Annotated in this window: 46 protein-coding genes, 1 tRNA gene and 1 pseudogene (1 of these 48 running past the window's edge); 18 read left to right on the top strand and 30 right to left on the bottom strand. The window is 66.6% G+C overall.

Going from position 1 to position 57671, the window contains the following annotated elements; translation table 11 throughout:
- The 4 genes from IOC69_RS03740 to IOC69_RS03725 all read right to left on the bottom strand — a co-directional run.
- Positions 1-1027, bottom strand: the 5' portion of a protein-coding gene (locus tag IOC69_RS03740; protein WP_290542190.1) for a microcin C ABC transporter permease YejB. The gene continues 86 nt to the left of window position 1, outside the view; only the first 1027 of its 1113 coding nucleotides appear in the window; its start codon is at positions 1025-1027; its stop codon lies beyond the left edge, outside the window.
- Positions 1028-1036: 9 nt separating this feature from the next.
- The gene (locus IOC69_RS03735; RefSeq protein ID WP_290542189.1) at positions 1037-2851 is read right to left on the bottom strand and encodes an extracellular solute-binding protein; all 1815 of its coding nucleotides are present in this window, start codon (positions 2849-2851) and stop codon (positions 1037-1039) included.
- Positions 2848-4707 carry an extracellular solute-binding protein gene (locus IOC69_RS03730; RefSeq protein WP_290542188.1) on the bottom strand — a complete coding sequence of 620 codons (1860 nt, stop codon included), beginning with the start codon at positions 4705-4707 and terminating at the stop codon, positions 2848-2850. Before IOC69_RS03730 ends, IOC69_RS03735 begins: the two co-directional genes overlap by 4 nt.
- 112 nt (positions 4708-4819) lie before the next feature.
- Complete coding sequence (locus IOC69_RS03725) at positions 4820-5374, bottom strand: cytochrome c family protein (RefSeq protein WP_290542187.1); 555 nt, start codon at positions 5372-5374, stop codon at positions 4820-4822.
- A gap of 113 nt (positions 5375-5487) precedes the next feature.
- On the opposite strand from IOC69_RS03725, the gene IOC69_RS03720 reads away from it, so the two are divergent.
- Positions 5488-6234: a 3-deoxy-manno-octulosonate cytidylyltransferase gene (locus IOC69_RS03720; RefSeq protein ID WP_290542186.1), complete on the top strand. Its 747-nt coding sequence runs from the start codon at positions 5488-5490 to the stop codon at positions 6232-6234.
- A complete protein-coding gene (locus IOC69_RS03715; protein ID WP_290542185.1) occupies positions 6234-7094 on the top strand; it encodes a prephenate dehydratase in 861 nt (286 codons plus the stop codon). Before IOC69_RS03720 ends, IOC69_RS03715 begins: the two co-directional genes overlap by 1 nt.
- A 42-nt stretch (positions 7095-7136) precedes the next feature.
- Here IOC69_RS03715 and nudC read toward each other — a convergent pair whose 3' ends face one another.
- Positions 7137-7988: an NAD(+) diphosphatase gene (nudC, locus tag IOC69_RS03710; RefSeq protein WP_290542184.1), complete on the bottom strand. Its 852-nt coding sequence runs from the start codon at positions 7986-7988 to the stop codon at positions 7137-7139.
- A gap of 74 nt (positions 7989-8062) precedes the next feature.
- Positions 8063-8500 (bottom strand): MerR family DNA-binding transcriptional regulator, encoded by a 438-nt coding sequence (locus IOC69_RS03705; RefSeq protein WP_290542183.1) that lies wholly within the window; start codon positions 8498-8500, stop codon positions 8063-8065.
- A gap of 476 nt (positions 8501-8976) precedes the next feature.
- Between IOC69_RS03705 and IOC69_RS03700 the strand changes: the two genes are divergently transcribed.
- Both IOC69_RS03700 and IOC69_RS03695 read left to right on the top strand, forming a co-directional pair.
- A complete protein-coding gene (locus tag IOC69_RS03700) occupies positions 8977-11736 on the top strand; it encodes a hypothetical protein (RefSeq protein WP_290542182.1) in 2760 nt (919 codons plus the stop codon).
- 38 nt (positions 11737-11774) lie between these two features.
- Positions 11775-12239, top strand: coding sequence for a DUF3429 domain-containing protein (locus IOC69_RS03695; protein WP_290542181.1), 465 nt, complete (start codon positions 11775-11777; stop codon positions 12237-12239).
- Here the strand turns inward: IOC69_RS03695 and pdeM are convergent.
- The 4 genes from pdeM to IOC69_RS03675 form a co-directional block, all read right to left on the bottom strand.
- Positions 12232-12909 carry a ligase-associated DNA damage response endonuclease PdeM gene (gene pdeM / locus IOC69_RS03690; protein WP_290542180.1) on the bottom strand — a complete coding sequence of 226 codons (678 nt, stop codon included), beginning with the start codon at positions 12907-12909 and terminating at the stop codon, positions 12232-12234. The two genes, IOC69_RS03695 and pdeM, sit on opposite strands and share 8 nt — an antisense overlap.
- Positions 12902-15370, bottom strand: coding sequence for a ligase-associated DNA damage response DEXH box helicase (locus tag IOC69_RS03685; protein WP_290542179.1), 2469 nt, complete (start codon positions 15368-15370; stop codon positions 12902-12904). The genes pdeM and IOC69_RS03685 overlap by 8 nt, the downstream gene beginning before the upstream one ends.
- A 495-nt stretch (positions 15371-15865) precedes the next feature.
- Entirely contained in the window at positions 15866-16279 is a 414-nt protein-coding gene (locus IOC69_RS03680) for a tellurite resistance TerB family protein (RefSeq protein WP_290542178.1), read from the bottom strand.
- Between the two features lie 25 nt (positions 16280-16304).
- On the bottom strand, positions 16305-19115 hold the full coding sequence (locus tag IOC69_RS03675; RefSeq protein ID WP_290542177.1) for an ATP-dependent DNA helicase: 2811 nt from the start codon (positions 19113-19115) through the stop codon (positions 16305-16307).
- Between the two features lie 67 nt (positions 19116-19182).
- Between IOC69_RS03675 and IOC69_RS03670 the strand changes: the two genes are divergently transcribed.
- A complete protein-coding gene (locus IOC69_RS03670) occupies positions 19183-20034 on the top strand; it encodes a dienelactone hydrolase family protein (protein WP_290542176.1) in 852 nt (283 codons plus the stop codon).
- Here IOC69_RS03670 and IOC69_RS03665 read toward each other — a convergent pair.
- Together IOC69_RS03665 and IOC69_RS03660 are read right to left on the bottom strand one after the other, a co-directional pair.
- Positions 20031-20672, bottom strand: a complete 642-nt coding sequence (locus IOC69_RS03665; RefSeq protein WP_290542175.1) for a hypothetical protein — start codon at positions 20670-20672, stop codon at positions 20031-20033. The genes IOC69_RS03670 and IOC69_RS03665 overlap by 4 nt on opposite strands.
- Entirely contained in the window at positions 20653-20859 is a 207-nt protein-coding gene (locus IOC69_RS03660) for a hypothetical protein (protein ID WP_290542174.1), read from the bottom strand. The genes IOC69_RS03665 and IOC69_RS03660 overlap by 20 nt, the downstream gene beginning before the upstream one ends.
- A 103-nt stretch (positions 20860-20962) precedes the next feature.
- Here IOC69_RS03660 and IOC69_RS03655 point away from each other — a divergent pair, with 103 nt between their 5' ends.
- Entirely contained in the window at positions 20963-22585 is a 1623-nt protein-coding gene (locus IOC69_RS03655) for a lysine--tRNA ligase (RefSeq protein WP_290542173.1), read from the top strand.
- A gap of 38 nt (positions 22586-22623) precedes the next feature.
- On the opposite strand, the pseudogene IOC69_RS13680 reads toward IOC69_RS03655, so the two are convergent.
- Positions 22624-22863: pseudogene (locus IOC69_RS13680) on the bottom strand (magnesium-protoporphyrin IX monomethyl ester cyclase); the annotation flags it as partial.
- Between the two features lie 248 nt (positions 22864-23111).
- Between IOC69_RS13680 and IOC69_RS03645 the strand changes: the two are divergent.
- Positions 23112-25001, top strand: coding sequence for a PhoX family phosphatase (locus IOC69_RS03645; RefSeq protein ID WP_290542171.1), 1890 nt, complete (start codon positions 23112-23114; stop codon positions 24999-25001).
- 54 nt (positions 25002-25055) lie between these two features.
- Here the strand turns inward: IOC69_RS03645 and IOC69_RS03640 are convergent, their stop codons facing one another.
- Positions 25056-25691 carry a helix-turn-helix transcriptional regulator gene (locus tag IOC69_RS03640; protein WP_290542170.1) on the bottom strand — a complete coding sequence of 212 codons (636 nt, stop codon included), beginning with the start codon at positions 25689-25691 and terminating at the stop codon, positions 25056-25058.
- Positions 25692-25791: 100 nt separating this feature from the next.
- On the opposite strand from IOC69_RS03640, the gene IOC69_RS03635 reads away from it, so the two are divergent.
- Both IOC69_RS03635 and IOC69_RS03630 read left to right on the top strand, forming a co-directional pair.
- Positions 25792-26130, top strand: coding sequence for a DUF952 domain-containing protein (locus IOC69_RS03635; protein WP_290542169.1), 339 nt, complete (start codon positions 25792-25794; stop codon positions 26128-26130).
- Entirely contained in the window at positions 26127-27209 is a 1083-nt protein-coding gene (locus IOC69_RS03630) for a quinone-dependent dihydroorotate dehydrogenase (RefSeq protein WP_290542168.1), read from the top strand. The genes IOC69_RS03635 and IOC69_RS03630 overlap by 4 nt, the downstream gene beginning before the upstream one ends.
- Here IOC69_RS03630 and IOC69_RS03625 read toward each other — a convergent pair.
- Complete coding sequence (locus IOC69_RS03625) at positions 27185-28042, bottom strand: transporter substrate-binding domain-containing protein (RefSeq protein WP_290542167.1); 858 nt, start codon at positions 28040-28042, stop codon at positions 27185-27187. The two genes, IOC69_RS03630 and IOC69_RS03625, sit on opposite strands and share 25 nt — an antisense overlap.
- A 107-nt stretch (positions 28043-28149) precedes the next feature.
- On the opposite strand from IOC69_RS03625, the gene IOC69_RS03620 reads away from it, so the two are divergent.
- Positions 28150-29859, top strand: a complete 1710-nt coding sequence (locus IOC69_RS03620; protein WP_290542166.1) for a glycosyltransferase family 2 protein — start codon at positions 28150-28152, stop codon at positions 29857-29859.
- Here IOC69_RS03620 and IOC69_RS03615 read toward each other — a convergent pair.
- From IOC69_RS03615 to IOC69_RS03600, 4 genes are all read right to left on the bottom strand, one after another.
- Positions 29771-31468, bottom strand: a complete 1698-nt coding sequence (locus IOC69_RS03615) for a SulP family inorganic anion transporter (protein WP_290542165.1) — start codon at positions 31466-31468, stop codon at positions 29771-29773. The genes IOC69_RS03620 and IOC69_RS03615 overlap by 89 nt on opposite strands.
- Positions 31469-31497: 29 nt before the next feature.
- Entirely contained in the window at positions 31498-32331 is an 834-nt protein-coding gene (locus IOC69_RS03610) for a bifunctional allantoicase/(S)-ureidoglycine aminohydrolase (protein ID WP_290542164.1), read from the bottom strand.
- A 141-nt stretch (positions 32332-32472) separates the two neighbouring features.
- A complete protein-coding gene (locus tag IOC69_RS03605; RefSeq protein WP_290542163.1) occupies positions 32473-33771 on the bottom strand; it encodes a L,D-transpeptidase family protein in 1299 nt (432 codons plus the stop codon).
- A gap of 132 nt (positions 33772-33903) precedes the next feature.
- Positions 33904-35952 carry an NAD(P)-binding protein gene (locus IOC69_RS03600; RefSeq protein ID WP_290542162.1) on the bottom strand — a complete coding sequence of 683 codons (2049 nt, stop codon included), beginning with the start codon at positions 35950-35952 and terminating at the stop codon, positions 33904-33906.
- Positions 35953-36147: 195 nt separating this feature from the next.
- Here IOC69_RS03600 and IOC69_RS03595 point away from each other — a divergent pair, with 195 nt between their 5' ends.
- On the top strand, positions 36148-37125 hold the full coding sequence (locus IOC69_RS03595; protein WP_290542161.1) for a threonine/serine dehydratase: 978 nt from the start codon (positions 36148-36150) through the stop codon (positions 37123-37125).
- Between the two features lie 3 nt (positions 37126-37128).
- Here the strand turns inward: IOC69_RS03595 and IOC69_RS03590 are convergent, their stop codons facing one another.
- From IOC69_RS03590 to IOC69_RS03580, 3 genes are all read right to left on the bottom strand, one after another.
- Positions 37129-37629, bottom strand: coding sequence for a hypothetical protein (locus tag IOC69_RS03590; RefSeq protein WP_290542160.1), 501 nt, complete (start codon positions 37627-37629; stop codon positions 37129-37131).
- A 123-nt stretch (positions 37630-37752) separates the two neighbouring features.
- The gene (gene dgcA / locus IOC69_RS03585) at positions 37753-38730 is read right to left on the bottom strand and encodes an N-acetyl-D-Glu racemase DgcA (RefSeq protein ID WP_290542159.1); all 978 of its coding nucleotides are present in this window, start codon (positions 38728-38730) and stop codon (positions 37753-37755) included.
- Between the two features lie 19 nt (positions 38731-38749).
- The gene (locus tag IOC69_RS03580) at positions 38750-43801 is read right to left on the bottom strand and encodes a hypothetical protein (RefSeq protein WP_290542158.1); all 5052 of its coding nucleotides are present in this window, start codon (positions 43799-43801) and stop codon (positions 38750-38752) included.
- Between the two features lie 422 nt (positions 43802-44223).
- Between IOC69_RS03580 and IOC69_RS03575 the strand changes: the two genes are divergently transcribed.
- From IOC69_RS03575 to IOC69_RS03565, 3 genes are all read left to right on the top strand, one after another.
- Positions 44224-44589 carry an Hpt domain-containing protein gene (locus tag IOC69_RS03575; protein WP_290542157.1) on the top strand — a complete coding sequence of 122 codons (366 nt, stop codon included), beginning with the start codon at positions 44224-44226 and terminating at the stop codon, positions 44587-44589.
- An 84-nt stretch (positions 44590-44673) separates the two neighbouring features.
- Positions 44674-44994, top strand: coding sequence for a 2Fe-2S iron-sulfur cluster-binding protein (locus IOC69_RS03570; RefSeq protein WP_290542156.1), 321 nt, complete (start codon positions 44674-44676; stop codon positions 44992-44994).
- A gap of 16 nt (positions 44995-45010) precedes the next feature.
- Entirely contained in the window at positions 45011-46039 is a 1029-nt protein-coding gene (locus tag IOC69_RS03565; RefSeq protein WP_290542155.1) for an NAD(P)/FAD-dependent oxidoreductase, read from the top strand.
- A 78-nt stretch (positions 46040-46117) separates the two neighbouring features.
- On the opposite strand, the gene IOC69_RS03560 is transcribed toward IOC69_RS03565, so the two are convergent.
- The 6 genes from IOC69_RS03560 to IOC69_RS03535 all read right to left on the bottom strand — a co-directional run bounded on the left by IOC69_RS03560 (position 46118) and on the right by IOC69_RS03535 (position 52382).
- The gene (locus IOC69_RS03560; RefSeq protein ID WP_290542154.1) at positions 46118-47215 is read right to left on the bottom strand and encodes an ionic transporter y4hA; all 1098 of its coding nucleotides are present in this window, start codon (positions 47213-47215) and stop codon (positions 46118-46120) included.
- Positions 47216-47483: 268 nt separating this feature from the next.
- The gene (locus tag IOC69_RS03555) at positions 47484-48500 is read right to left on the bottom strand and encodes a YcjF family protein (RefSeq protein WP_290542153.1); all 1017 of its coding nucleotides are present in this window, start codon (positions 48498-48500) and stop codon (positions 47484-47486) included.
- The gene (locus IOC69_RS03550; protein ID WP_290542195.1) at positions 48497-49933 is read right to left on the bottom strand and encodes a YcjX family protein; all 1437 of its coding nucleotides are present in this window, start codon (positions 49931-49933) and stop codon (positions 48497-48499) included. Before IOC69_RS03550 ends, IOC69_RS03555 begins: the two co-directional genes overlap by 4 nt.
- A 63-nt stretch (positions 49934-49996) precedes the next feature.
- A complete protein-coding gene (locus IOC69_RS03545) occupies positions 49997-50512 on the bottom strand; it encodes a histidine phosphatase family protein (protein WP_290542152.1) in 516 nt (171 codons plus the stop codon).
- A gap of 83 nt (positions 50513-50595) precedes the next feature.
- On the bottom strand, positions 50596-51513 hold the full coding sequence (gene metA, locus IOC69_RS03540) for a homoserine O-succinyltransferase (RefSeq protein WP_290542151.1): 918 nt from the start codon (positions 51511-51513) through the stop codon (positions 50596-50598).
- 5 nt (positions 51514-51518) lie between these two features.
- Entirely contained in the window at positions 51519-52382 is an 864-nt protein-coding gene (locus IOC69_RS03535; protein WP_290542150.1) for an ATPase, read from the bottom strand.
- 163 nt (positions 52383-52545) lie between these two features.
- On the opposite strand from IOC69_RS03535, the gene IOC69_RS03530 reads away from it, so the two are divergent.
- On the top strand, positions 52546-53835 hold the full coding sequence (locus IOC69_RS03530; protein ID WP_290542149.1) for an FAD-binding oxidoreductase: 1290 nt from the start codon (positions 52546-52548) through the stop codon (positions 53833-53835).
- 454 nt (positions 53836-54289) lie between these two features.
- Positions 54290-54706, top strand: coding sequence for an RNA polymerase-binding protein DksA (dksA, locus tag IOC69_RS03520; RefSeq protein WP_290542148.1), 417 nt, complete (start codon positions 54290-54292; stop codon positions 54704-54706).
- Between the two features lie 36 nt (positions 54707-54742).
- On the opposite strand, the gene hisN is transcribed toward dksA, so the two are convergent.
- Complete coding sequence (gene hisN, locus IOC69_RS03515) at positions 54743-55537, bottom strand: histidinol-phosphatase (protein WP_290542147.1); 795 nt, start codon at positions 55535-55537, stop codon at positions 54743-54745.
- Between the two features lie 508 nt (positions 55538-56045).
- Positions 56046-56930 carry an N-formylglutamate amidohydrolase gene (locus IOC69_RS03510; protein WP_290542146.1) on the bottom strand — a complete coding sequence of 295 codons (885 nt, stop codon included), beginning with the start codon at positions 56928-56930 and terminating at the stop codon, positions 56046-56048.
- A gap of 159 nt (positions 56931-57089) precedes the next feature.
- Between IOC69_RS03510 and cpdR the strand changes: the two genes are divergently transcribed.
- Together cpdR and IOC69_RS03500 are read left to right on the top strand one after the other, a co-directional pair.
- Positions 57090-57449 carry a cell cycle two-component system response regulator CpdR gene (cpdR, locus tag IOC69_RS03505; RefSeq protein WP_290542145.1) on the top strand — a complete coding sequence of 120 codons (360 nt, stop codon included), beginning with the start codon at positions 57090-57092 and terminating at the stop codon, positions 57447-57449.
- 57 nt (positions 57450-57506) lie between these two features.
- Positions 57507-57581 (top strand) — tRNA-Val (locus IOC69_RS03500).
- Positions 57582-57671 lie beyond the last annotated feature (90 nt).

Raw genomic sequence — 57671 nt, 5'->3', positions numbered from 1 at the left:
GCGTGAAGATGTAGAGGCTGGCGAAGACGATCGGATAGTCGCGGTTCACCGTTGCCGTGAAGAACAGATAGCCCAGCCCGTCCAGCGAGAAGATCGTCTCGATAAGCAGCGAACTCGCGAAAAAGGCGCCGATGAAGGCGCCGGGGAAACCCGCGATCACCAGCAGCATGGCGTTGCGGAACACGTGGCCATAGAGAATCCGGCTCTCGGTCAGCCCCTTGGCGCGCGCCGTCGTCACATATTGCTTCCTGATCTCGTCAAGGAATGAATTCTTGGTCAGCATCGTCATGGTGGCGAAGCTGCCGATGGCCATGGCGAAGAGCGGCAGCGCGAGGTGCCAGGCATAGTCGCCCATCTTGCCGAGGAAGCTCAGCTGGTCGAAATTGTCGGACGTCAGCCCGCGCAGGGGGAACCAGCTGAAGTAGCTGCCGCCGGCGAAGACCACGATCAGCATGATGGCGAAGATGAAGCTGGGGATGGCGTAGCCGATGATGATCACGCCGGAAGTCCACACGTCGAAGGTGGAGCCGTCCTTCACCGCCTTGCGGATGCCGAGCGGAATCGACACGAGATACTGAACCAGCGTCAGCCACAGACCGAGCGAGACCGAGACCGGCATCTTCTCCACGATCAGGCCGATCACCGAACGGTCGCGGAAATAGCTCTGGCCGAAATTGAAGGTCAGATAGTCCCTCATCATCAGCAGGAAGCGCTCGGGTGCTGGCTTGTCGAAGCCGAACTGCTTTTCGAGGCTCTTGATGAATTCGGGGTCCAGCCCCTGGGCGCCGCGGTATTTGATGCTCACCGCGTCGGTGCCCGGCGTCATCTGCGCCTGGTTGCCGCCCGCCTCGTTCCCGGTGTTGCCGCTGATGCGCCCGGTCGCATCCGTATCGTTGCCCTGCATTCTGGCGATCACCTGCTCCACGGGCCCGCCCGGCACGAACTGGATGATCGCGAAGGTCAGCAGCATGATGCCCAGGAGCGTGGGGATCATCAGCAGAATGCGTTTGAGGATGTAGGCGCCCATGGAGCGGGATCAGTTTCGGTTGGCGATTCGCTTGGCCTTGGTCTCGTCATACCACCAGGTGTCGAGGAAGCCACGGTCGTATTTGGGCTTGGTTCCGGGCCTGCCGAACCTGTCCCAGTAGGCCACCCGATAGGTGCCCTTGTACCAGTTGGGCACCCAGAACCGCTCCGCCCGCAGCACCCGGTCCAGCGCCTGGCCCGCGGTGTTGAGCTCGTCCCGGGACGGGGCCTCCACCACCTTGTCGAGCAGATCATCGATCGCCGGCGAGGCGACGCCGGAAAGATTGTAGGAGCCTGGCGCCTTGGCCGAGTCCGAACCGAAGAACACGCGCAGCTCGTCGCCCGGTGTCGGGCTGGTCGTGAAGCGGCTGCCCACCACGTCATAGTCGAAGTCTTTCAGGCGCTTCTGGTATTGCGCGTCATCCACCGTGCGGATCGTGGCGTTGACGCCAATAAGCCTCAGGTTCCTCACATAGGGGCCGAGCACGCGCTCGAACACCGGGCTCTCGATGAGGAATTCGACGTCGAGCGTCTGCCCGGATGCGTTGCGCCGCAGGGTGCCGGCGGTCTTCCAGCCGGCCTCGTCGAGCAACGCGGAGGCCTTGCGCAACATGGCCCGGTCCTGGCCGGAGCCGTTGGAGACGGGGGCCAGCACAGCGGGGCCGAACACCTCCGGCCGCAGCGAGGCCTTCAGCGGGTCGAGCAGCGCCAGTTCTCCGGGCTTTGGCTCACCCTCGGCCTGCAGCGGCGAACGCTGGAAGAAACTCTGCGTGCGGTCATAGAGGCCGAAGAACAGGTTCTTGTTGGTCCACCCGAAATCGAAGGCGAGGTTGATCGCCTCGCGCACGCGGATGTCCTGGAACTGCGGCCGGCGCAAGTTGAAGAACCATCCTTGAGCGCCCGACGGAGTCTCGTCGGGCATCTCCATCTTGAGGACGCGCGCGTCCTTCACCGCCGCGAAGTCATAGCCCGTCGCCCAGTCCTTGGAGGTGAATTCCTCCCGCAGGTCGATGGCGCCGGCCTTCAGCGCCTCAAAGCCCGCAATCCTCTCGCGGAAATAATCGTAGCGGATCTCGTCAAAGTTATAGCGGCCCTTGTTCACGGCCAAGTCCTTGGCCCAGTAATCGTCCCGCCGGCCGTAGGTGACATATTCGCCGGGCTTGAAGGACTTGATCGCATAGGGGCCGGAGCCGAGCGGCGGTTCAAGCGTGGACTTCGCGAAATCCACCCTGGCGTAATAGGCCTTGGACAGAATCGGAAGCCCGGCGACGGTGAGCGGCAAGTCGCGCGTGCGCCCGCCCTTGAAGCGGTAACGCACGGTGTGCGGGTCGATGACGTCGCAAGCCTCGACATCGCGGATGGTGATGCGGATGCGCTCGTGTCCTTCAGTCGAAATCAGGCGGAACGTGTCGCACACATCCTCGGCGGTGAGCGCCGAGCCATCGGAGAATTTCGCCTCCGCGCGCAAGGTGAAGGTGACGCTCTTGCGGTCAGCCGCAATGTCCGCATCCCTGGCGACCAGACCATACATCGCGTCGGGCTCGTCCATCGCCCGCGCCATGAGGCTGTCGGTCAGCAATTCGAGCCCCTGCGCCGCATCGCCCTTCAGGATATAGGCGTTGAAGCTGTCGAAAGTGTCCATCGCCGCGGTGCCGATGGTGGCGATGCTGCCGCCCTTCGGCGCGTCCGGGTTCACGTAATCGAAATGCGTGAAGTCTTCCGGATATTTGAGATCGCCGAAAGTGGACAGGCCATGGCGCGGCTCTGCCGCAGCCGAAGCAGCGCCGAGGCACAGCGCGATGGCCGCCGCAGCGAAGAGCTTCACGTGGCGGCCGCCTTCCTGGCCCTCTCCTCGTCCCACCACCAGGTGGTGGGGAACCCGGTCGAGAGCAGGGGCAATTGCTCCGGCCTGCCGAAGCGGTCCCAGCGGGCGGTCCGGGTATAGGGAATGAACCACATGGGCACGACGTAGTGGTTCCACATCAGCACGCGGTCAAGCGCCCGGCAGGCCGCGACCAGGCTGTCGCGGTCCTGCGCCAGCACCAGCTGCTCGATAATCGCATCCACCGCCGGGTTGGCGATGCCGATGTAATTCCGGCTGCCGTCGCGCCTGGCGGCTTCGCTGCCCCAGAATTCGCGCTGTTCATTGCCGGGCGAAAGCGACTGCGGCCAACTGCCGACCATGATGTCGTAGTCGAAGGTCTGGGTGCGCCGTTCATGTTGCGCGCTGTCGACGGTCTTGATGGCGACGCCGATGCCGAGCAGTTCGAGCTGCTGCTGATAGGGAAGCGCCACGCGCTCGAAGGCGGGCGAGTTGAGCAGAAACTCGATGGTCAGCCGCTCGCCCGTGTCATTCTTCAGCACGTTCTTGCCGCCATCCTGAACCGTCCGCCAGCCGGCATCGGAAAGAAGCTTCGCCGCCTGGCGCAGGTTCTTGCGCCTGTTCTGCGGCGTGTCATTCAGCGGATTCATGTATTGCGCGGTGAAGACCTCCGCCGGCAGCTTGTCCTTCAGCGGGTTGAGCAGGGCGAGTTCCGCCCCGGAGGGAGTGTCCCTGGCCTCCATCTCGGAATTGTTGAAATAGCTGCGCGAGCGCGTGTACTGGCCATAGAACAGGTTCTGGTTCGCCCATTCGAAGTCGAAGGCAAGGTTCAGCGCCTGGCGCACGCGCACGTCCTGGAATTTGGGACGGCGAATGTTCATCGCCCAGCCCTGCATGCCGTTCACCTGCCTGAGCGCGATCTCCTCCTTCACGATGCGGCCGGACGTGACGGCCGGAACGTTATAGCCGGTCGCCCAGTCCTTGGCGGAGGTTTCGACCCGCCAGTCATACTGGTCGCCCTTGAAGGCCTCGAAAGCCACGTTGGCATCACGGAAATAGATGTATTCGATGGCGTCAAAGTTATTCTGACCGGCATTCACGGCAAGGTCCTTGCCCCAGTAATCCGGCACGCGCTTCATGCGGATCGAGATGCCGAGCTTCACCTCGTCGGCCACATAGGCGCCGGATCCGAGGGGAGCCTCGAAGCTCGTCTCCTGGATGTTGCGTTGCTTGCCCTGTGCGTCCTTGCCCGTCCACCACGCCCGTGACAGCACGGGAAGCTGCCCGGTGATCAGCGGCAACTCGCGATTTCCCTTCTCGGTGAAGGTGAAGGTCACCTCATGCTCGCCCGTCTGCTCGGCCCCGGCGACGTTCCTGTAGTAGGAATTATACTGTGGATGGGCTTCGCGCAGCGCCTGCATTGACCAGATCACGTCCTCGGGCGTCATCGGCGCGCCATCGTGGAAGCGCGCCTCGGGGCGCAGCCGGTAGACCACCATCGAGCGGTCTTCCGGGTGCCACACGCCGCTGGCGGCCAGGCCATATTCGGTCGAGGGCTCGTCAAGGGAAGACGTGAACAGCGTGTCGTTCAGCACGGCGGGACCCGTCGCGCCCTTGTAGGTATAGGGGTTGAGGTTGTCGAAGGAGCCGACAAGGCCGTAGCGCACCCGCCCGCCCTTCGGCGCTGCCGGGTTCGCGTAACCGAAATGCTTGAAGTCCGGCGGATATTTGATGTCGCTGAACAGGGTGATCGCATGGCGGAAGTCGCGGTCCTCCGCATGGGCCAGCTGGATGCCCACCAGTTTCGCGGCGGGCGCCAGCGCGGCGAGCTTCAACAGGGTGCGGCGGCTGATCGTCATGAGGCGAAAACTCCAGGCGGCGTCATGGCGGTCGAGATAAGCAAGCCCAGCCCCAAAAGAAAACACCGGCCTGGCGCTTGCCGGTGTTAAATTTCAGTGAGATTTGCGGCGTTTACGGGGCCGGGAAGGGCACCGGGCTGTCCGAGAGCGTCTGCAGGTAAGCCAGCAGGTTGGCGCGGTCGGCGTCCTTTTTGAGGCCGCCATAAGCCATCTTGGTGCCCTGAATGGCGCCCTTCGGATTGGCGATGAAGGCGTTCAACGCCTCAAAGGTCCAGGGCTTGTCCTTCAGTGCCGCCATGGCGTCCGAATAGGCGAAGCCCTCGTGAATGCCGTGATTGCGGCCGACGATGCCCCACAGATTGGGCCCGACCTTGTTGGGGCCGCCCTTCGAGCCGTCATGGCAGGCCGCACAGGTCTTGAACACGGCCTGGCCCTTGGTGGCATCGGCCGAGGCCAGCATTGTGCCCAGCGATAAGGCGGGGGCCGCGGCTGCGGTGTCGGCCGCGGTTTCGCCGGCCGGGGCCGCTTCCGCGACTTCCACCGCATAGCCCTGCTTTTCCGGCTTGGGCGCGTGATAGATGAACTTGCTCAACTCGTTCAGGCCGAAAACCAGCAGGGCCGTGCCCAGCACCGCGCCCGCGATCTTGTTGAATTCAAAGCTGTCCATGAAGGCGGAAACCCCTTGAGCCGTCGTCGCGCGCGGAAACTAGTTGTTTCTCCGCCCCGCCGCAATAGTGTAAGGGGGGTTTGCACCAATTTGCCGCGCCTGCCTCTAAGCACATGATAGACAACCGAAATACCATCGTCCTGATCCCCGCCCGGATGGCCTCCACAAGGCTCCCCGGAAAGCCCCTGGCCGACATCAACGGGCTTCCCATGATCGTCCAGTGCTGGAAGCGCGCGGTGGAGGCGAACATCGGCCAGGTGCTGGTCGCGGCCGCCGAGGTGGAGATCGCCGACGTCGTCCGCGCCCAGGGCGGCGATGCGATCGTCACCGATCCGGCGCTGCCGTCAGGCTCGGACCGCATCGCCCAGGCCCTGGCGCTGCGTGACCCGCAGCGCCGCTTCGCATATGTGGTGAACCTTCAGGGCGACCTGCCGGCGATCGATTCCCTGTCGGTCCGGCGCTGCCTTGCCGGCCTCACCAACGAGCCCGCCGACATTTCCACCATCGCCGCGAAGATCGAGCGCGGCGAGGATGTGGCCAACCCCAACATCGTCAAGGCCATCGCACCCTTGAGCGACGGGCGCGAAGTGGCGTTCGCGCGCGATTTTCTGCGCCAGGTGGGGCCGGAGCATCAGGCCCCCTTCTGGCACCACATTGGCGTCTATGCCTATAAGCGCGCCGTGCTGGAGCGTTTCGTGTCGCTCCCCGTCAGCGCGCGCGAGGCGGAGCGCAAGCTCGAACAGATGCGCGCCATGGACAATGGCATGCGCATCGTGGTGGTGCGGGTTGACACGGTGCCGGTCGGCGTCGATACGCCAGCCGAACTCGAAACCGCCCGCCGCATGCTGAGGAAAGCCTGATGCCCCTGAAAATCGCCTACCAGGGCGAAGCCGGAGCCAATTCGCACATCGCCTGCATCGAAGCCTATCCGGCCTGCGAGCCGATGCCCTGCGGCACCTTCGAGGACGCCTTCCAGGCGGTGGCCGACGGCGAGGCCGCGCTCGCCATGATCCCCATCGACAATTCGGTGGCGGGCCGCGTTGCCGACATCCACCACCTGCTGCCGCGGTCGAACCTCTACATCATCGGCGAGCACTTCCTGCCCGTGCACCACCAGCTCATGGTGGCGCCGGGCGCCGATCGTTCGAAGATCAGGGTGGTGCGCAGCCACGTCCATGCGCTGGGTCAGTGCCGCGAGGCGATCCGCGAACTTGGCCTCAAGCCCGTCGCCGCCGCCGACACCGCGGGCGCGGCGCGCGAGCTTTCGGAATCGCGCGATCCCACCCAGGCGGCAATCGCCTCGAGGCTCGCCGCCGAGATCTACGGCCTCGAGGTGATCCGCGAAAACATCGAGGACGAGAGCCACAACACCACGCGCTTCGTCGTGCTGTCGGCCACGCCGCAGGACGCCGAGCCCGAGGACGCGCCGGTGATCACCACCTTCGTATTCCGTGTACGGAACGTTCCGGCCGCGCTCTACAAGGCCATGGGCGGCTTCGCGACGAACGGCGTCAACATGACCAAGCTCGAATCCTACCAGATCGAGGGCCAGTTCTCGGCCACCCAGTTCTATGCCGACATCGAAGGCCATCCCTCCGGGCGCAACGTGCGCCTCGCGATGGAGGAGCTCGAGTTCTTCACCAGCTATCTGCGCGTTCTCGGCATCTACAGGGCCTCGCCGCACCGGGAAGAAATCGCCAGGCGCTTCGAGAAAGCGTGAGCCGCGCGTCCTTCCGCCGCTGCCGCCCGGCGCGGAACGGACTCAGGCCTCCAGCGCCACCCGCACCAGCTCATGCGCGATCGCATAGGGGTTCGCGGCATAGAGCCCGTCCGGATGCGTGCGGTCCATCATCATGCGCGCCTCGCCGGCCGGGAACCAGCGCGCATCCTCGAGCTCGTTCCTGTCCAGCGTGATCTCGGCCGAGACGGCATCGCCGATCAGCCCGATCATCAGGTTAGACAGGAAGGGCCAGGGCTGGCTCGTCACGTAGCGCACGTCGCCCACGCGCACGCCGGACTCCTCGAAGACTTCGCGCCGCGCCGCATCCTCGACGGTCTCGCCCGGCTCCACGAAACCTGCGAGGGCGGAATACATGCCGCGCTTCCAGGACGACTGCCGTCCAAGCAGGATGCTCCCGCGATGCCGCACCGCCATGATCGCCACCGGATCGGTGCGCGGGAAGTGGTCCATCCCGCAGGAGGGGCAATGGCGGCGGTAACCCGCATCGGCGATTTCCAGCCTTGCCGCGCAGTTGGAGCAATAAGTCCGCCGCGCGTGCCACTGCAGCAGCGAGCGCGCCTGGGCCAGCATGCCGAGCTGCTCCGGCGGCAGCGCCTCCTCCATCGCAAGGCTCCTGAGGTCGCGCATGCCCTCGGAGCTCGCCACCTGGGCGGCAAACCACGGCGCGCCCTCCGCATCGAGGCCGAGGAACGCCGCGGCGTCGATTGCCGCGTCATTGCCGGTCACCAGATAACCGTTGCGCAGCAACGCGCCATCGCCAGCAATGCGGATCAGCTTTGCATCGGCCCGCTTGCGCTGCGCCGCCACCCACGTGGCATTGGGGCGGTCATTGGCGCGGCGGTCGAGCGTGTTCAGCACATAGGCAAGCGGCATGGGCGAGGTCCAGCGGAAAAGGGCACCCGGTTTTGGCCCGGATGCCCGAACTCCGCAAGCGCTTGGGGGGGGGCTTAGCTGTTCGCGGCCTTGGGCTGCGCGGCCTCGCGCTCCTTCAGCATGCCATCGACCACGACGACGGTGCGTTCGAGGTCGCCGATCGCATCTTCAAGCTCCACGCGCTGCTTGCGCAGCGCCTCAAGGCGTTCGCGCATCTTGGTGGAGGCGATGCGCAGCTGCGTCAGCTGCCCGTCGCGCAGATTATAGAGATCGAGCATCTCCTTGATCTCTTCCAGCGCGAAGCCGACCTTCTTGCCGCGCAGGATGAGCTGCAGGCGGGCGCGGTCGCGATAGCTGAAGAGGCGCGTCCAGCCGCGGCGGGCCGGATGCAGCAGGCCCTTCTGCTCGTAGAAGCGCAGGGTGCGGGGCGTCACGTCGAATTCACGGCACAGTTCAGTAATCGAATAGGTGCGGTCACGTTTTGACCGCTCGGTGGCTTCAGTCACGCTCATGATTTGTCTCACTCCGGTGTGTCGAGTCGCGGGAACCGCTCACCATCATATAAGCCTGGACGAGTGGAATGTGTATCCCCCAGCGTCAATTTTCATGTCCAAGCTGTGGATTGGGTTAAGTCTGGCTCTCTGGCCCTGTGCCGACCTTGTGCCGACCATGAAAAATCGTAAAAAAGAACAACTGCTTAACCGAATATTTACCAAACTCGTCAAGTCTCGGGAGGAGAATTTCCGCGCCGTTTTCGGGGTCATCTTGTGGTTGTCCCTTTCCAGCGCATACAACTGAAAGACGAGGTCCAATGAAACCAGGCAACCCCTGGAGTGTCAAGGGCATCGAACCCGGGGCCCGGGAGGCAGCGAAAACCGCTGCCCGCAAGGCTGGATTAAGCCTCGGGGAATGGTTAAACTGCGTGATCTTTGACCAGAGCGCGCATAGTGTTGATAAAAAGGCTGATTCTCATTCATGGGAAAACTCCGTGTCATCTCCGCCGCCTCCTGAGCCGCCCCGGCCCGACTTCATCCCGCGCCAGCCTGCCCCCCGGGCCGACCGCCGGGACGACAATGCTCTGCGCCTGCAGGACATCGCCCAGCAGCTCGCCGATCTCGCTAACCGCGAGCGTCAGACGGCGCCTCCGCCTCCGCCCGAGCGCAACCGTGCTGCCGAGCGTGAGGAATTCGAACGGATCGTCGAACGCCTTGACGAGAACGAGCGGCAGACGGTCGAGGCGCTCACCGCCGTCAACGATCGCCTGACGCTGCTTGCCCGGCAGATCACCCAGATCGGCCGGCCCGCCGGTCTCGAACGTCCGGAGGACGTGCCGGGCTATCCCGCCCTCGAAAGCGCCATCCGCTCGGTTGTCGAGCACATCGAGGTCAGCGAGAAGCGCACGCGCGATTCGCTGCGCTCCATGCAGGACCGGCTCGCCGCCGTTGCGGAACAGCGCGGCGTGCCGAGCACAGAGGACGTGCTGCGCGCCGCTCCCGTGCTCTCCGGTCTCGAAAGCCGCCTCGCTGAGATGGTCAACCGCATACAGCGCTCCGATGGCCTGATGACGGAGCGCATCGAGAGCATGCGCTCCACCGCCCAGCAGATGGCTAATCAGGCGCAGGCCTCGGCCGTCACGGCGCTGCGCGGCGAGCTGCGCGAGGTCGAAACGCGCGTGCTGGCCTCGTTCAAGGAAGCCCAGGCCGCCGCCGCCAATGCGCCAACCGTGGTGGCGACCGAGATTGCGAGGGTCCATGGCGACATCGCGGCCCTGTCCCGTCGGCTCGAAGATGTGAAGGCGGCGTCCGCCAGCGACCGGGACATGCAGGCGCTGCGCCAGGCGCTGGAGCAGGTCTCGGCGCGCGTCGCGCAGGAGCCGGATCTGCGCCCGCTCGCCGACATGGACAAACGCCTGGGCGACATCAACCGCCGGCTTGAGCAGGCCGCCGCGGCCAGCCGCGACGAGCCGCAGGTGAGCGCCCTCGAACAGCGCATCGCCGAGCTTGACCACCGCCTGGCCGAAGCCATTCGCCTGCAGGACGACCAGCAGGCGCTGCACCGCCTCGAGGATTCGATTGCCGCCGTCAATGACCGCGTGGTCCAGACGGAGCAGCAGCTGGGCCATCTCGAAACCATGGAGCAGGCGATCCGCCAGCTTTACGATTCGCTTGAGCAGACGCGTGGCTCGGTGGGCGAGGCGGCGGAGGCCGCGGCCAGCCGCGCGCTGGAGCGCTACCAGCCGCCGCAGCCCTTGTTCTCCGGCCCCTCGCCCGAACTGCAAGCGCTGGAGGATGGCCTGCGCGCCATCCGCGAAAGTGCGGCCGCCGCCGACCGCCGCCACCAGGACACATTCGAAGCCGTGCATGGGACGCTGGCCGAGATCGTGGAGAAAATCGCCGAGATCGAGGCATCTCCCCGCGCCGCGCCCGCGCCGGTCGCGGAAGCCCCCCTGGCGGAGGCCGCCGAACCGCCAAGGCCCGAGGCCGCCGACCCGCATGACGCACCGGACCTGCCTGCTCAGGCCGAAGACGTCGGCATGCAGGGGGCGCTCTCCGGCGCCGACGACTTCATCGCCGCCGCCCGGCGCGCGGCCCAGGCCGCCTCCACCAGTCCCTCGGCGCTGCGCGCCGAATATGCCGTGTTCAACAAGCCCGTGGCGGAGCAGCCAGCTTCGAAACGGTCTCTTCTTCAGCGCCTGCGCGCCCGCCTTGCCGACGTCAGGCCCAAGGCCAAGCCCAGGCCATCGGAAGATCCCGGTGCACAGCCGGCGGCCAAGCCCAAGAGCCTCCGCCGCACGCTGATCCTTGCAGGCGCTCTGGTGCTGGCCATCACCGTCCTGTTCACCATGAGCTCGTTCAGCTCCCCGCCGCCGCCCGCCGCGAAGCAATCGGGTGCGATTGAAATGCCGTCGCGCCCGGCTGCGCTGGCTTTGGCGGCCGTAAGCCCCAGGGTTTCAGCTGCTCCGGCGCCTGCCGTTGCCGCCGCCAAGGTTGGTCTCCAGATCACCCCATCTGATCCGATCATCACGGGTTCGCTGTCTTCCGGCGCGGCACAGCCCCTCGCCACCATCCTTGAGCTTCCGCCGCCGGCAGCCGGAACCGAGGCCTTGCGCGCGGCCGCCGCCAATGGCGATGCCCGGGCCCAGTTTATCATCGCCGGCCGTTACCTTAATGGCCAGGGTGTGCGGCAGGATTTCGCCAGGGCGCTTACCTGGTATCAGCGGGCGGCGGACCGCGGCCTCGGCCCGGCGCAGTACCGGCTGGCGACGCTCTATGAACTTGGCAAGGGCGCCGAGGCCAATCCCGCGCAGGCGCTGGCCTGGTATGAGCGCGCCGCACTGGGCGGCAATGTCAAGGCCATGCACAACGCCGCGGTGCTGCTGGCGGGCGGCAAGGTCGGCCCCGCCGCCTATGACCGCGCCTTCTTCTGGTTCGGGGCCGCGGCCGAGCGCGGTTTTGCCGACAGTCAGTATAATCTCGCCATTCTCCTTGAGCGCGGCCTCGGCACGCCACCCAGCCTGGAAGATGCCTTCGTCTGGTACACGCTCTCCGCCAGGCAGGGCGACACGGGCGCCGCCCGGCGCGCCGCCGCCCTGGCGAAGAAACTGCCTGAGGCGGCGCGCATCTCCGCCGCCGCGCGCGTTGCGGCCTGGGCGCCCACGCCGTCGGATGACGGGGCCAATGTGGTCACCGTGGCCGATCCGGGCTGGAACGATGCAAAGCCGGGCAGCGCGGTGAGGTCGTCCTCGTAAGCCTTGTCTCGGGCGCTTCACCGCGCCAAAAGGCCTGCATGAGCGATCGTACCATTTCCGGAAACATCCCCGGCGCCGCCCTCATTCCCGGCCTCGCCGGCCTCATCCCCTTTGTGGGCGGTGCTGCTGCGCAATGGGTCAGCCTGCCGATGCTCCCGGCGGAAACGGGGCTCAAGCTCGCCATCGTCTATGGCGCCATCATCCTCTCCTTCCTCGGCGGCATCCGCTGGGGCACGGCCACGGCGCTTCAGCATCAAGGTCGTCAGAGGCTGGAATTTCCGGCCAGCGTGCTGGGCCCGCTCGCCGGTCTCGCCGCCGTCTTTCTCCCTGCCATTCCGGCGCTTGCGCTGCTGATCGCCGGCTTTCTGATGCAGGGGTTGTGGGACGTGATGAGCGTGGGTTCGGGCCGCCTTCCCGCCTGGTTCGGCCGCCTGCGCATAATCCTCACCGCGGGCGCTGTGGTCTCGCTGATCGCCACGCTTCTGGCGGTGACCGTCACCTGACCTGCGAGGCCGGGAAGCGGTGCACGGCCTTGGCGCCGATCATCCAGACATGAAAGTCGCCGAAGAGTCCCTCGAAGGCCTCTGACCTCACATTCAGCGCGCCCGTATAGCTGCCGAATGCCGGCATGATCAGCCGCTTGCCGTCGGCGATGAAGCAGCGGCAGCGGATGCGGCGGCCGCGCGCATGGATCGCCGCCGCCGGGTGCAAATGGCCCGAAATCTCCGCCTCGCCCGCGCGCAGCGTCTTCGGCTGGTGGCGCAGGCTCACCGGCCCCAGCGCTGTTTCCCCGATGATGACGCCGCCCAGGTCCTGAGGCGGCGCCGGATCATGGTTCCCGGTGATCCAGATGGTGTCGGCCGCCGCTGTTATCGCCCGCAGCAGCGCGAGATCGGATGCATCGATGCGCCCGCGCGCGCCCAGGTCATGGAAGCTGTCGCCGAGGAAGATCAGCCGCCGCGGCCGCGTCGCCTCCAGCGCTGCCTTCAGCTGCAGCAATGACTCGCGCGTGTCATAGGGCGGCAGGTGCACGCCGCGCCGGGCAAGGCTCGTGCCCTTTTCGAGATGCAGGTCCGCCACCAACAGGGCCGAAAAGTCCGGCGCGAACAGCGCGCCCGAAAGGTCAGGAATGAAATCAACCCCGGAGAGCGTGATGCGGTGAGACCTAGACAAGCCGCATGGCCTCGTCGATGAGGGCGTTCGCGGCTTCGGCGAGAAGGGCGTCATGACCCTCGCCGTAAACCGATTCGCGCCCGATATCCAAGAGGATGGGGACGGAGAGCGGCGACACGGCGTCGAGCGCCTTGTGCAGTATCTGGCCTTTGACGCGCCTCAGCATGGCGCCCAGCCGATGGGCGTCGATCAGCCCCTCGGCTGCGTCGTCCCATGCGGCGCGCAGAAGGAGATGGCCGGGATCGTGCGTCCGCAGCACGTCATAGATCAGGTCGGTGTTCACCGTCATCTGCCGCGCTGTTTTCTCCTTGCCGGCCTGGCGCCGCTCGATCAGCCCCGCGATGATCGCGGCATTGCGGAAGGTGCGCTTCATCAGCGCGGACTCCGCCATCCACGCCTCGAGGTCGTCGCCCATCATGTCCTCGTCGAACAGCCGCCCGAGCGAGATACGGCCTGACGAAACGGCAAGCGGGAGATCGCGCACCATCCAGACCGCAAGGGCATATTCCGAGGCGACGAAGCCCAGGGGCTGCATGCCTGCGCGTTCAAGTCGCCGCGTCAGCAGCATGCCCAGCGTCTGATGCGCCAGCCTGCCCTCGAAGGGATAACACACCATGTAATGCTTGTCGGCGCGCGGAAAGGTCTCGACCAGCATTTGCCCCGCCTGCGGCACGGCGGAGCGCAAGCGCTGCAGTGACAGCCAGCCGCGCACCTGCGGCGGCAGGCGCTTCCACGCCGCCGGATCGGCCAGCATCTGCCGCACCCGCGAGGCAAGATAGGTCGAGAGCGGAAACTTGCCGCCCTGGTAGGAGGGCACCATCGGCTCCCGGTCACCGGAACGCGTGGCCAGTGCGCCGAATTCGTCGAGCCCCTCGAAGCGCAGCACCTCGCCCGCGAAAACGAATGTCTGGCCAATCGTCAGCTGGCTGACGAACCATTCCTCCACCTCGCCCAGCACGCGCCCGCCCGCCACCACGCGCTTGCCGGGCCTGCGCTTCGCATGCGCCAGCCGCACCTTCAGCATCTCGTCCTCGACGATGGTGCCCATGTTGAGCCGATAGGCCATGGCGAGCCGCGGATGCGCCAGCCGCAACGTGCCGGAGGCCAGCGGCTTCAGCTTGGCATGGCGTTCATAGGCTCTCAGCGCATAGCCGCCGGTCGCCACGTAATCGACGGCCTGGTCGAACTCCGCGCGCGTCAGCTTGCGATAGGTCCAGGCGCTGGCCACCTCCGCGAAGAGCGCGTCGGGGTGAAAGGGCCCCGCGCAGGCGCGGCCCAATATGTGCTGCGCCAGCACGTCAAGCTTCATCGCCGCCGGGTATTCGGTGTCCTGCGCATTCGCCTCCGCCGCCTGCAGCGCCGCCGTGCATTCCAGCACCTCGAAGCGGTTCGACGGCACCAGCAGCGCCTGCGACGGCAGGTCCAGCCTGTGGTTCGACCGCCCGATTCGTTGCAGCAGCCTGCTTGACCCCTTCGGCGCCCCCACATGCACCACGAGGTCGACGTCCCCCCAGTCGATGCCGAGTTCGAGGGTGGAGGTGCAGACCACCGCCCGCAGCTTGCCCTGCCCCATCGCGGCTTCGACCCTGCGCCGCTGCGCCACGTCCAGCGAGCCGTGGTGGAGCGCAATGGGCAGATTGTCGTCATTCGCCTCCCACAGCGCCTGGAACACCGTCTCCGCCTGGCTGCGCGTATTGACGAAAACGAGGGTCATCTTCGCCCGCTTGATCTCCCCATAGACTTCCGGGATCGCATAGAGCGAGGAATGCCCCGACCACGGCACGCGCTCGACGGAGGAGAGGATGCGGATATCGGGCTTGGCCCCCGGCGTCCCCAGCACCAGCGGCGCAGGCTTCGCGCCCGCGGGCACGAGCCAGGCCCGCAGCGCATCAGGGTCCGCCACCGTGGCCGAAAGCCCGATCCGAATCGCGCCGGGCGCATGGGACTGCACGCGGGTGAGGGCCAGCGACAGCAGCACGCCGCGCTTTGACGTCACCATCGAATGCAGCTCGTCGAGGATGACGGTGCGCAAGCCCTTCAGCAAATGCGCCGCATGCGGGTCCGCCACCAGCAGCGACACCTGCTCCGGCGTGGTGATCAGGATGTCCGGCGGATTGCGCCGCTGGCGCTGGCGCCTGGAGTGCGGCGTGTCGCCCGTCCGCGTCTCCACCGTCACCGGCAGCTTCATTTCCGCAATGGGCGCCTCGAGGTTGCGGGCAATGTCGATGGCCAGCGCTTTCAGCGGCGAGACATAGAGCGTGTGGATGCCCTGGCCCGGTCCGCGTTCGGCGATCTCCGCAAGGCTCGGCAGGAAGCCGGCAAGAGTCTTGCCGCCGCCGGTGGGCGAGATCAGCAGCACGCTTTCTCTGGCCTCCGCATGGTCCAGCACCCGCAGCTGGTGCGCGCGCGGCGCCCAGCCGCGGGCGGAAAACCAGTCGAGGAAGCGTTGCGGCAGGCTCATGACTGTCCCCAGCTTGACGTGGCCCGGCGGGAGAAGCAACGCCGGCTCATGTCCCGCGGTCCGCAGGCAAGGGTAACCCACCGGTCGGTTCTGGCGGGGCCGGTCATGCTCTCCAGCGTCCCGGAGCCACTGACCGGCCTCATCGACCCGCCGTCATCGTGCTGGCATGGCGGCTGCCGGAACAGCCCTTCGGCAACCACGGGCTCTGAGCGGCGCTGAACATCTTCTGATCGCGCGCGGGGCGCCGTTCGCCAACCGCATGCCGCCGCCGGAGCGGCGGGCGTTTGGGTAGTCCTTCACAATGTCAATCAGCAGCAGGCACGAACCCGCTACCTAGCACATCATAGGACTAAAGTCAAGAAGTATTTTCCTAATTTGGCTGATAAGAATATTCACCTTGCCCCGGCTCGACCGGGGCATCCTTTTCCGATCCGCCAAAAAGGATGCGCGGGTCAAGCCCGCGCAAGGTGATTGCTGAGCGGGCTGGGCGGAGGCCTATTCCGTCTGGTACCTGGCGATGGCCGAGCGCTCCAGTGCGGCGGTCACCAGCTTGTCCAGCCCCAGCGCATCGCGCAGCATGGCGAGGAAGCGGAGTTCCTCCTTGCCCACCGCGAGGTCGGAGGCCGCGACTTCGACGGCCAGCGCATAGGCCGTTTCGCGCAGCTTGGGGCTCAGCGCCGCCTTGATCAGGCCGAGGATGGCCTTCAGCCCCTCGCTGTCCTGCAGGATTTCACCGGCTTCCCGCGCCACCCCCATCAGCCGGTGTTCGTCGAAATCGGCGAAGACCGGCAGCGTCTCCACCAGCTGGCGGATCTCGGCGAGTTCGATGGCGTTGATCTTGCCCTCCACGCCTGACATGGTGACCATGGTGTAGATGAGCGCCTGTTCGGTCGAAATGGTGCCGGGCATTTACGTCCTCCTCAAGCGCTGACAGTTAGGTTCTGGAGCGCAAATTGTCCAGCCGGCCGCGCACCGCGTCGATGGCGTCGGCCAGCCCCAGCCGGGACACCGCGACGCCCGGCGGAAAGGCGGTGAGGAAGCGCGAGGCCAGCCGCGGGTCGAGCACCACGAAATGGCCGCGGTCGCCGGCGCGGCGGATCAGCCGCCCGAAGGCCTGGCGCAATCTCAGCCGCACCACCATGTCGGTATAGGCATTGCCGCCGAAGGCCTCCTTGCGGGCGCGCTCCAGAATGGTCGGCGTTCCCCACGGAACGCGGTCGAGCGCGATGAGGCGGAGGGAATCTCCGGGAACATCCACCCCGTCGCGCACCGCGTCCGTTCCGAGCAGGCAGGCATCGCGCTCGGCGCGGAACATGTCGACGAGGGTGCCGGTGTCCATCGGGTCCACATGCTGCGCATAGAGCGGAAGCCCCGCATCGGCGAGGGGCTTCACCAGCCGCATGTGCACGGCGCGCAGCCGCGAGATGGCGGTGAAGAGGCCAAGCCCCCCGCCGCCCGCGGCGAGGAAGAGTTCGCGGTAGGCCGCCGCCACCTGGTCCATGTCCTCGCGGTTCACATCGGTGACCACGATGACGCGGCTCGCATCCGGATAGTCGAAGGGCGACTCCCAGCTCTTGCGCTTCACGGGGTAGGGCAGGTGCACCGCGCCCGTGCGCATCTCGGCATTGGCCCAGTCGTCCGGCACGTCGGGCGGCCGGTCCTTGAGCGTCGCCGAGGTGATGACGATGCCGTCCGCCTGGCGCAGCACGGCAAGCGCCATGGGCTCCGTCGGGTCCAGCCAGTGCGAGTGCAGCCCCACGTCATGCTCGCGTCCGAAGGCCTGCGCGATGTCGAACCACTCGACGAAGAGCGGGTTCTTCTCCTCAAGCAGCCGTTTCAGCATGTCGGCCCACGCGCCCACCATCAGCTCGCCGCGCCGCTTGAGCGAGCGCGACACGGCCTCGATCCGCCCGCGGTCATGGGTGGTGAGGTCCTTGGCCTCGTCGTCGAGCTTCTTCGCCAGCGCGTTGGCGAGGCCGGACATGGGTTTTTTCAGATCGAGCAGCGCGCCCATCAACGCCGCCGCCGCCGCCGCAAGGCCATCGGCCAGCGGCAGGCAGTCCGTCTCGATGGTGTGGCCGGAGCCCGCGTTCTGTTCCGCGCGCGCCAGCACCTGCTGGCGGACGAGCGAGAGGAAATTCTCCGCCAGCCCCTCCGGCTGGCCCGCCTGCACGCGGCGCGTCCATCCGGGGCCGGGCAGAGCGAGCGCGGCGCGCAGCACCTGCTGCAGGAGCGTCCGGCCCCTCTCGTCCTCGCCGAGAAGATCGCCGATACGGTCCGCCAGGCCGCGGCCGCGGCGGCGCTCGGCCTCCGGTCCCCTGATCCAGCGGCGGAGTTCGGCCGTCTCGAGCGCCGTGAGGTGGCCGGAGAAAGCGGAGTCCGCGGCGTCGAACAAATGGTGCCCTTCGTCGAAGACGATGCGGCGGATGCCGCCGGGGGCTGCCGCCTCCTCCCCGGTGAGCGCGACGCCGAGCGCGTGGTCGATGGCGGCCTGGTGCAGGACGAGCGCGTGGTTGGCGATGACGATGGAGGCATTGCGCCCCGCGCGGACCGAACGCTCGATGAAGCAGCGGCGGTAATGCGGGCAGGCGGAATAAATGCATTCGCCGCGCCGGTCGGTGAGGCCAAGCGACTGCGCCGTCACGCCGCGCTGCTCGCCATCGAGCGAGAGGTCGTTGAACAGCGACAGGATCCAGGAGGGGAAGTCACCGCCGGCCATGTCGCCGTCCCGCGTGAAGCGTGCCCAGCGCGAGATCAGCGCGGCGAGGAGAGCGGTGCGCGGGTTGGCCGAGGTGAGCCTGCCGAAGACCTCCTGCATGTTGAGGAGGCAGACATAGTTCTCGCGCCCCTTGCGGATGACGATCCTGGCGCTCCGCTCCTCCGGGTTCTCGATCAGGCGTGAGGTCTCCTGGTCCAGCTGGCGCTGTAAATTCTTGGTATAGGTCGAGACCCACACGGGGGCGTCGTTCTTCCGGGCCCACAGATAAGCGGGTGCGAGATAGCCCAGCGTCTTGCCGAGCCCCGTGCCCGCCTCGGCGAGCAGGATATTGTTGATCTCTTTCGACTGGCGCGGCTGGAAGGCGAAGGTCGCCGCCCCCGCATAGGCCGCCTGCGAGCCGCGCTGCTCGGAGTCCGCTCCCAGCACCTCGCGCAGGAAGCGCTGCGCCTCCTCCGGTGCGATTGCGTCCTGCCGGCCCGGCGCGCGGCTGCCGTCCTCCTCCCATTCCTCGATGCGGTCCCAGGCATTGAGTCCGGTGGCGAAGCTGCCGGCGTCCATCCTGGGGTTGGCCGTCAGCAGCGCGCGCATCGCGGGCTCCGCCCAAGGCCATTTGGCGCGGGCGAGGAAACCGGCGTTCTCCGCCGTCTCGCGCAGCAGAGGATAGTGCTTATTCGACAGGCGATTGAGAAGATCTTCCGCGATGAGGCGCACCGTCTCCCCGTCATCCGCGCCGGGTTCCAGCGCCAGCGAGCGGGCAAAGCCCACCGGCGTCGGCGTTGCAAAACGGGCCGGGCAGACGAAGGCGAAGAGTTCGGCCACGTCGAGGTGGCGCTGCTCGCGCGCGGCCCGCACGGCGGCGCGCGGCGCCTGCGCGGCCACGCCCAGTCGTTCGATCAGGTAGACGGAGTGGCAGATCAGATGCGGCTCCTCGGCCAGTGCGGCGAGCGCATGCGCGGGCTCCATGGGTTCGCCGCCGATCACGGCGCCCATGCCGGACGCCACGGCGGTGCGAAGGTGCGAATCCATTGTCATCCTGAGCTGCAGGGTCCACGTTTAGAGACTGGAACAGCTGAACGGAAGAGGAACGAAGCAAATGGAACAGAAAATCATCGATCTTTTCGACCGCTACACGCATGGCGGCATGAACCGGCGCGACTTCCTGGAGCGGTTGACGCTGCTCGCGGGCTCCGCGGCGGCGGCCACAGCGCTGCTGCCGGTGCTTGAAAACAATTACGCGCAGGCGGAAATTGTGCCGGAGAATGATCCCGCGATCACGGCCGAGACGGCGGAGATCGCGCCCGGCATCAAGGGCTACCTGGTGCGGCCCAAGGCGGCAGGAAGCTATCCGGCCGTCCTCGTCATCCACGAGAACCGCGGCCTCAACCCCCACATCAAGGACGTGACGCGGCGCATGGCCAAGGAAGGTTTCATCGCGTTTGGAGCCGACTATCTCACACCTCTTGGCGGGACCCCGGCCGACCAGGACAAGGCCCGCGAGATGTTCAAGGAGCTGAAGCCGGACGAGGTTGTTGCCTTCAGCAAGTCCGCCGTGGACGCGCTGGCCAAGATCGCGGGCGGCACTGGCAAGGTGGGTGCGGTGGGCTTCTGCTGGGGCGGCGGCGCCGTCAACGCGCTGGCGGTGACGGGCGACCCGAACCTCAAGGCCGGTGTGGCCTATTACGGCATGCAGCCCAAGGCGGCGGAGGTTCCGGGCATTACAGCGCCGCTCATGCTCCACTATGCCGGCCTCGACGAGCGCATCAATGCCGGGATCAAGGATTATGACGCGGCACTCAAGGCCGATGGCAAGGTGTTCGAGGCCTTCCTCTATGGGGGCGTGAACCACGCCTTCAATAACGACACCAATGCGGCAAGGTACAACAAAGAGGCGGCGGATCTCGCCTGGGGGCGGACGGTTGGGTTTTTCAGGAAGTATCTTGGCTAGCTTCTCCTCGCCCTATCCTTTGCAGCTCTGACGATCCAACTGGCTGCGAGGTCTCGGTAGTCCTTGAAGGTGAGTTCGGGAGGATCGATATCGATTTCTGCGCAGATGTCAGGAAGGCTCCGCTGAAACGCCCGGAAATCCCGGCTGATGGCCCTGCCGCCGGGCACGCCGGGATCTTTGGCTTGGTCTCGCAGCCAGGTTGCGATGGTTTCCACGAGGCGATCCGCATCGCCTCCGTAAGCATGAATGTCCTGACCCGCGATGTCGGATATGAATTTCTGATAGCGATAGGGTTCCCGGTCAAGGATGATGCAGCGCTTTTGCCTTTGCTTAGGCGGGCCGAATTTCTTGGCGCCCAGAAACAGGCCGAGTTCCAGCGGCATGTTGAAACGCGGCAACTGGGACCCCTCATCCAGTTCGGTCATCGAAATATCATGGATTGAGAGGCGGCACTGCGCGATCAGGTCGCAAATCTTCTGCAGCCTGTTTTCGGTCCCGTCATCGGTCTCCAGTGCGCAACGCGGTTGGAAACCTGAACGGATGACCGAGAAGACGATTGCGTCGAATTTTTCCTGGTAGTCGGAAGAAAACGGGCAGTTGATGAAGACTTGGCGGTGGTCAGCTCTTCTTGCCGGCATCGCGATTCTTGCCGCGGGCGGCCAACACGGCTTCAACGGCCCTGTCGGCCTCGCGCTGGGTAAAATGCGTCGCCGGGCCGCGCGACCTCAGAATGACGACGCCGTCGGCGGCAATGCCCGCTACCCGTGCGGATTGGGAGCCCCCAACTCCGTATTTTGCTGGCTTTTTCGAAGCGTTCCTGTCCATGCGGTGCAATATCGCTGTTCCTGCGCCGCGTTTCAACCGGTTTCGATTGACCCGCCACGGCTGCCTTCCTAAACACCCGCCATTACTCATGGAAAACCGCAATATGACCGTCGACCCCGCCCTTCGCGCCGCCGCAGAGACCAGCAAGGCCTGGCCTTTCGAGGAAGCCCGGAAGCTGGTCGACCGCGTCAAACGCACCGGCAAGACGGAAGTGCTGTTCGAAACGGGATACGGTCCCTCGGGTCTTCCCCACATCGGCACCTTTGGCGAGGTGGCGCGCACCACCATGGTCAGGCGCGCCTTCGAGCTGCTCTGCGATGTGCCAACGAGGCTCCTCTGCTTCTCGGACGACATGGACGGCATGCGCAAGATTCCGGACACGGTGCCTGACCCCGCCGCACTGAAGCCCTATCTGCACATGCCCCTGACCGCGGTGCCGAACCCCTTCGGCGGCGGTTACAAGAGTTTCGGCGATCACAACAACGCCATGCTCCGCCGCTTCCTTGATACTTTCGGCTTTGAGTATGAATTCGCTTCGGCGACCGAATATTACAAGTCGGGCAAGTTCGATGCGATGCTGCTCCGCGCGCTCGAGAAGTTCGACGACATCATGGGCGTGATGCTGCCGACGCTCGGAGAGGAGCGGCGGGCGACCTATTCGCCTTTCCTGCCGATCTCGCCCGCGACGGGCCGCGTGCTCTATGTGCCGATGAAGAAGGTGGACCCGAAAGCCGGCGCCATCACCTTCACCGACGAGGATGGCGCCGACGTCACCATGGAGGTGACGGGCGGCCGCACCAAGCTGCAGTGGAAGCCGGACTTCGGCATGCGCTGGGCGGCTCTGGGCGTGGACTTCGAAATGTTCGGCAAGGACCACCAGACCAACGCCCCGGTCTATGACCGGATCTGCGGGATCCTCGGCGCGGAGGCGCCGGAGCATTATGTCTATGAGCTGTTCCTCGACGATGTGGGCCAGAAGATCTCGAAGTCGAAGGGCAACGGGCTCACCATCGACGAGTGGCTGACCTATGCCGATCCGGAATCGCTGGCGCTCTTCATGTACAACAAGCCGCGCGAGGCGAAGCGGCTCTATTTCGACGTGATCCCGCGCGCCGTGGACGATTACGGCGCCTTCCTCTCGGCCTATCGGCGCCAGGCGGACAAGCCGGCCGACCGGCTGATGAACCCCGCCTGGCACATCCATGGCGGCAACCCGCCGGCGCCTGAGGAGGGCGGCATTTCCTTCGCGCTGCTGCTCAATCTCGCGGCCGTGGCGAATGCCCATGACAAGTCGGCGCTGTGGGGCTTCATCCGCCGCTATCAGCCGGACCTTTCGCCCGAAACCCATCCGCGCCTCGACCTGCTGGCGAAGCATGCGCTGAGATATTTCGACGATTTCGTGAAGCCGAGGAAGCAGTATCGTCCGCCCACGGAGGAAGAGGCCGCGGCGCTGAACGATCTCGCCGCCGCGCTCGCCGCGCTGCCCGCGCATGCCGCGCCCGATGAAATCCAGCAGAAGGTCTATGACGTGGGCCGCCGCGATCCCTACAGGACCACGCAGAAGGATGGCTCCGTCGGCGTCGGCCAGGGCTGGTTCAACATGCTCTACCAGGTTCTGCTGGGCGAGGAGAGGGGCCCGCGCTTCGGCAGCTTCGTGGCGCTTTATGGGCTTGACAACACCCGCGCCCTCATCGCTCGGGCGGTGCGGGGCGAGTTGGCGGCATAAGCAGACGAGCGCACGGCGGCGCAGATCTCCAGCACCACGGGGTGGGCCGAGGTCGAACCCGAATGGCCGATGAGCAGCGCATCGGGCACGTTGCGGCGGAGGTCGGCCAGAATCTCCACAACGCTCATCGGCGCAATGTCGGCATTGATCAGCCGCACATGGTGGCCGGCGTCGATCAAGGGGCCGCCCACCATCAACAGGCCGAGCGGCGGCAGCAGCTCGCCCGGCACGCGGCTGCCGATCGCGCGGTGCGGCGGGTTCAGCGGGGCGATCTTCAGCGCGGGGCTGGTGGGGGCTTGCATGTCAGACATGGTGTGTCCTCAGCGATGATCGAAGACTTGGATGTGGTGATATCCGCTTCGCCGCCGCCATCGCCTGAACTTGCCGGTGTTTGCCAGCTGGCCGCACAGTCCGTGCGGAGCAGGGCGGCCGTGGGGTTGGTCCGGGCCTTTTGGCGGCGTCACGTGGCTGTCACCTGGGGCTGATCGATTTGGTGTCGTGTCCATCAACAGTCGGGAAAGAGATCATGAGCAGTTTCGTCGGGTCCGCTTTGGAACAGGCCACGCTTTCGCGCCGCAACCTCTTGAAGGCGGGCGTTGGCGCCATGGCGCTGGCCGCCGCTTCGCCGCTGGCTCTCCTGCCGCGCCCGGCGCGGGCCGCGCCCGTCTCGAGCCTCACTTTCACCGAGCTGCCGCGCATCTATGATCATACGCATCACGTGGCGGATGGCTACAAGGCGGATGTGGTGCTGCGCTGGGGCGACAAGGTGGCGGCCGATGCGCCGGCCTTCGACCCCGCGACCCAGACGGCGGACAGCCAGTCGAAGCAGGCGGGCTACAACAACGATCATATGGCCTATTTCCCCCTGCCCATGGGCTCGCAATCCTCCGAGCACGGAATATTGGCGATCAACAACGAATATCCCGATTTCCAGATCATGTTCCCCGGGCTGATCACCTCTGAGGACGATGCCGGCAAGGCGGTGAGCAAGGATCAGGCGGACATCGGGCTTGCTTCGGTGGGCCTCACCATTGTCGAGGTGGAGAAAAAGGATGGCGTCTGGCGCGTGGTCGAGGGCTCGCCGCTGGCGCGGCGCATCACCGGCTTCACCGAATTCGCCATTTCCGGCCCGGCGGCGGGCCATGACTTGATGAAGACCTCCGCCGATCCCACCGGAACGAAGGTGATCGGCACCTCCACCAATTGCGCCGGTGGCCACACGCCCTGGGGCACCGTGCTGTCCTGCGAGGAATGGTCCGCCTCCTTCTTCGGCGGCGACCCGGCCAAGACCCAGACGCGCGAGGCGCTGGAGCGCATCGGCATGGCAAGCGAGGATTACTACGGCTTGGCCCGCTTCTATGACCGCTTCAATGTCGAGAAGGAGCCCAATGAGCTGAACCGCTTCCAGTGGGTGGTGGAGGTCGACCCCTATGATGCCTCCGCCGTGCCGGTGAAGCGCACGGCACTCGGTCGCTTCGGCCATGAGGGCGCGGCGGTGGCGCTCAACAAGGATGGGCGCGCGGTCGTCTATATGGGCGATGACGATTATTTCGAATATCTCTACCGCTTCGTCTCGAGGAATGCCTTCAACGCGGCGGACCGCGCGGCGAATCTGAAGCTGCTGGACGAGGGCGTGCTCTCGGTGGCGAAGCTCAATGCCGACGGCACACTGGTGTGGATGCCGCTGGTGCAGGGCACCGGGCCGCTCACCGCGGAGAACGGCTTCCCCGATCAGGCGACGGTGCTGATCAATGCCCGCGCCGCCGCCGACAGGCTGGGCGCCACGAAGATGGACCGACCGGAGGACATGGAGGTCTCGCCCGTCACCGGCCGCGTCTATGCGGTGATGACCAAGAACAAGAAGCGCAAGCCCGAGCAGGTGGATGCCGCCAATCCGCGCGCCGCCAATCTGTGGGGCCAGATCGTCGAACTCATCCCGCCGGGCAGCGGCGCGGAGATCGATCATGCGGCCGAAAACTTCGCCTGGTCGCTGCTGGTGCTGGCGGGTGACGCCTCGAAGCCGGAGATCAAGGCGTCGTTCCATCCGGAGACGACGGCCAATGGCTGGTTCGCCACGCCGGACAATATCGCCATGGACCCCAAGGGCCGCCTGTGGATTGCCACTGATGGGCAGAACGACTTCGGCATCGCCGACGGCGTCTTCGCCATGGATGTCGAGGGGCCGGGCCGCGGCCTGTCACGCGCGCTGTTCGCCTGCCCCACGGGAGCGGAGGCCACAGGCCCGTTCTTCACGCCGGACGGCAAGACGCTGTTCCTCTCGGTGCAGCACCCGGGCGAAGACTCGGAGAACGTGAGCAAGCTTTCCACCACCTGGCCGGACTTCGCGCCCAACGGCCTGCCGCGGCCTTCCGTGGTGGCCATCACCCGCATCGACGGCGGCGAGATCGGCGGCTGAGACGGCTGAGGCGGCGGCCCCGGCGCCTTGCCGGGGCTTCGCGGCGATGTCGCGTTACTGGCTCGCCCACATGATGCGGGCGATCCAGTCGACGTCCTTCATGTCGAGGCTCTTCGTCGCGTGGTTCGGGTTGAAGGAGGCGAGTTCGAGGGTCTTCGAGGTCTGACGCTGCATGACCTTGGCCATGACCTGGCCGTCATTGAGGCGGACCGCCACGCGGTCGCCCTTGCGCACCGCGGCTGAGGGGGAAATGATGATGATGTCACCCTCGCGGTAGACGGGCAGCATCGAATCGCCCGTGATTTCCAGCGCGTAGGAATTGGGGTCGGTGACGCCCGGCACCTCGATCTCGTCCCAGCCGGAACCGGACGGGAAGCCCGAATCATCGAAGAAGCCGCCCTTGCCGGCCTTGGCGAGGCCGAGCAGCGGAATCTGGCGCAGCTTCGGCGGCTGGCCGCGGCGGCCGATCAGCAGTTCCGAGAATTCCTCCATCGAGGCGCCGGAGGCCTGCAGCAGGCGGGAGATCGATTCCATGGTGGGCCAGCGCGGGCGGCCGTCCGGGCCGTTGCGCTTCGAGGGATTGAACGAGGTCGGGTCCAGCCCCGACTTCTTGGCGAGACCCGAGGCCGAGAAGCCATAGCGTTCGGCAATCGTGTCAATGGCGTTCCAGACCTGCTTATGTGTGAGCATTATGCCCTCCAGTTGGGAGTAAAAGTTCATATTTGTAGGAAGCTATACCTTGTGTTGCAATGATTGTCCAGATGCCATTGAAGGATTATGGTCCGCCGCGATGCGAATTCTCTATAAAATCATGCCCGCCGCCCAGTGGCGGGCGGCGCGGGCTTGCGGCGTTTTCGAAGGTTCCGCCGCGGACCTGAAGGATGGTTTCATCCACCTCTCCACCGGCCGGCAAATGCGCGGGACGGCGGAGCGGCACTTTGCCGGGCAGGACGGACTGGTGCTGGTGGGGTTCCGGGAGGAGCAGCTTGCCAACCTCAGGTGGGAAGCCTCGCGCGGGGGAGATCTGTTCCCCCATGTCTATGGCGCGATCGACACGGCGCTGGCGGTATCCGAAGATTTGCTGCCGCTGGAAAACGGCGTTCACCGCTTTCCCGAAGGTTTGGCATGAGGCTTGCCGCGCTGGCCTTTCCCCTGGCGAGGCCCTTGCTCCATGCGCTCGATGCGGAGACGGCGCATGGGCTGACGCTTCGCGCCCTCACGCGCCTGCCCATGGGACCCGCCCCCGTGGCCGACCCGGCCCTCGCGGTCGAGGCCTTCGGGCTTGCCTTTCCCAATCCGCTGGGGCTGGCGGCGGGCTTCGACAAGAATGCCGAGGCGCCGGATGCCATGCTGGCGCTGGGCTTCGGCTTCACCGAAATTGGCACGGTGACGCCGAGGCCGCAGGCGGGCAATCCGCGGCCGCGGCTGTTCCGGCTGGCCGAGGACCGCGCGGTGATCAACCGCATGGGATTCAACAATGAGGGCCATGCGGCGGCCTTGCGCAGGCTCGCGGCGCGGCGCGGTCGGGGTGGCATCGTGGGCGTCAACATCGGGGCCAACAAGGACTCGGCTGACCGGATCGGCGATTATGTGCAGGGCATCGCCGCCTTCGCCGGTGTCGCGTCCTATTTCACCGTCAACATTTCCTCGCCCAACACGCCGGGCCTGCGCGGGCTGCAGTCGCGCGCCGAGCTGGTGCAGCTGCTGGCGCGGCTCAACGCCGGGCGCGCCCGGCAGGCGGAAAAGCCGCCCATGCTGCTGAAGATCGCGCCCGACCTGCGCGGGGACGAGCTTGAGGACATCGCCGCCGCCTGCGCCGGTGGCGCGGTCGATGGCATCATTGTGTCCAACACCACGCTGTCGCGCGGGGGCTTGCGCTCGCCCCATGCGAAGGAGCAGGGCGGGCTTTCCGGCTTGCCGCTGCTGCCGCTTTCCACACGCCAGCTGGCGCGCATGTTCCTGCTCACCCGGGGCCAGGTTCCGCTCATCGGCGTGGGCGGCGTTCATGACGGGGCCTCGGCGCTGATGAAAATCCGCGCCGGTGCGAGTCTGGTGCAGCTTTATTCCGCATTGGTCTATCAGGGGCCGGGACTGGTGACGTCGATTCTCGCTCACCTTTCGGCGGAGGCGGCGCGCAGCGGTTCGCTTGCGGGCCAGAGAGGCCAAGACGCGGCGGCGCTGGCTCACCAGGGGTCGAGCGGCACGTAAGTGCGGAGGATCCGGGCGGTGGCGCCGGTCGCCTGCGCCTTGTCGAGGCCGTAGTCGAGGGCCTGCGCCAGCTCCGGCCTGTCGCTTCTGATCAGGAAGGCGAGGTTGCGGCTGAAATAGTCGAAGTCGGAATAGGCCCCGCCCAGCAGCCGGCAGCAATCCGCCGCGGCCTCGCCCGCCACCCAGTAGATGACCTGCAGATTGTCGCCGAAGACCGCATCGATCTTGCCCGCCTTGAGTGCGGCGCCGGCTGCGGCAAGATCGTCATAGGTTGCGATGCGGGACGGAGCATAATAGGCCGCAAGCCAGCGGGCATGCAGCGTATCCCTGACAACGCCAACGCGGCGTCCGGCGAGGGTGGCGGCGGAGGCGGCATCCAGCGTGCTGGAATTGTTCACCGCAAAGCGCCCCATGAGGCGGAAATAGGGCCTGGTCATGCGCGCTGCGGCGAGAGTTTTCGCGTCGAGCCGCGGCCCGGTCACGGCGACGTCAGCCTCGCCGCTGGCAAGCGCCGCCATAATGCCGGCAAAGGGCCTGACCTCCACCGTGCAGGCAAGGCGGGCCTGTTCGCAGGCCGCAATGGCAATCTCGACCGAGATGCCGGCGGGCGAGCCCGTGCGGGAGCGGAAGCTGAAGGGCGCGAAATCCTCGTCCGCCACGAGCCTGACGGAGAGATTGTCCGGCAGCTGTGGCCGGACCCGTTCCTCCGGGCTGCGGAAAAGCGGCGCCTGGCGGGCGGCAGGCGGATTGTCCTGCGCTTCTGCAATTGAAGATAGCAGAACTAGCCCGAAAAACATCCGGCAGGCGGTGGAAAAATTGACGTTACGTCGCATTACTCGGCCATTGGCAGGTGCAGGCGGTGCTGTCGGAACACGGTCACGAAGGGTTTGGCGAGTCTCCCGCAGCGCCTCTCAACATAGCCGGGGACGCGGGTGAAGTCTTGCCCCGTCTGAGCTTCCCCGCCCTTTGCGACCTGATCCGCCGCCTGCCGAAGGAGGAACTTGAGGAGGCGCTGCGCACCCGGATCATCCGCGCGGTGAGCCTGCCCGGTCTTGTGCTCCATGCCGTGTGCGGCATGCAGGCCCTGCGCCAGGCGCGGGCGCGCGGCCTCGGCATCGTCGGCTATGGGGAGCCCACGGATTTTCTGGCCGCGGCGCGCGCCGTGCACCGCAGGCTGCTGCTGCATGAGGCAACCGCCGGGCTGGCCCGCCGCTGGCCCATGTTCTCCGCCCGCAGCGGGGTGAGCAGCGCGCAGATGCTGGCTTTCGCCGCGCTGGCGGCGCTGGGCGTTGCGGTGTTCCTGCTGCTGCCCGGCGCGCTGTTCATCGCCGCGCTCTCGGCCGTCAGCGGACTGTTCTTCCTGAGCGTCGTCCTGCTGCGCATCCTGTGCCTGTTGCCCCCGTTGCAACGGCCCGAACCGCCGCCGCGCGAGATTGCCGGGGATGACCTGCCCGTCTATTCCGTGCTGGTGCCGCTGTTCCGCGAGGTTGCGGTTCTGCCGCAGCTGCTGGGGGCGCTGGGCGATCTGCGCTACCCCGCGGAACTGCTGGACATCAAGCTGATCCTCGAGGAGGCGGACATCCCGATGCAGCGCGCCGTGGCGGCGCTGACGCTGGCGCCGCACATCGAGGTGATCGTGGCGCCCTGCGGCCTGCCGCAGACCAAGCCGCGCGCGCTGAACTATGCCCTGCAGTTCTGCCGCGGCGAACTGCTCACCATCTATGACGCGGAGGATATTCCTGACCCCGACCAGCTGCTCAGGGCGGCACGGCGCTTCGCCGCCTCGCCGCGCGAGCTTGCGTGCCTGCAGGCGCAGCTCACATTCTACAATCCGCGGGAGAACTGGCTGACGCGGCAGTTCACGGCGGAATATGCAACGCTGTTCGGCGTGTTGCTGCCGGTGCTGGCCAACCACAATCTGCCGCTGCCGCTCGGGGGAACCTCGAACCACTTCCGCACCGATGTGCTGCGCAGCGTGGGCGCCTGGGACCCCTACAACGTCACCGAGGATGCCGATCTGGGGCTCAGGCTGGCGCGGCTCGGCTATGACACGCAAGTGCTCGACAGCGTCACCCGGGAGGAGGCCAACACGCGGCTGGGAAACTGGATGCGCCAGCGCGCCCGCTGGCTCAAAGGCTTCCTGATCACATGGCTTGTCCACATGCGCGAGCCCGCGCTGTTCGTGCGCGAGGTGGGCCCCTCCGGCTTCTGGGCGGCGCAGGTGCTCACGCTGGGCGTCTTCGCCTCCGTGCTGCTCCACCCTTTGTGCATGCTGGCCATGGTGGCGCTCTGCGTGCTCTACCCGGCGCCGTCCGGTGACGCGGGTCTGGCGTTCATGCTGCTCGCGGGGCTGAACATGCTGGTGCTGCTCGCCGGCTATGGCGTCTCGATCCTGCTGACGCGGCGCGCGCTGATGCGGCGCGGCATGAAGGGCTGGGTCGGCACGCTGGCCAGCATGCCGCTCTACTGGATGCTGATGTCGGCGGCCGCGTGGCTGGCGCTGTGGCAGTTCTTCACCAGGCCCTTCCACTGGAACAAGACGGAGCACGGGCTTTCCGCCGTCACGCCGGGGCACGCCCGCGGTACTGCTCAAGCGCGTCCCCGACCGTTGCGGCGAAATTCACCGCGGGCGGGCGCACGCCATGGGTGAGCAGGCTGCGCCGCACATCGGCGCTGGCCCCGCTTACGAAAAGCCTCACGCCGCGCTTCTCCGCCTTGCGGGCCAGGCCTTCCATGACATTGGCGCCCGTCGAATCGAGGAAGGGCACCGCGGCGAAATCGACGATCAGCGCCTTGTGCGTGTCCTGAATGCGGTCGAGAACCGAGGCGACGGAGGCCGCCGCGCCGAAGAAGAAGGCGCCGGTGATGCGATAGACCACGAGTTCGGGACTGGCGGCGAGCGCCCCGTCATAGCCGCCGCGCGGCAATGTCCGGTCGGCCATGTCCTCGGCGACGAAGGGCGTCTGGGTTTCAACCGCCGTGGCTTTCGACATGCGGTGGATGAACAGCACCGATCCCAGCGCGAAGCCCGCGACGATGGCCTCGGTCAGGTCGCGGAAGACGGTGAGAAAGAAGGTGGCGGCGAGCACCGCCGCATCCCCCCAGCCGGACCGGACGAGCACGGCGATGGCCGGCTTCTCGATCATGTTCCATGATACGACCGCCAGCACACCGGCCAGCGAGGCGAGCGGAATGAAGGCCGCCAGCGGCGCGGCCGCCGCCATGAAGATCAGGATGAACACCGCGTGCAGCATGCCGGAGACGGGGCCATGTGCGCCGGATCGCACATTTGTTGCGGTGCGGGCGATGGCGCCGGTGACGCAGAAGCCGCCGAACAGGGCGGAGCCGATGTTGGCCGCCCCTTGCGCCACCAGTTCGCAGTTGGAACGGTGGCGGCGGCCGGTCATGCCATCGGCCACCACGGCGGAGAGCAGCGACTCGATGGCGCCGAGCAGCGTGAAGGACAATGCCGCCGGCAGCACCTCGATGATCTTGGCGGCGGACAGTGTGGGCAGCGACGGCGCTGGCAGCGTGCTCGGAATGCCGCCGAACCTGGAGCCGATGGTGGTGACGTCGAGGCCCAGCTTCCAGGTGATGAGCGCGGCGAGCGTCACGGCGATCAGCATGCCGGGCCAGTGCGGGCGCAGTCGCTTGAGGCCGGCGATGATCGCGATGGTGGCGAGCGACAGGGCGAGTGCGGCGGGCGAAATCGTCGGCAGCGCGTTCACCAGCGCGGGGATCTTCTGCAGGAGCGGACCGGGCTCCGGCACGGCGAGCGTGAGGCCGAGAAGATCCTTGATCTGGCTGGCGAAGATGATGACGGCGATGCCGGCGGTGAAGCCCACCGTGACAGGGAAGGGAATGAACTTGATGAAGGCGCCGAGCCGCAGGAAGCCCACCGCGGCAAGGAGAAAGCCTGACAGGAAGGTGGCGAGGATCAGCCCGTCCATGCCGTGCCGCGCGACGGTGGCCGAAACCAGCACGATGAAGGCGCCGGCCGGCCCCCCGATCTGGAAGCGCGACCCGCCGAGCAGCGAGACGAGGAAGCCGCCCACCGCCGCGGTGTAAAGTCCCTGCGCGGGGGACGCGCCGGAGGCGATGGCGATCGCCATGGAAAGGGGCAGCGCCACGATGGCGACCGTGAGGCCCGCGACTGCATCGCCGCGCAGGTTCTTCAGCGTGTAGCCTTCGCGCAGCACCGTCACCAGTTTCGGCGTGAAGAGTTCGGCGAAGGTGGGCGATGCGGGTCTTGCTGGCATGATCATGCGCCCGGGGCTGGCCTCGGCGCTCAGCGCGCGAACGGGCTCTTGAGCTTCATGTGGCGGTTCACGTCCTTGTAGAGCAGATAGCGGAAGCGGCCGGGCCCGCCGGCATAGCAGGCCTGCGGGCAGAAGGCTCTGAGCCACATGAAGTCGCCGGCCTCCACCTCCACCCAGTCGCTGTTGAGGCGGTAGACGGCCTTGCCTTCGAGCACATAGAGGCCATGCTCCATCACATGCGTCTCGGCGAAGGGGATGACCGCACCCGGCTCGAAGCTGACGATGTTGACATGCATGTCATGGCGCACGTCGCCCGGGTCCACGAAGCGGGTCGTCGCCCACTTGCCCTCGGTTCCCGGCATGGCGGTCGGTGTCACCTCCGCGTCCGAGGTGACGAAAGCCTCCGGGGGCGGAATGCCCTCCACCGCCTCATAGGCCTTGCGCACCCAGTGGAAGCGCACCGGCGCGGCGCTGCGGTTCTCCAGCGTCCAGTTCGCGCCCGGCGGAAGATAGACATAGCCGCCCGCCGTAAGCCGGTGCGCCGGGCCTTCCAGCGTGAGCGTCATCTCGCCCTCGACCACGAAGAGAACGCCCTCGGCCTCCTTCGCCGGTTCCGGCTTGTCGCTGCCGCCGCCGGGCGCGACTTCCATGATATATTGCGAAAAGGTCTCGGCAAAGCCCGACAGCGGCCGGGCAATCACCCAGGCGCGCGTTCCGCTCCAGAAGGGCAGAACGCTGGTCACGATATCGCGCATCACGCCCCTGGGGATCACCGCATATGCCTCGGTGAACACAGCACGGCCGGTCAGGAGCTCGGTCTGCGGCGGGTGGCCGCCATGCGCGGCGTAGTAGCTGCGGGTCATGGATGGTTCCGTGTGGTTTGACCGCAGGGTAGGGCGGGTGGAGGCATGCCGCAAGCTGCGAGAATGCCGGGGGTTCCGGAAGGGAAATGGAACCGCAGGTCCTTCTCCCCCGTCGCAACGCGATGGGAGAAGGAATTCTCTTCAATACGTCCTTGGCTGCGGCTGGCCGAAGATGAAGTCCGTGCCGTCGAGGCTGTAGACGTCGGGGCGGAAGTTCACGCGGCCGTCGTCGGTGGCCCAGGCGGTGAGATACATCCAGCGCACGTCGGGGCCGTTGTCGACCGGCTGCTCGTACTGTTCGGTGGAGTTGACGAGAGCGAGGTAGGTCGGCTCGTCCAGCGGTGCCAGGGTGCGGTCGAGGATCCACTTCACCACCGTCTGCACCTGGTCGATGCGCACGCAGCCCGAGCTTTCGAAACGCACGTTGCGGCCGAACAGCTCGCGGTGCGGCGTGTCGTGCATGTAGACCATGAACTTGTTGGGGAAGTTGATCTTCACCGACCCCAGCGAATTGTGCGGACCCGGCTCCTGGCGGAAGAAGTAACGCTCCGGCGGCGTGGTGGTCCAGTCGATGATCGCGGGGTCGACCTCGGGCCCTTCGACGCCGTCAAAGATGCGGATATTCATCTGCTGGAGATAGCCTGGGTCCGCCATATATTTGGGGATGATGTCCTTCCCGACGATGGAGGCCGGTATCTTCCAGTAGGGATTAAAGTTGATGTCGCTCACCTTGGAGGCGAGGGTGGGCGAGGGACGCTCAAGCTTGCCCACCACGATGTTGTGGCGCGAATAGACCTGGCCGTATTCGACCGTTTCAAGCTGGGCCGCCGGGATGTTGACCAGGATGGCGAAATCGCCCGTCAGGTCCTGGGCATAGGCCTCGACACGGGTGAGGTTCTCGCGCAGCATGCCAAGCCGGGTCTCGGTCGGCACGTTCAGTTCGGCCAGCGTCTTCTCCGCCGCGATGCCGGAGGGCAGGATGCCATGGTTGGTCTGGAAGGCCTTCACCGCATCGGCCATCTCGTCATCGAAGACGGCCGCCGTCTCGGAGGAAAGCGAGTCGAAGGAGAGATAATTCTCGCGGATCAGGCGCTGGCGCAGCGCGATCACGGCCTGACCCTTGGCGCCCTTCTTGAGGGTGCCGGGGGCAAGCTCCTCCCAGCCGCCGCCGGAGACGATCTCCTCATAAAGGGAAATCGCGCCTTCCATGGCGGAGACGGAATTGACGCTCAGCATCGGCTGCTGTTGCTGGCCCGCGACGATCTCCGTCTGGGTGGCGAGGCTGTCGGCCTTGGCTGACTTGGCGGGCTTCGCCTTGGCGGGGGCTGGCGTTGCGAGCGAGCCCGTCTGCACCTGCTGCTGGGCAAGCGCCGCCGTCCCCAGGGCGAGGAGACTGCCCATGGCAAGAAGGCTGCGGCTGAAGGCGCGACGCGACAACACTCGTGAAATCCTCTTGAACAAAGCCCATTTACACTCGGCGAAGTGAGTAAATGGCGGCTTAAGCCTGCAAAGTCCAGTCCCGATTGCCCGTCGTTTAAAGGCCTTGTTCGGCAGGAATGGGGCAGGCTTGCGTCATTCGAGGGCCGTAACCTCCCGCCGGAAGGGAATCTCGAGGAAATCGAGTGTCGGAGAGCCGAACTCCTCGGCAAAGCGGCGGCCCGAATGGACAGCGGCGGCAATGGTGCCGGGGCCATAACAATCGCCCGCCCGGCTGGCGGCGATGCCCGCCCCGGCGAGAGCCTGCCAGAGGCTGTCGATGGGGCGGCGGGCCGTCACCAGCACGACGGAGCCCGCGGCATGCGGCGTGCTCTCGCCCGTGTAGGCGCATTGGAGCGTCACATGGCCTTCGCCGATGGCCACAACGGCGTGGTTGGCGAGCACCCTGACCCCAAGCTTCAGCAGGCGGCTCTGGATCGCCTTCTGCTCCAGCGAGGCCTTGGTGAAGGCGGAGGCGACGGCTGCGGGGGTGACGAGCGTCACCTGGTGGCCGTCCCGCGCCAGCAGCTCGGCGCAGACGCCGCCCATGTAGTAGTGATCGTCGTCGTAAAGCGCCACATCCTTCGCCCTGGGCCTCAGGCCGGCCATCAGGTCATCGGGCGTCAGCACGTCGCAGGTCTCCGGAGGGTGGAAGGGCGTTGCCATATGGCGGCCGGTAAGGTCGCGCAGCCATTCGGACCCCGTGGTGACGAGAACATGATCGGGCCCAAGCTCCGCCACGGTCTCCGGTGTTATCTCGCTTTCGAGATACATGGCGACGTTCGGCAGCTTGTTGAGCTGGAGCAAACGCCAGTCGCGCACCCGGGCCCAGGCGGCGAGGCCCGGCAGGCGGCTTTCGCGCGCAACGCGGCCGCCCGCCTGCGAAGCCTTGTCGGCGAGCGTCACCTGAAACCCCCGCTGGCCCAGGGCGCGCGCCGCTTCGAGACCCGCAGGCCCCGCGCCGGCGATAAGGATGTGCTTGTCCTCCTCCTTGGGGCGGATCGACTCCGGGTGCCAGCCGCGCCGCCACTCCTCGCCCATCGAGGGGTTCTGGGTGCAGCGGAGCGGCGTCATCGTATAGTCGTGGGTCACGCAGACATTGCAGCCGATGCATTCGCGGATATCCTCGAGCCGGCCGTCGCGGATCTTGTTGGGAAGATAAGGATCGGCGATCGACGGGCGCGCCGCGCCGATCATGTCCATGATGCCCTGCCGGATGACCCGCACCATGGTGTCGGGCGAGGTGTAGCGGCCCACGCCGACGACGGGCTTGGTCGTCAGTTTCTTCACGCCCTTGATATAGGGCTCCTGGAAGCCTTCCCCGGAGAAGCGCGAGGTCTGGCTGTCCTTCGACCAGTCGGAAAGCGACAGATCCCACAGGTCGGGGAGTTCCGCCATCATCGCGATGGCGTCTTCGACTTCCGCAGGCTCGAGGCCGGCCGGGCCGATGAACTCGCTCATCGCGATGCGCACCGGAACCGCACAGGTATCGCCCACGGCGTCCTTCGTGTCCTCGATCACTTCCCGCAGGAGGCGGGCGCGGTTTTCCAGCGAGCCGCCATATTCATCGGTCCGGAAATTGGTGGCGCGCGACAGGAAGTGCTGGAAAATGCCGAGTCCGTGGCCGGCATAGACATAGACGAGGTCGAAGCCCGCCTGCTTCGCGCGCAGCGCCGCCTTGCGGTGGGCGCGGCGGAGATTTCGGATGTCTTGCCTGTCCATGCCGCGCGCCTGGACCGGATCGTGGAAGTAACTTGCCGTCGGCATGGGGCTGGCGGCGATAGGCACCTCGCGGGTCCACAGATTGTTGGCGGTATGGCCCGAATGGCAGAGCTCGATCCCCGCCAGCGAATTGTGCTCATGCACCTTCTCAGCGACGCGGGCGAGCATGGGAATGTCGTGGTCCGACCACAGGCGGAGCTCGACATAAGGAGCGACATCCGCCGTGTGGTGGATTTCCACCATCTCGGTGCAGACCACGGCCCAGCCGCCTTCCGCCTTCATGCCGCGCATGGCGGCCAGGGCCGAGGCGTCGCGATAGCCCATCCCGTTGCAGTGCGGCACCTGGTAGAAGCGGTTCCTCGCCGTGACGGGACCGATGCGGACGGGCTCGAAGAGAATGTCGTAGCGGGGGTCGCGGGTCATGTCAGCTCCCAGGGTTGCCGATCGCAGCCTAGCGCAGGTTCCGTTCAGGCGGAACCGCCTCGGCCGAACATGCGCCAGGTCAATAGCTTGGGCATGATCTTACCGCAAAACCGGTTCCGCTTTTGCGGATCATGTTCTGGCAAATGCGGCCCCACCCCGGCTATGTTCGGCCCGTAAAAGATTATGCGGGGTCACATGCTGCCGGAATTCAGGGATATCGAGAAGGCGGCGCGGCGCATCGAGGGATTTGCCGTTAGGACACCCGTGCTTGAGAGCCCGAAGCTCAATGCGCTGACCGGCGGGCGCATCCTGATCAAGGCCGAATGCCTGCAGCGCACGGGGTCCTTCAAGTTCCGCGGCGCGTGGAACATGATTTCGAAGCTCGATGCGAAGAAGGCCAGGGGCGGCGTTGTCGCCTATTCCTCCGGCAACCATGCCCAGGGCGTGGCTGCCGCCGCCCAGATCAAGGGCCTCCCGGCGCTGATCGTCATGCCGGCCGACACGCCGGCGATCAAGCAGGAAAACACCAGGTCCTATGGCGCCGAGGTGGTGACCTATGACCGCGCGACGCAATCGCGCGAGGCGATCGCCGAGCGCTGCCGGGCGGAACGCCATGCCATGATGGCGCCGCCCTTCGAGCATGCCGACATCATCGCGGGGCAGGGCACTGTCGGCCTCGAACTTGCCTCGGAGGCGAATGACCGCGGAATCCGGCTCGACGGCGTTCTTGTGTGCTGTTCGGGCGGCGGCCTCGCCGCCGGCGTGGCGCTGGCCATGGAAGAACTCCAGCCCGGCGCCAGGGTGCATTCGGTGGAGCCCGCGGGCTTCGACGATTATGCGCGTTCGCTGGCGAGCGGCAGGATCGAGACGAACCCGAAGCCCTCGGGCTCGATCTGCGATGCGCTGATGTCGCCTGCGCCGGGCGAGATGACCTTCGCCATCAACAGGCGCCTGCTGGGCGAGGGCCTCGCCGTGACGGACGCCGAAGCGGCGGAGGCCGTGCGCTTCGCCTTCGGGGTGCTGAAGATCGTGCTGGAGCCGGGCGGCGCGGTGGCGCTGGCGGCCGTGCTCTCCGGAAAGATCGCGGCCAGGGGAAAGGCGATCGGCGTTATCGCCTCGGGCGGCAACTGCGACCCTGGCCTCTTTGCGCAAATCCTGAACCGCGAGATCTGAAAATCAGGACGCTTTCGGCAATTCATCCGCCAGCGGCACGTCGAAGGCTTCGCCGGGTTTGCGCCGGGTGATGATGATGCGGCGGCGGGTCAAGGGTGCCGCGGGCTCCGACGGCGCAATGTCGATGAGGCGCGGCGCCTGGGCGGTGGCCGCCTCCGGCGCCGGCTCGAAAATGTCCTCATCGGCGCGGAAATAGGTCATATGGCCGGTGCGGAGGCGCGGCTCGGGATCGCCGTCGGGCACGGGGGGCTGTTCCGCGGCGTCCTCCCGCAGCGCGGCGGCGAGGCGCGATATGATTTCGTCATGGTTGGCCGCGATGGCGGTTTCGAGCCGCCGCATGCTGTACCGCAGGCTGGATGTTTCCGCCCGGCGCAGCCTGGCCGAGAATTCGTCAAGAAACCAGCGGCCGCGCGGGGTTTCCATCACCGCCTCTCGGATCGCGTCGAAATCCCCTGGTTCAAGCTGGGTCGGCCGGACGCGCGGCGGCACTTCTCTGGGCGGCATACGCAACTCCACTCACACAAACTCACCGGGGCGGGCATGCCCCATAACTGCGCCAGGCGCCGGGCGCCAATGTCCTGCATAATCATGGCGAGTGGTGAATCTTTGGTTTAGAGCGCCGGGCGGTCAGCCCCAGAGGGCAGGCGGCGGCGGCTGCATGAGGCTGCCGTCGAAGCGGATCGCGGGCGAGCGGTCCTGTTTCAGCAGCAGGGGTCCGTCGAGGTCGATGACCCCGGCGAAGGGCTGGAGCAGGAAGGCGGGGGCCATGGCGAGCGAGGTGGCCAGCATGCAGCCGACCATGATGCCGAGGCCCCGCTCACGCGCGGCGCGCGCCAGCGCGATGGCGGGCGTCAGGCCGCCGGTCTTGTCCAGCTTGATGTTGATCGCATCGTATTTGCCGATGAGCCCGTCGAGCGTGTCCAGACCATGGGCCGATTCATCGGCGCAGACGGTGACGTTGCGGGAGAGGCCGAGCAGCGCACCGTCATGCTCGGCGGGCAGCGGCTGTTCGACGAGTTCGACACCGGCATCGGCGCAGGCGGCGAGCATGGCGCCGAGATTGCCGGGGCTCCAGCCTTCATTGGCATCGACGATGAGGCGGCTCGACGGCGCGTTCCTGCGGATCAGCTTCAGCCGCCGGGCATCGCCCTCGCGACCGAGCTTGAGCTTGAGGAGGGGGCGGTCCGCCGCCCTCGCCGCGGCCTCGCCCATGGCTTCGGGCGTATCGAGGCTCAGCGTATAGGCGGTGACGGCGGGCCTGGGTTCGGGCAGGCCCGCAAGCCGCCACACCGGCACTCCCGCCATCTTGGCGTGCAAGTCCCACAGCGCGCAATCGAGCGCGTTGCGGGCGGCGTGGGGCGGGAGGATCGAGGGAATATCTTCCCGCGCGATGCCGGCCTCGATGCGGCTGCGCGCGGCTTCGAGCGCGGCCACCGTCCGCGGCACGGTTTCCGCGTAGCGCGGATAGGGCACGCATTCGCCGCGGCCTACAACGCCGCCGTCCTCGAGCGTCACCGTCACCACATGGGCCTCGGTCTTGCTGCCGCGCGAGATCGCGAAGCTGCCGGCGATGGGCCAGCGCTCCTCGGCGATCGTCAGGCGCACCGGGGTTTCCGCCGCGGCGTCAGTTCTTCGCCGGCGGCTTGCCGCGGCCGACCGCGGCGGCGCCCGGACCCGAGACGTCCAGCGCGCCGGCCTGGCGCTTCACCACGTCGGCGAGGGCGGCGAGGGCGCCGATCTGGTCGGCCACCACGCGGCGCATCGCGTCGGCGTTGGAGCGGGTCTCCTCGGGCAGCTCCGTCAGTGCACGGAGCAGATCGCCGCGCGCCGTGTCGATGTCCTTCACCACCTGCTGGGCGGTGAGGCGCATGTCCTGCGCGGTCTGCTGGAAGTCGGTGGCGGTGGAGGACAGCATCTCGTTCATCGCCGCCATGGCGCGTTCGTGCTGGTCGCGCAGCACGCGCACCGCCTGGGCGATCTGGCCGCCGGAGGTTTCCTCCAGCCGCTCGATCTCCTTCTCGAGGTTGCGGGTGGCGAGCGCGGACTGCTCGGCCACGATGCGCCCGATGTCGCGCGCCTTGGCCTCGGAGGCGGTGAGCGATTCCTCGATGAGGCTCATGTAGCTGCCCATGACCTTGTCGATGTCGCGGGTCTGGGTGGCGGCATTGGCCACCAGGATTTCGAGCGCCTGCTTCCTGTCGGCGAGCACGCGTTCGATTTCGCCATTGAAGCGTTCGATCGAGCGCTGCACCAGGGTGGTGGCGTCGTCGAGGCGCTCGGAGACGCGGGTGGAGGCGCCCTCGAGGCGGCCGACGAGGTCGTCCGCCACGGTCTCCAGCCGCTCGTCCATGGTGCTCGCCGCGCTTGCCAGTTGCCCGGCGAGGAAGCTCGTTGCGGTTTCCACGTGCTTGGCGAATTTGCGGTTGGCGTCCTCCAGCTTGGCGGATGTGGTGGCCGACACCTGCTCGAGATCGCGCGCCGCCTCGGCGATGCGGGATGAGAGCTCGCTCGAATCCCGCGCGATGCGGCTGGTGATTTCCGCCGTGGTTGATCCCAGTTCCGCGCTGAGCGTCTGGCTGGCCTTTCCGAGATCGGCGAGGATGGCGTTCGACGCCTGGTCGAGGACGTCGGCGAAGCGCAGGCCCGTGCCGTCCAGCTTGTCGTTCAGCTCGCCGGTGACGCGCTCCAGCATGCCGGTCGAATTGTCGAAGCGCTGGCGCAGGACCTCCGCGGTCTTTTCGATGCGGGCCAGCATGGATGAGCCTGCCGTGTCGAGCTGCGAGGTGACCTCGGCGGAGGCATCGCCGAGGCGCTGCGCCATGACGCGGTTGACGTCGCTCACCTGCTGGCTGACGCGCACCGCGGTTTCCGAGAAACTGCCCGTCATCTCGGTCGCCGTCTTGTCGATCTGCTGGGCCATCATGCGGGTGTTGGCGATGAACAGCTCGTTCAAATCCGCCGAGGTGCGGTCAAGCTGCTCGGTGAGGGCTTCGGTCTTGTCGCTGAAGAGGATCGAGAAGCTGTTCCATGTCGTGTCCAGCGTTTCGCTGAGGCGCTCGGCATTGACCGAGAACAGGTTCGAGAGCCGCTCCGAGGTTTCGCCCAGCTCCTCCGAAATCTTGCCGGTGTTGCCGGTGAACAGATCCTGCAGCTTGGCCGAGGTGTCCTCCAGCTGGCTGTTGATCATGCCGGTGTTGGTGGTGAACAGATCGGAGAGCTTCGCCGAGGTTTCCTCCAGCTGGCCGTTGAGCATGCCGGTGTTGGTGGTGAAAATCTCCGAGAGATGCGAGGAGGTCTCGTCGAGGCGGCGGGTCAGCGTCTCGGTCGAGTTGCCGAACAGCGCCGAGAGATCGGTCGCCGCCTGATCGAGCTGGCTGCCCAGGCGCTCCGAGGTGTGGTCGATCAGCTGGCCCAGCTGCTGGGAGGAGTTGTCGAGCTGCGTGGTGAGCCGGTCGGTGACCGAGGCGACCTTGGTCACCGCATCGCCGGCCGATGTCGAGATGTAATCGGTGATGCGCTGGGCCGTCTGCTCCAGCTCTCCCGACATATGGGCCGAGACCTGGTCGAGCCTGGTGTAGAGCCTGGTGGCCGTCTGCTCCAGCTGGCCCGTCATCGAGCTGGTGGTGCCGTCAAGCTTCGCATAGAGCTGCATCGTCGTGTCGGCGAGGCGCTTGGTCACGTCCTCGGACGAGGTGGTGATCATGGTGAGCAGGTCCTCGCGGGCGCGCGCAAGATTGTGGGTGAAGCTGTCGGACACGGTGATCAGCTTGTCGGTGACCTGGCCGCCCGAATTCTCGATGCGCTCGGCCAGCGCCACGCCCGATTCGGCCATTTCGCGGTTGACGATCGCGGCGGTGTCCTTGAGGTGGGTGGCGATGGTGGCGCTGGTCTGCGTCATCAGCTCGCTGACGCCGCGCGCCGCGGTCTCGATGCGCGCCGTGGCGCCGCCCGCGGTTTCGCCGAGGCGGCTGGAAACGCGCTCGTTGACGTCGTCGATCTGGTTCGTGACCTGCGCCGCGGTCTCCGCGATCCGCACGAAGAGGCGTTCCGCCGCGCCATCCACCTTCTGCTCGAGATCGTCCGCCGAGCCCGCGACCAGCGCCTGGAATGAGGTGGCGGACGTCTCGAAGCGGCCGAAGGCCTCGGTCACGGTGGTCTCGACCGAGCCGACGATCTCGCGCGTTGCCGTGCCGATCTGGGCGGCCACGGCGCCCGCCGTGCCGGTGATGACGTTCTGGAAGGTCTTGTTGGCCTGGTCGAGCGAGCCCGTGGCGGCGCTGACCGAGGTTTCGATCTGGCCGTAGAAGCGCTCCGCCGCGCTGTCCACCCGGCGCTCGATCTCCTCCGAGGCGCCGCCGATCAGCTCCTGAAACATGCGGGTGGTGCCATCGAGGCGGCCGGTGGCGGCGGCGATGGCGCGCGACACCTGGTCCTCGATCAGCGTGGTGGATGTGCCGAGGCGGGATTCCATGTTGCCGGTCGCCTGCTCGACGATCGAGTGGAACAGGCCAGAGGCCTCGTCGATGCGCGAGCGCGCGGTTTCGACGGCCGTGGCCATAAGGGCGTTGAGCGCCTCGCCGGAAACGCCGATGCGGTCCTCCAGCCTGTCGCTGGTCTGGCCGATGACGGCGTGGAAAGCGGTGGCCGCGCCGGTGAGCCTCGCGTTGGCGGCGCCGAGCACGGCGTCGAGCTGGTCCAGCATGTCGCGGGTGCGCCCGTCGAGCTGGTTCAGCACGTCGCCGCTCGACTGGTTCATCAGTGCACGGAGTTCTGCCGATGTGTCCTCGAGGCGGGCGAGCGCCGCCGAGACCGCGTCGTCGACGCGGGACACGATGCCGTCCTGCGAGGCGGCGATGCGGGTGGTGAACGCCTCGGTGGCGCGCGCGATCGCCGTTTCGGCGCGGGCGGCGGATTCGGTGACGCGGTCGGCCGAATCGAGGTTCTGCCGGTCCAGCGCCGCCAGAACCTGGCCCGAGGCCTCGCCGACGCGCGCGGTTGCCGCCGCGGTGCGGTCCTCGATGGCGTAGAGAAGGCGCGTGGCGGTTTCCTCGACGCGGGTCGAGATGAGGCCGGCCTGCTCGTCGAGGCGCGAGAACACGCCGCCCGCCGAGTCGTCGAGCCGGGCGATAATGGTTTCGGCGCGGTTGCCGATCTCGCCGATCAGGCGGCCGGTGGTCTGCTCGATGCGGCCTGAGACGCCGGTGCTCATCGAGCCCAGCTCCTCAAGCAGCGCCGCCGAGGTCTGGTCGAGGCCGGTGAGGAAGGCCGCGCCGGTCTGGTCCAGGCGGCTGGCGGCCGCTTCGGTCGCCTCGTCGATCGCGGCGGCAACGCCCGACGCCGACTGGTCGAGATAGGTGATAAGCTCGGCGCGCGACTGGGCGACGCGCTCGATATAGCCGGTGGCGACGGTCTGCATGCCCTGGGTGACCATGGCGCGGCTCTGCTCGATGAGCCGCGAGGTGTCGGCGCTGACGCGCTCGACATTGCCGGTGACGTCCTCGGCGACGGACTTGAGGTGGAAGCCCAGATTGCTGCCGGTGGTCTGGACGACCTCGGCGAGTTCCGCCACCTGCTGGCGGATCTGGTCGGCCGAGCCGACGCTCGAGCGCTCGATGGCGCGCGAAATGTCCTCGTGAACGGCGGCGAGCGAGTCGACCGCGTTGCGCACGAGGCCCGTCACGTTCGATTCCATGTCCTGCACGTTGCGGCTGAAATCCGCCGTCTCGGTGTTCAGCGCCGCATAGGCCATTCGCATCTGCTCGATCTGGGCGCCCACCTGAAGCGAAAAATCGCGCAGCTGGCCCAGCATCAGGGTGGAGACATCCTCCATGTGGGCGGTCTGCAGCGAGACCTCGGAGCCCGCGGCGCTGGCGCGGTCGGCCATGTCCTCCATGGCGCTGAAGACCGAGCCCGAGATCTCTCGCAGGCCGCCCTCGAGACGGCCCAGCGTGTCCTGCGCGGACATCATGATGCCGTCGAGGTTCTTGGTGTTGTTCTCGAGCCTGGTGATCAGCGGGTTGGTGTCGTTCGAGATGAGCAGCGCCGCCTGGTGCAGCGCCGAGCGCTGGTTCTCAATGCCGGCGACGAGGTTGCGGATCCGCTCCTCGTTGCCGCCGAAGGCGCGCTCGATGGCGGAGATTTCCTTGTGCACGATCTCCTCCAGCACGGCCGCGCGCTGCACCGCATGCTCGACGCCGCCCACCAGGAGATCGACCTCGGAGCGCACCGCCTGGGCGATGGTGGTCAGGCCCTCGGTGGCGATGTCCTGCGGGCGGACGAGGCGCATGGCGGACTGGAACAGGGCTTCCGACACCTGGCGCATGTCCGCCGCGCGCCACAGGGTGAAGGCGCCGATCCAGATCACGGCGATGGGCACGAGCAGCAGGGCCAGCGCCTGCAGCGCCGCCGCGGCGCTGGCGCCGCCGCCAAAGGCGCCGGAATTGGCGAAGAACCAGCCGCCGGCCCACAGCGCGGTCAAGATCACGGCCGCCAGCGCATAAGGCGAGAAGGACGGCCGGCGGCGCATCTTGGCCAGCAGCATGGCGGTGCCGGGATCGTTCTCGTTGGCGGGGCGGCTCTTGACAGGTTCCCCCGGCTGCCTCGGCGACTCGCGCCTCATGGCGTCGGCGTCGGCCTGGCGACGGTCAGAACGGCGCGTGTCTGTGGTGTTGGCCATGTGTCAATTCCCGCACAATTACGAACCAGCGGCTCCCGTCGGGTGGCCGCGCTGCCCCGGCCGCATCCGATGTCGTCCGCACCGGGGTTTCGTCTCCGGGCGGCATCGGGTCGCGGATTCTCAAATTATATCATAGCCCATCGGGAGGGCCGGTTGAACCCGCCATCGGTCTGCCCGGCATGAATATTTAAAAATTGGTTAAAGGCCGTGGACGCATTGAAAAATTTGCGGAAAATGCGAGCGGGCCGGGCGCCCTTTACCATCCGCTCAGGCCCGGCGTGTAGGCTGTGGCAGAGCATGTTCCGCAAAAGTGGAATCGGTTTTGCGATAAGATCATGCTCAGGCTTATGATCTGGGGCATGATCCGCAAAAGTGGAACCACTTTTGCGGACCATGCGCCAGGGTGTGTGGGAGTCTCCGTCATGGCCAGTGCAATGCTCAAGCCCGGTGCTGACAGCGCGGTGTTCGACCGGCTCGGTCTTGAACACAATACCATGCATGATCAACGGCTTGCAGTGGAGGTGCTGGGGCTGTTCCTGGCCCAGCTGCCGGCCACGCTGCAGCTTCTTGACAATGCGGCAACCGCTGCCGAGTGGAAATTTGCCGCCCATACGCTGAAGGGGGCCAGCGCCGCCGTGGGGGCACAGAAGCTGCAAAACCTCGCCGCCTGCCTCGAAAACCTGGCCTTTCCCGGCGAGCCCGGCGTGCGGCTGCTTCGCCTCCAGGGGCTGAGGGTGGCGGCGGCGGAATTCGCGCAGGCGGCGGGATCGGCCTACCCCCCGGCGTGACCTGAGGTACCCGCAGTTGTGTTTCGCCGGATCATGCTTTAGAAATCCGTTCGGAAAAACGAACGCTTTTCTTGCGGATATGTCATGGCCAAGATCACCTTCATCCAGCACAACGGCAGCGAGCAGACGGTGGAGGGGCTTCCCGGCATGTCGGTCATGGAAACGGCCGTCAAGAACCAGGTGCCCGGCATCGACGCCGACTGCGGCGGCGCCTGCGCCTGCGCCACCTGCCACGTCTATATCGAGCCCGGCTGGGTGGAAAAGGCGGGCGCCCGTAACCCGATGGAGGAGGACATGCTGGATTTCGCCTTCGACGTCCGCGACAATTCCCGCCTGTCCTGCCAGATCAAGGTGTCGGACGCGCTCGACGGGTTGCGCGTGAAGGTTCCCGAAAAACAGTTCTGAGGAAGGACCAGCACCCATGCCGGACGCGATCACCACCGATGCCGTCATCGTCGGTGCCGGACCCTGCGGCCTGTTCGCCGTGTTCGAACTCGGCCTCCTCGACATCCGCTGCCATGTCATCGACATCCTCGACCGGCCGGGCGGCCAGTGCGCCGAGCTTTATCCTGAAAAGCCGATCTATGACATTCCGGCCCTGCCGATGGTGACGGGGGCGGAGCTCACCACGCGCCTGATGGAGCAGATCAAGCCGTTTCGCCCCGAGTTCCATTTCAACCACATGGTGACGGGCGTGAGGAAGCTGGGCGAAGCCGGCTTCGAGGTCGAGACCGATGGCGGGCTCGTCTTCCGCTCCAGGGTGGTGGTGATCGCGGCGGGCGGCGGCTCGTTCCAGCCCAAGAAACCGCCGATCCCGGGGATCGAGGCTTACGAGAGTTCCTCGGTCTTCTATTCAGTGAGGAAAATGGATGCCTTGCGCGGCAAGGACGTGCTGATCGTGGGCGGCGGCGATTCGGCCCTCGACTGGACAATCAACCTTCAGCCCATCGCCAGGAGCCTGACGCTGCTCCACCGCCGCGACGAATTCCGCGCCGCACCCGACTCGGTGAGGAAGATGCGCGAGCTGGTCGAGGGGGGCAAGATGTCCTTCCGGCTCGGCCAGGTGACGGGGCTCAAAGGCGATGGCGGCGCGCTCTCCGCCGCCACCGTGAAGGGCAATGACGGCGCAAGCTTCGACATTGCCTGCAATGCCATGCTGCCCTTCTTCGGTCTCACCATGAAGCTCGGTCCCGTGGCGGAATGGGGCCTCAACCTTCATAAGAATTTAATCCCTGTCGATACCGAGAAGTTCGAGACGTCGGTTGAGGGCATCTTCGCCATCGGCGATATCAACACCTATCCCGGCAAGCTGAAGCTGATCCTGTCCGGCTTCCACGAGGCCGCGCTGATGGCGCAGAAGGCGTTCAGGCTGAAGAACCCCGGCGAGCGGCTGATGTTCCAGTACACCACGTCGAGTTCCAGCCTGCAGAAGAAGCTGGGGGTTTCGTAAGGCCGTTTGTCCGGCTTTTGCGCGTCATCCCCCTGCCGCCGGTGCGGGGCAGGGTGGCGGCGGCAAGCGCACATTGCCTCACGGCACGGCGGCGACCACGATGAACATGATGAACAGGCCCAGATGCACGTAGCCCTGCAGCACGGTGGTGCGGCCGGGCAGCAGGGTGATGGCGCTGACGAAGAGGGCGAGCGACAGGAGCACGGTCTTGGCGGGCGGCACGCCGAGCGCCAGCTGCACATCGGCGAAGGCGCCCAGAATGGCGATGACCGGAATCGTCAGCGCGATGGAGGCGAGCGCCGAGCCCAGCGCCAGGTTGATGGCGGTCTGCGGCCGGTTGGCGAGCGAGGCGCGCACCGCGGCGATGCTTTCCGGCGCCAGCACGAGGGCGGCGATGACCACGCCGGTGAATTCCGGCGGCAGGCCCGCCATGCCGATCAGCTCATCGAGCGCCGGGGCCAGCATCTTGGCCAGCAGCACGACGCCCGCCAGCGAGACGAGCAGGAAGGCCAGGCTGACGCCGGCGGCGCGGTTGGCGGGTGCCTCATAATCCCCGGCATGGACATCGTCGGCGGCGGCGAGGAAATAGTCGCGGTGGCGCACTGTCTGCACGAACATGAAGGCGGCATAAAGCATGATGGAGACCAGCGCCACGGCGGTGAGCTGCGCCGCCGAATAGGTGGGACCGGCGGTGGAGGTGGTGAAATTCGGGAGTATCAGCGCCGAGACGGAGAGGGCGCCCAGCACCGCGAGGTAGGACGATGTTCCGGTGACCTTGATGGTCTGCTCGTAATGCCTGTGCCCGCCCGCCACCAGGCACAGACCGATCAACCCGGTGAGCACCAGCATGACGGCGGCATAGACCGTGTCGCGCGCGATGGTCGGGCCGCCGTCATCCGCCGCCAGCATCAGCGCCACGATGAGCCCGACTTCGATGATGGTGACGGAGACGGCGAGGATGATCGATCCGAAGGGCTCGCCCACGCGGTTGCCCACCACCTCGGCATGGTGCACGGCGGAGAACACGATCCCCAGCAGGATCGCCGCCTCGATGGCGAAGAACAGCGGCTGGTCCTTCGGCACGAGCCCGGCGAAATAGGCGATGACGAGCGCTGCCGCGAGCAGCGGAAAGGCCATCGTCCACCAGGGGTTATGGGCATGTTTCGGTCCGGCCAAGCGTGTCTCCTTGCCTGCGGCACAAGTTAAGAGCCCAGGACCCGGCCCGGCAAGCAGATTTGCCAGAGCATGATCCGCAAAAGTGGAACCGCTTTTGCGACAAGATCATGCTCAAGCTTATGACCAGAGCATGATCCGCAAAAGTGGAACCGGTTTTGCGATAAGATCGTACTCCGGTATCCTTCGCCCGATGGAGTTGAGGCACGCCGGTTCCGGATAAGCCGTGCCTGTGCGGTTGTGCCGGATGAGGCCTGGGCGGCGAGGGGTTTCAATTGTCCTTCTCCCGCGGGGCGGAGGAAACGAGTTCCTTCATCAGGCTGCCAAGCGTGTCCTTCGCCGCGGTTTCCTGCGGGATGGGGCGGCAGACGTCGCGCGCGGCGAGGCCGACGCGCGCGGTGAGGATGCCGTTCACCGTGCCCTCGCCGAAGCGCGCGGACAGCCTGCCGAGAAGGCCGCGGCCCACGACATGCTGGATCAGATTGTCGGACAGCGCGATGCCGCCGGTCAGCGCCAGATGGCTGATCACCATGCGGGCGAGGCGCAGCGTGGAAAAGGTCGAGGGCCGCCCGCCATAGAGCGCGGCCAGGTCCCGCATCATGCGCAGGTTCTGGGCGGCGACGAGCAGGATGTCGAGCGCCGCCGTGGGGGCCACCGTGGTGAGCAGCGTGATGCGGCGGGCGGCATGGGCGATGATGCGGTGGGCCTCCGCATCGCGCCAGTCGACGAGGTGGCGCTCGGCGAGGCGGATGCGGTCGCGCCCGTCGAGGATGTCGCCCTCGTGGCGCTTCATCTCGCGCAGGCCAAGCTGCGCGTCGGGGCGGCCGGCATAGAGGGACTTGAGCTTGTCCACCGCGCGTTCCGCCGCGGCGGAGTCGTCCGTGTTGATGGCGCGCGCGGCGTCGGCCTGGATGTGCTCGATGCGGCGCAGCCGGGCCAGCGCCCAGATCTCGCGCAGGATGATGACCAGCGCGGCGGAGGCGGCGATGGCGGCCGCGCCCAGCGCCGTCCAGCCGAGGATGGGCGAGCGGGCAAAGAAATCCTCGACCAGTTTCGAGATGGAAAGGCCGGCCCCCATGGCGACCAGCGCGAAGAGGGCGGAGGCCAGCAGCGCGCCCCAGCGGAAACGGCTGGGGCGGGACCAGGCGGGCGGCGTGACGATGGGGCCGCCCCCGTCGGTCTCCGGCTCGAATGCGATGCCGGTGATGGCGCGGGGGTTCCGCCGCGGTTCATCCTCCGGTTCGGGCTTGTCGAAGACGAAGGCCCGCGGGTTGCGGTGCTCGCTCATCGGAAGCGGTCTCCCAGCAGGAATTCCATGGTGCGGTCAAGGCGGATCGCCGGCCAGACGCCGTCCTTCGGCAAGGGCGGGCGGAAGCGCACGAATTTGAGGCTGCCCTCCAGCGAGCCGTCGAGCGCCTTCCGCGCGTCCACGGGAAGATCGCCGGGGAAGATGGCGGCTTCGGTGGCGCCGTCGAAGGCGGTCTCGCCCACCGTCTCGCCGGCGAGCGGCGTGCCGACGATGCACTCCAGCGTCCCGCCCTTCTGCCGCACGCTGGCCTCGCGCGTGGCGCGGATGGCGGCCAGGGCGGCCACCTCAATCCTGGCGCCGGAATATTCCGCCCTGGTCATCGCCTGACCGACAATGAGCCTGAGGATGTTTTCCAGCCGGTCATGGCTCGTGTGGTGCAGCAGGTCCGCCTTGGTGGCGGCGAAGAGCACGCGGTCGATGCGGCGGCCGAAGGGGTTCGGCAGGCGCGGGTTGCGCCCCTGGCGGAAGCAGGCGAGGATGCCTTCGAGCGCATGCTGCAGGTCCTTCACCGCCGGGGCGCCGGCGTTCAGCGCGGTGAGCGCGTCGACCAGCACGATCTGCCGGTCGAGCCTTGCGAAATGACCGTGGAAGAACGGCTTCACGATGGCGGAGACGTAAGCCTGGTAGCGCCGCTCCATCAGCGCGCCGAGCGAGCCCCTCCGAAGCTCCGCATCCGGAGCAATGTCGACCGGCGCGAAGGCGAGGAGCGGCGAGCCCCTGTAATCGCCCGGCATGAGGAAGCGGCCGGGCGGCAGGGTGGAGAGCGAGACGCCGTCCTCGCGGCAGCGGGCCAGATATGCGGTGAAGACGCCGCCCGCGGTGATGGCGTCCTGCTCCACGGCGGGTTTCGCCGCATCGAGCGCCGGGAGCAGCGCGTGCCATTCGCCGGCAAAGCGGCTGCGCGGGGCCACGCGGCTTGCCGCCACGGTGGCGGCGGACCACTGGGCATAGCTCATGCGCATCAGCGGCAGGTCCAGCAGCCACTCGCCCGGGTAATCCACGATGTCAATGTGGAGGCGACCCGGACCCAGATTGCGGGCGATGAGGCCCATCGGAGAATATTCGGCCGTTATGCGCAGCTGGCTGATGCGGCTGGTGCTCTCCGGCCAGTGGCGGTGCTCGCCGGCCAGCGCCCCGGTGTGGCTTTCGAAGGCGAAGCGCGGCAGCGTGTCGTCGGGCTGCGGTTCCAGATAGCAGCGCGTGATGCGGCCGCCGCTCAGCGCCTCGAAGGCGGGCAAGCGGCCGCCCTTCAGCAGCGCGTTGACGAGGGCCGTGATGAAGACGGTCTTGCCGGCGCGCGACAGGCCGGTGACGCCCAGGCGCACCGAAGGGTTCACAAGGCCGGTGGCGAAATCCGAAAGGCCGCCCGCGGCAATGCGCGTGCCGTCAACAATATCGGCGAATCTTACGATCTTGCGGAACCCCTTTCGACGCCCGATAAGTGGTGCGGATGAGCGCCCAAGGCAAGAAAAACGTCAGCCGAGATCCCGTGGGCGGGCGAAGGCGTCAAGCCGGCAGCTGCCCTGCGCGAGGCCGTGCCAGCAGCCGTCATGGGACAGCACGGCGAGGCCCGCGGTTGGATATTTCTCCAGCATCTGGCGGCGCTGCGCCGGATCGCCGGAGCCGGCAAGATCGAGGGCAAGGTGCTGGGCGGCCGGATTGTGGGTGACGAGCAGGAGGCGCCGCGCCGTGCCGCCATGCTGGCGGATGACCTCAAGCAGGGCCCCGCCATCGCCGAAGTCATAGAGGGCCCCGACGTGGCGGACATCGGCGGGCGGCAACTCGCGCGCGGCGATCTCCCAGGTCTGGCTGGTGCGGCGGGCGGGGGAGCAGAGCACGAGATCGGGGGCAAGGCCATGCTCAGCCATGTAGCGGCCCATGGTTTGCGCAGCCCGTTCGCCGCGCGGAGCGAGAGGGCGGTCGAAATCCTGCATGCCCTCGCCGGTCACGGCCTTGGCGTGGCGGAGGAGAAGCAGCTGGCGGTCGGGCATGGGTCATCCCGCGATTGAGGAGAATAAAGATTAGACCGGGTTCTTGACGAAAAGAAAGCGGACTTGCGGATGAGGGCTCTTTCTCAGCCGCCGATCTTCGCCAGGTCGAAGGGTGTGGTCTGGTAGACCTCGTTGATCCAGTTGCCGAAGAGAAGATGCGCGTGGCTGCGCCAGCGGTTCTCCGGCGGCTGTTCGGGATCGTTGTTGGGGAAGTAGTTCGCCGGCAGCTCGATGGATTTTCCGGCGTTGCGGTCCCGCCAGTATTCGTCCGACAGCGAGGTGGTGTCGTATTCGATGTGGTTGAACATGTATAGCGCGCGCCTCGCCGGGTCGTCGATGAGGCAGAGGCCCGCCTCATCCGACTCCATCAGCAATTCGAGGCCGCGGTGGGCGGGGACGTCGGCGCGGCGGTTCTCGGTCCAGCGCGAGACGGGGATCGAGAAGTCGTCCGAGAAGCCGCGGAGATAGGGCGAGCTGGGCTTCAGGTTGCGGTGGGTGTAGACGCCGAAGCGCTTCCTCGGCAGCGCATGCTTCGGCACCCTGTGGAAGTGCCAGAGCGCGGCCTGCGCACCCCAGCAGATGTTGAAGGTGGAGTGCACGTGGCTCTGCGTCCAGTCATAGATGCGCGACAGCTCGTCCCAATAGGTGACGTCCTCGAAGTCGAGCAGCTCGACGGGGGCGCCGGTGACGATGAAGCCGTCGAACTTCTGGTCCTTCACGTCCTCCCAGTTCGCGTAGAAGGCGAGCATGTGTTCGGGGCCGGTGTTCTTGGGCGTGTGGCCGGTGATCTTGACGAGGCTGAGCTCCACCTGCAGCGGCGTGGCGCCGATGAGGCGCGCGAATTGCGTCTCCGTCCTGATCTTGTTGGGCATGAGGTTGAGGAGGCCGAGGCGCAAGGGGCGGATGTCCTGGCGGGCGGCGGTCGCTTCCGTCATCACCATCACGCCCTCGGATTCGAGCGTGCGGCGGGCGGGAAGATCGTTGGGAATTCGGATGGGCATGGTGCTTACCGGGCCTGGTCTATGGCATTGGCGACGAGTGCTATGAAGTCCTCCTCGGACTGGACGGATGGCACGTCACGCATTCGGACCGTGTAGCCGAACTTGGCGGCGATCGCCTGGTAGAGCGGGATCCGGTGGTGAAGCAGCTGCTCGAAGCCCCAGACTGCGAAGCCGTCGGGGTCCACGTCGTCATCCCGCGGGATGCCGTTGATGGCCTTGTATTCGGCCCATTTCGTTTCGAGGAACCGCGGCTGGTAATACATGGGCTTCGGCTGCCTGCGGAAGCGCTCCACGAGCATCCTGGTGTGCTCGGGCGTGCCCTCGATATAGAGGAGCACGGTGTTGCCGGCGAGGCATGAGAGCACCGGGTCGAGCGGGTTCTCCGGGTCGATCACCTCGCAGAGGGAACCTCCGGAATCGCAGACGAAGTTTTCATAGCGGTAGATATCGCGCGCCTTGCCGATGAATGTGGGCACATCGAGCAGCGCCGCAATCTCCGCCGCGCGGTGCTGGGCCTGGCGCGTCTTGTATTCGGCGAAGGCGATGCCGCCCTTGTCCGGATTGCCGGGCTTGCCAAGATAGGTTGAAAGCGGCTTCAGGTGATCGAAGGTGATGTTGGACTGGATGTGGATCGAGTCCGACAGCAGGAGATCGCGCAGGAAGGGCACGCGCATCGCCTCGCGCTTGAAATTGTCGACGATGTGCTCGCCCATGTAGCGGGTGCCGATTCGGTAATCGACGGAATAATGGTACCAGCCCGAATCCTGCAGGAGGTTCGAGAGCGTCGTCTTGCCCACGCCTGACATGCCGAATATGGTGATGGAGGTGTTCGGTCGGCTTGCGAAGTCTTTGCCTGAAGCGAAGCGCATGGCGTTCCATAGAGCATGATCCGCAAAAGTGGAACCGCTTTTGCGACAAGATCATGCTTGAGCCTTTGGCCTGGCGCATGTTCCGTCCAGGCGGTTCCGCCTGAACGGAACATGCGCTGGCGGAAGGCCTGGGGCGCGGGCAACCGGCGTGTGAGGCATGAGAATGATCGGCGCGGACCGCTCCGGAATGACCTGGTATGAGGCCACCGTGGACCGGGGGTCGGCGCGGCCCGCCCTCGCCGGACGGGTCGAAGCCGGGGCCTGCGTGATCGGAGGCGGGCTCGCGGGCCTGACCGCGGCGCTGGAGCTGGCCCGGCGGGGCACATCCGTGGTGCTGCTGGAGGCCAGGCGCATTGCCTGGGGGGCCTCGGGCCGGAATGGCGGCTTCGTGTCCAACGGTTTTGCCGAGGGCATGGGGAATGTGGCGCGGCGGGTGGGGCTTCCCGCCGCGCAGGCGCTCTATCGGCTCTCCTGCGAGGGGACGGAGTTCGTGCGCCGCGAGATCGCCGGGACGGACCCCTCGGTCAAGATGGGCGACGGCTGGCAGGGCTGCATCCGCTATTCCAGCGCCGCCGCGAAGCAGGCGGCGGTGGCGGAGATGACGCGGGACTATGGCCAGCCCATGGAATTCCTCGACGTGGCGGAGACGCGGGCGCGGGTGAACACCAGGCGCTATTTCCAGTCCTCCTATGACCCCACCGCCTTCCACATGCACCCGCTGCGCTATGCGCTGATGATCGCGGGCTCGGCCGCGGCGGCCGGGGCCCGGATTTACGAGAATTCGCCGGCGCTCTCGGTGGAGAAGCAGGGCGCGGCGTGGTCGGTACGCACGGCCCAGGGCGAGGTGCGGGCTGCGAATGTCGTCTATTGCGTGTCCTCGCTGGACCGGACGCTGCACCGGCCGACGGGGCGCGCGGTGCTGCCCGTGGCGACCTATGTCGCTGTCACGGAGCCGCTCAGGCAGGATGTGATCCGTACACGGAGCGCCATTTCGGACACCCGGCGCGCGGGGAACTATTATCGCCTGATCGACGGGGGGCGGCTTCTCTGGGGCGGGGCGATCACCACGCGCGTTTCGGAACCTGCGCGGTTGGCTGAGCGGATGAAGGGCGACATGGTGTCGGTGTTCCCGGAGCTCGGCAATCCCAGGATCGATTATGCCTGGGCGGGGCTGATGGGCTATGCGCGCCACTTCATGCCGCTGATCAGCTGCGACGGGCAGGGGCAATGGTGGGCCACGGCCTTCGGCGGCCATGGCATGAACACCACCGCCATGGGCGGCATTCTGATGGCGCGCGCGATCAGCGCCGGGGACGACGAATACCGCCGCTTCGGCGCTTACGCCCCGGAATGGGCGGGCGGGCCCTTCGGCCGCATGGGCGTTCAGGCGGGCTATTGGTACATGCAGCTGAAGGACTTGATCGACGAGCGGCGGCACGGAAAGGCGGCCTGACATGGCCTTCGCCAGCGGGGGGCCGTGCACGCGTTTGTCGCCGAGCTGGGAGCGGCGCGGGCGCGCTACGGAATTATATTCATAAAGCCCCCGCTGCGCCTTGGTGGCGAACCTGACGTGCCACTCGATGATGGGGCGCCGATGGCGGCGTTGACCGCCGTGTTGACGTCGTTGACCGCGGCATCGTCCGCGGTTCCCGCAAAGCGCCTCGGTCAAACTCCTTGCGGTTCCCGCCGGGCCATCTGCCGGAGCGTGATCTGGCCGCCAAAGCGGGTTCCCCTCTTGCGGACCATGCTCCAGCCCCGCCCCACCCGGCAAACGTCATGAAAACGTTGCAAAATCATGGCGATAGGCGGATTGCGGACGTCGTGCGGCTGGCGCAACCGGGCTATTGTGGCGTGCCCGGCCTGCCGCTATAAGCCGCGCCCAAGCAGGGGTTCACAGAGAGTTCGAAATGGCTGCAGAAGTCGACGAAGCCTACAAACCCAGTGACGACGAGCCGTTCATGAACGAACGGCAGCGCGACTATTTCCGGGTGAAGCTCTTTGCCTGGAAGGAAGATATTCTGAAAGAGAGCAAGGAGACCATCGCCCATTTGCAGGACGAGAATCACGTCCTTCCGGATCTGGCGGACCGCGCCTCCTCCGAGACCGACCGTTCGCTGGAGCTGCGCACGCGTGACCGCCAGCGCAAGCTGATCTCCAAGATCGACGCCGCGCTGAAGCGCATCGATGACGGATCCTACGGCTATTGCGAGGAGACGGGCGAGCCCATCAGCCTCAAGCGCCTGGACGCGCGTCCGATCGCCACGCTGTCGATCGAGGCGCAGGAGCGCCACGAGCGGCGCGAACGCGTCTACCGCGACGATTGACTTCGTGGGGCCGCCGCCCGGCGGCGTGTTGCGGCGTCAGCCCGCCATGATGGCGAGCGCCTCATCGAGAAGCGCTTGCGAGCCCGCGGTGATGACATTGCCGCCGTGTGCTGCCTCGCCCCCGGTCCATTCCGCCGCAACACCGCCCGCGCCCGAAACGATGGGCAGGAGCGGCGCGATGTCATAGGGCTGAAGCCCGCAGTCCATGGCGATGTCCATGTGCCCCGCCGCCATGAGGCAGAAAGAATACGAATCCCCGCCATAGCGGGTGAGTTGCGCCTTGGCCCGCAGGGCCTGGAAGCGGCGCTGGTTGTCCCCGCCGCCGTAGAGTTCGGGCGCGGTGGTGCCGAGCGTGGCGCGTGACAGGGGAACGCCCTGGCGCGTGCGGATGGCGCAGACGCTGCCGCGGTGGCTGTGCCAGGCGCCCTCCGGCGTGCCATGGAACATGTCGCCCACCACCGGCTGGTTCATCAGCCCCAGCACCGGCCGCCCCTCGTAACTGAGGCCGATGAGGGTGGCCCAGGTCGGCAGGCCGCTGACGAAGGCGCGCGTGCCGTCGACCGGGTCCAGCACCCAGGTGAAGGGCGAGCGGCCTTCCTTAACGCCATATTCCTCGCCATGGATGCCATGGTCCGGGTGGTGCCGCTCGATCAGCTGGCGGATGGCGCGCTCGCCGGCGCGGTCGCCCTCCGTCACGGGGTCCCACACCGGGCCATCCTTGACGTCGACCGCCGTGTTCTGCCGGAAGAAGGGCAGGATTGCGCCTGCCGCAGCCTCCGCCAGGGCGGTGGCAAAGCGGGTGAGTTCGGCCCAGTCAGGCATTCTCGACATGCGACGCTCTCTTCCTGTGCTTCCCCGGATCATGCTCCAGGTCATATGCCTGAGCATGATCTTATCGCAAAAGCGGATTCCACTTTTGCGGATCATGCTCCAGGTCATATGCTTGAGCATGATCATATTGCAAAGCCGGGTTCCACTTTTGCGGATCAAACTCCAGAAGATGATTCGGGTCCGCCTTGGTTGTTGATATGTTGCGTTGCAGCAAAATCCATACCTCATGCGCTGACCGCATAGCTTCCAAGGTTTGACGGAAATTCAAATGATTTCAAATGGTTTTGCCAAGGCGCGAGGGCCCTTCCGGGTGATTTTTGATCGGATGTGCAAAATTCTGCCGAGGCCCCTCTTGATTACGCCATGCCGCACTGCCATATCGGCGGTGCAAGGCAGAGATGTCTTGCTGCCCTTCCTGGGCGTTTCCTCCCTAGACTTGGGCCAGTCGCCATGGTGCACTGGCCCTTTTTTATTGATCGTCGCCGCGCGTGTTGAGGGGCGGCCTTGCCTATTCGGCGGCGAGCTGGCGCGGCGCGAAGCGCTGTTCCAGATAGGGCAGCAGGGCGCCGCACAGCTTGCCGAGGAGGGCGGCCAGGTCGCGAAAGCCGGCGGTCTTCTCCAGTGTCGCCTCGTTCATGTAGAGGCTGCGGTTGATCTCGATCTGCAGGGCATGCCGGCCGCGATGCGGCGCGCCGTGGTTCTGGGTGATGAAGCCGCCTGCATAGGGCTTGTTGCGCAGCACGCGCAGGCCCTGCCGGCGCAGCTCCTCCTCGACGAATGCGGAAATGTCCCCGGCGCAGGAGGCGCCGAACCTGTCGCCCAGGACCACGTCGATCCGGCCTGCCGGCTGGGGGGCCAGGTGGGCGCTGGCGCTTGCGGGCATGGAATGGCAGTCGACCAGCAGCACTTCGCCCATCTTCGCCACCACGGCGTTGGTGAGGGCGGACAGTGTGCGGTGATAGGGCAGGTGAACCTGCTCGATCCGGCGCAGCGCCTCGGCAAGATCGATGTGACCGCGGTAGATTTCCTCGCCCTCGGAAACGATGCGGGGAATGGTGCCAAGCCCTCCGGCCACGCGCGGCGACCCGGTGTTGGCATAGCCCGGCAACTCTCCCGCGAACATGCGCGGGTCGAGTTCATAGGGCTCGCGGTTGAGGTCGATGTAGCTGCGCGGCACGCGGGCCCTGAGCATCGGGGCTCCGTGCTCCACACAGGACAAGAACAGCTCGTCGACGTAGCAATCCTCCGATTTGCGCAGGCTGTGCCGCGTCAGCCGGGACTGGCTCAGGAAGGCGTCCGCGAACTCGCGCCCGCTGTGGGGAGAGTTGAAGACGGCGGGCGCCGTCCATTCCCTGGGCGACAGGATCTCGAAAGGCGGGCGGGCGTCCGGCATGCCGACTTGTCTTCCGTGGCGGTTGGCCGTGGATATTCGCCCAGCCGCGGGAAGGCGGCAAGGCTTCATTCACGCTTTGCTGGCACAAGGCGGGGTGACGGGGAAGGCGTTCGGCTGGTAAGGCTTGCCTTTCGGAACGATAATGTGACGATGAAGACCATGGCCAAGATTCTCCTCGCCGAAGACGATGACGACATGCGGAACTTCCTGGTGAAGGCGCTCGAGAAGGCCGGCCATGAGGTGACGAGCTTCGGCGAAGGCCTGAGCGCTTTCGAGCGGATCAAGCACACAAGCTTCGATCTGCTGCTCACCGATATCGTGATGCCGCAAATGGACGGAATCGAGCTGGCCCGCCGGGCATCCGAGCTTGACCCGTCGATGAAGATCATGTTCATCACGGGCTTTGCCGCCGTGGCGCTGCACCCGGATTCCAGGGCTCCCAAGGATGCCAAGGTGCTGTCCAAGCCCTTCCACCTGCGTGACCTCGTCAACGAAGTCGAACGCCTGATGGCCGCCTGAGTTTTGAGTTGCGCCGCTCCACGGCCCCCGCTATAGCGGCTCCACCGCGTCGGACGTGGGTGGTTAGCTCAGCGGTAGAGCACTACCTTGACATGGTAGGGGTCACAGGTTCGATCCCTGTACCACCCACCATTTTTCAGAAACTTAGTACTACAGTTGCGTCTGCGTGGTGAGTCTTGCGCGGTAGTGGGCCTCGGCGGCATGGGCTTGGTGAACGCGCCG

The organism is Aestuariivirga sp. (genome assembly GCF_020252405.1).
Lineage (GTDB): Bacteria > Pseudomonadota > Alphaproteobacteria > Rhizobiales > Aestuariivirgaceae > Aestuariivirga.
Note: the sequence above shows the minus strand (reverse complement) of the source record. Positions and strands in the feature narration are given on the sequence as shown.

Bases quoted from the DNA above. Each gene is read 5' to 3' on its own strand.
- IOC69_RS03705 (WP_290542183.1), bottom strand. From the start codon at position 8,500: ATGAGCGTGACTGAAGCCACCGAGCGGTCAAAACGTGACCGCACCTAT.
- IOC69_RS03720 (WP_290542186.1), top strand. From the start codon at position 5,488: ATGATAGACAACCGAAATACCATCGTCCTGATCCCCGCCCGGATGGCC.
- cpdR (WP_290542145.1), top strand. From the start codon at position 57,090: ATGGCCAAGATTCTCCTCGCCGAAGACGATGACGACATGCGGAACTTC.
- IOC69_RS03595 (WP_290542161.1), top strand. From the start codon at position 36,148: ATGCTGCCGGAATTCAGGGATATCGAGAAGGCGGCGCGGCGCATCGAG.
- IOC69_RS03575 (WP_290542157.1), top strand. From the start codon at position 44,224: ATGGCCAGTGCAATGCTCAAGCCCGGTGCTGACAGCGCGGTGTTCGAC.
- metA (WP_290542151.1), bottom strand. From the start codon at position 51,513: ATGCCCATCCGAATTCCCAACGATCTTCCCGCCCGCCGCACGCTCGAA.
- IOC69_RS03660 (WP_290542174.1), bottom strand. From the start codon at position 20,859: ATGGACAGGAACGCTTCGAAAAAGCCAGCAAAATACGGAGTTGGGGGC.
- IOC69_RS03535 (WP_290542150.1), bottom strand. From the start codon at position 52,382: ATGCGCTTCGCTTCAGGCAAAGACTTCGCAAGCCGACCGAACACCTCC.
- IOC69_RS03580 (WP_290542158.1), bottom strand. From the start codon at position 43,801: ATGGCCAACACCACAGACACGCGCCGTTCTGACCGTCGCCAGGCCGAC.
- IOC69_RS03655 (WP_290542173.1), top strand. From the start codon at position 20,963: ATGACCGTCGACCCCGCCCTTCGCGCCGCCGCAGAGACCAGCAAGGCC.
- dksA (WP_290542148.1), top strand. From the start codon at position 54,290: ATGGCTGCAGAAGTCGACGAAGCCTACAAACCCAGTGACGACGAGCCG.
- IOC69_RS03565 (WP_290542155.1), top strand. From the start codon at position 45,011: ATGCCGGACGCGATCACCACCGATGCCGTCATCGTCGGTGCCGGACCC.
- IOC69_RS03555 (WP_290542153.1), bottom strand. From the start codon at position 48,500: ATGAGCGAGCACCGCAACCCGCGGGCCTTCGTCTTCGACAAGCCCGAA.
- IOC69_RS03615 (WP_290542165.1), bottom strand. From the start codon at position 31,468: ATGCCAGCAAGACCCGCATCGCCCACCTTCGCCGAACTCTTCACGCCG.
- IOC69_RS03670 (WP_290542176.1), top strand. From the start codon at position 19,183: ATGGAACAGAAAATCATCGATCTTTTCGACCGCTACACGCATGGCGGC.
- IOC69_RS03640 (WP_290542170.1), bottom strand. From the start codon at position 25,691: ATGCTCACACATAAGCAGGTCTGGAACGCCATTGACACGATTGCCGAA.
- IOC69_RS03685 (WP_290542179.1), bottom strand. From the start codon at position 15,370: ATGAGCCTGCCGCAACGCTTCCTCGACTGGTTTTCCGCCCGCGGCTGG.
- IOC69_RS03715 (WP_290542185.1), top strand. From the start codon at position 6,234: ATGCCCCTGAAAATCGCCTACCAGGGCGAAGCCGGAGCCAATTCGCAC.
- IOC69_RS03675 (WP_290542177.1), bottom strand. From the start codon at position 19,115: ATGGATTCGCACCTTCGCACCGCCGTGGCGTCCGGCATGGGCGCCGTG.
- IOC69_RS03600 (WP_290542162.1), bottom strand. From the start codon at position 35,952: ATGACCCGCGACCCCCGCTACGACATTCTCTTCGAGCCCGTCCGCATC.
- IOC69_RS03695 (WP_290542181.1), top strand. From the start codon at position 11,775: ATGAGCGATCGTACCATTTCCGGAAACATCCCCGGCGCCGCCCTCATT.
- IOC69_RS03730 (WP_290542188.1), bottom strand. From the start codon at position 4,707: ATGACGATCAGCCGCCGCACCCTGTTGAAGCTCGCCGCGCTGGCGCCC.
- IOC69_RS03630 (WP_290542168.1), top strand. From the start codon at position 26,127: ATGAGGCTTGCCGCGCTGGCCTTTCCCCTGGCGAGGCCCTTGCTCCAT.
- IOC69_RS03530 (WP_290542149.1), top strand. From the start codon at position 52,546: ATGATCGGCGCGGACCGCTCCGGAATGACCTGGTATGAGGCCACCGTG.
- IOC69_RS03610 (WP_290542164.1), bottom strand. From the start codon at position 32,331: ATGACCCGCAGCTACTACGCCGCGCATGGCGGCCACCCGCCGCAGACC.
- IOC69_RS03725 (WP_290542187.1), bottom strand. From the start codon at position 5,374: ATGGACAGCTTTGAATTCAACAAGATCGCGGGCGCGGTGCTGGGCACG.
- IOC69_RS03625 (WP_290542167.1), bottom strand. From the start codon at position 28,042: ATGCGACGTAACGTCAATTTTTCCACCGCCTGCCGGATGTTTTTCGGG.
- IOC69_RS03635 (WP_290542169.1), top strand. From the start codon at position 25,792: ATGCGAATTCTCTATAAAATCATGCCCGCCGCCCAGTGGCGGGCGGCG.
- IOC69_RS03680 (WP_290542178.1), bottom strand. From the start codon at position 16,279: ATGCCCGGCACCATTTCGACCGAACAGGCGCTCATCTACACCATGGTC.
- hisN (WP_290542147.1), bottom strand. From the start codon at position 55,537: ATGTCGAGAATGCCTGACTGGGCCGAACTCACCCGCTTTGCCACCGCC.
- IOC69_RS03590 (WP_290542160.1), bottom strand. From the start codon at position 37,629: ATGCCGCCCAGAGAAGTGCCGCCGCGCGTCCGGCCGACCCAGCTTGAA.
- IOC69_RS03645 (WP_290542171.1), top strand. From the start codon at position 23,112: ATGAGCAGTTTCGTCGGGTCCGCTTTGGAACAGGCCACGCTTTCGCGC.
- IOC69_RS03570 (WP_290542156.1), top strand. From the start codon at position 44,674: ATGGCCAAGATCACCTTCATCCAGCACAACGGCAGCGAGCAGACGGTG.
- IOC69_RS03545 (WP_290542152.1), bottom strand. From the start codon at position 50,512: ATGCCCGACCGCCAGCTGCTTCTCCTCCGCCACGCCAAGGCCGTGACC.
- nudC (WP_290542184.1), bottom strand. From the start codon at position 7,988: ATGCCGCTTGCCTATGTGCTGAACACGCTCGACCGCCGCGCCAATGAC.
- IOC69_RS03665 (WP_290542175.1), bottom strand. From the start codon at position 20,672: ATGCCGGCAAGAAGAGCTGACCACCGCCAAGTCTTCATCAACTGCCCG.
- IOC69_RS03510 (WP_290542146.1), bottom strand. From the start codon at position 56,930: ATGCCGGACGCCCGCCCGCCTTTCGAGATCCTGTCGCCCAGGGAATGG.